51 protein-coding genes and 2 pseudogenes (2 of these 53 running past the window's edge) are annotated in these 57,671 nt (G+C 45.4%); 31 read left to right on the top strand and 22 right to left on the bottom strand.

Translation table 11 applies throughout. The features are described 5' to 3' along the window. The 5 genes from parC to ACLHG7_RS04295 form a co-directional block, all read right to left on the bottom strand. Positions 1–1,989, bottom strand: the 5' portion of a protein-coding gene (parC, locus tag ACLHG7_RS04315; RefSeq protein WP_410209819.1) for a DNA topoisomerase IV subunit A. It extends 228 nt beyond the left edge of the window; the window shows 1,989 of its 2,217 coding nt (coding positions 1–1,989); its start codon is at positions 1,987–1,989; its stop codon lies beyond the left edge, outside the window. A 259-nt stretch (positions 1,990–2,248) separates the two neighbouring features. Next, positions 2,249–3,124 carry a metal-dependent hydrolase gene (locus tag ACLHG7_RS04310; protein WP_410209818.1) on the bottom strand — a complete coding sequence of 292 codons (876 nt, stop codon included), beginning with the start codon at positions 3,122–3,124 and terminating at the stop codon, positions 2,249–2,251. A gap of 224 nt (positions 3,125–3,348) precedes the next feature. After that, complete coding sequence (locus tag ACLHG7_RS04305) at positions 3,349–3,897, bottom strand: ankyrin repeat domain-containing protein (RefSeq protein ID WP_114900820.1); 549 nt, start codon at positions 3,895–3,897, stop codon at positions 3,349–3,351. 135 nt (positions 3,898–4,032) lie between these two features. Beyond that, the gene (gene parE, locus ACLHG7_RS04300) at positions 4,033–5,910 is read right to left on the bottom strand and encodes a DNA topoisomerase IV subunit B (protein WP_410209817.1); all 1,878 of its coding nucleotides are present in this window, start codon (positions 5,908–5,910) and stop codon (positions 4,033–4,035) included. Positions 5,911–6,042: 132 nt separating this feature from the next. Continuing rightward, positions 6,043–6,624 carry a YqiA/YcfP family alpha/beta fold hydrolase gene (locus ACLHG7_RS04295; protein ID WP_410209816.1) on the bottom strand — a complete coding sequence of 194 codons (582 nt, stop codon included), beginning with the start codon at positions 6,622–6,624 and terminating at the stop codon, positions 6,043–6,045. Positions 6,625–6,992: 368 nt separating this feature from the next. Here ACLHG7_RS04295 and ACLHG7_RS04290 point away from each other — a divergent pair, with 368 nt between their 5' ends. Further along, entirely contained in the window at positions 6,993–8,300 is a 1,308-nt protein-coding gene (locus tag ACLHG7_RS04290; protein ID WP_410209815.1) for an alpha/beta fold hydrolase, read from the top strand. A 92-nt stretch (positions 8,301–8,392) separates the two neighbouring features. Here ACLHG7_RS04290 and ACLHG7_RS04285 read toward each other — a convergent pair whose 3' ends face one another. From ACLHG7_RS04285 to ACLHG7_RS04240, 10 genes are all read right to left on the bottom strand, one after another. Then, positions 8,393–8,815 (bottom strand): F0F1 ATP synthase subunit epsilon, encoded by a 423-nt coding sequence (locus tag ACLHG7_RS04285; protein WP_114900347.1) that lies wholly within the window; start codon positions 8,813–8,815, stop codon positions 8,393–8,395. Between the two features lie 39 nt (positions 8,816–8,854). Next, positions 8,855–10,258: a F0F1 ATP synthase subunit beta gene (gene atpD / locus ACLHG7_RS04280; RefSeq protein WP_410209814.1), complete on the bottom strand. Its 1,404-nt coding sequence runs from the start codon at positions 10,256–10,258 to the stop codon at positions 8,855–8,857. 137 nt (positions 10,259–10,395) lie between these two features. Continuing rightward, a complete protein-coding gene (atpG, locus tag ACLHG7_RS04275; protein WP_410209813.1) occupies positions 10,396–11,268 on the bottom strand; it encodes a F0F1 ATP synthase subunit gamma in 873 nt (290 codons plus the stop codon). 88 nt (positions 11,269–11,356) lie between these two features. Beyond that, positions 11,357–12,901, bottom strand: a complete 1,545-nt coding sequence (gene atpA, locus ACLHG7_RS04270; protein WP_410209812.1) for a F0F1 ATP synthase subunit alpha — start codon at positions 12,899–12,901, stop codon at positions 11,357–11,359. 83 nt (positions 12,902–12,984) lie between these two features. After that, entirely contained in the window at positions 12,985–13,536 is a 552-nt protein-coding gene (locus ACLHG7_RS04265) for a F0F1 ATP synthase subunit delta (RefSeq protein WP_114900351.1), read from the bottom strand. 12 nt (positions 13,537–13,548) lie between these two features. After that, a complete protein-coding gene (locus ACLHG7_RS04260) occupies positions 13,549–14,019 on the bottom strand; it encodes a F0F1 ATP synthase subunit B (protein WP_114900352.1) in 471 nt (156 codons plus the stop codon). Between the two features lie 32 nt (positions 14,020–14,051). Then, positions 14,052–14,357, bottom strand: a complete 306-nt coding sequence (atpE, locus tag ACLHG7_RS04255; RefSeq protein ID WP_410209811.1) for a F0F1 ATP synthase subunit C — start codon at positions 14,355–14,357, stop codon at positions 14,052–14,054. A 122-nt stretch (positions 14,358–14,479) separates the two neighbouring features. After that, entirely contained in the window at positions 14,480–15,355 is an 876-nt protein-coding gene (gene atpB, locus ACLHG7_RS04250; protein WP_410209810.1) for a F0F1 ATP synthase subunit A, read from the bottom strand. Positions 15,356–15,649: 294 nt separating this feature from the next. Beyond that, positions 15,650–16,039, bottom strand: coding sequence for an ATP synthase subunit I (locus ACLHG7_RS04245; RefSeq protein WP_410209809.1), 390 nt, complete (start codon positions 16,037–16,039; stop codon positions 15,650–15,652). A 174-nt stretch (positions 16,040–16,213) separates the two neighbouring features. Then, positions 16,214–17,059, bottom strand: coding sequence for a metal ABC transporter solute-binding protein, Zn/Mn family (locus ACLHG7_RS04240; RefSeq protein WP_410209808.1), 846 nt, complete (start codon positions 17,057–17,059; stop codon positions 16,214–16,216). Between the two features lie 180 nt (positions 17,060–17,239). Here ACLHG7_RS04240 and ACLHG7_RS04235 point away from each other — a divergent pair. The 3 genes and pseudogenes from ACLHG7_RS04235 to ACLHG7_RS04225 form a co-directional block, all read left to right on the top strand. Beyond that, positions 17,240–17,713: pseudogene (locus tag ACLHG7_RS04235) on the top strand (transcriptional repressor); the annotation flags it as partial. Between the two features lie 131 nt (positions 17,714–17,844). After that, positions 17,845–18,651: pseudogene (locus ACLHG7_RS04230) on the top strand (metal ABC transporter ATP-binding protein); the annotation flags it as partial. A 62-nt stretch (positions 18,652–18,713) separates the two neighbouring features. Then, positions 18,714–19,514 carry a metal ABC transporter permease gene (locus tag ACLHG7_RS04225; protein ID WP_410209807.1) on the top strand — a complete coding sequence of 267 codons (801 nt, stop codon included), beginning with the start codon at positions 18,714–18,716 and terminating at the stop codon, positions 19,512–19,514. Between the two features lie 38 nt (positions 19,515–19,552). Here the strand turns inward: ACLHG7_RS04225 and ACLHG7_RS04220 are convergent, their stop codons facing one another. Next, positions 19,553–20,017 carry a thioredoxin family protein gene (locus tag ACLHG7_RS04220; protein WP_410209806.1) on the bottom strand — a complete coding sequence of 155 codons (465 nt, stop codon included), beginning with the start codon at positions 20,015–20,017 and terminating at the stop codon, positions 19,553–19,555. 317 nt (positions 20,018–20,334) lie between these two features. Here ACLHG7_RS04220 and argS point away from each other — a divergent pair, with 317 nt between their 5' ends. Together argS and ACLHG7_RS04210 are read left to right on the top strand one after the other, a co-directional pair. Further along, positions 20,335–22,125 (top strand): arginine--tRNA ligase, encoded by a 1,791-nt coding sequence (gene argS / locus ACLHG7_RS04215; RefSeq protein WP_410209805.1) that lies wholly within the window; start codon positions 20,335–20,337, stop codon positions 22,123–22,125. Positions 22,126–22,219: 94 nt separating this feature from the next. After that, on the top strand, positions 22,220–22,840 hold the full coding sequence (locus ACLHG7_RS04210; RefSeq protein WP_410209804.1) for an SPOR domain-containing protein: 621 nt from the start codon (positions 22,220–22,222) through the stop codon (positions 22,838–22,840). Positions 22,841–22,896: 56 nt separating this feature from the next. Here ACLHG7_RS04210 and ACLHG7_RS04205 read toward each other — a convergent pair whose 3' ends face one another. From ACLHG7_RS04205 to thiC, 5 genes are all read right to left on the bottom strand, one after another. Further along, the gene (locus ACLHG7_RS04205) at positions 22,897–23,958 is read right to left on the bottom strand and encodes an NAD-dependent epimerase/dehydratase family protein (RefSeq protein ID WP_410210384.1); all 1,062 of its coding nucleotides are present in this window, start codon (positions 23,956–23,958) and stop codon (positions 22,897–22,899) included. Positions 23,959–24,047: 89 nt separating this feature from the next. After that, complete coding sequence (locus ACLHG7_RS04200; RefSeq protein WP_410209803.1) at positions 24,048–24,623, bottom strand: DUF2239 family protein; 576 nt, start codon at positions 24,621–24,623, stop codon at positions 24,048–24,050. 87 nt (positions 24,624–24,710) lie between these two features. Further along, positions 24,711–25,547, bottom strand: coding sequence for an SDR family NAD(P)-dependent oxidoreductase (locus tag ACLHG7_RS04195; protein ID WP_410209802.1), 837 nt, complete (start codon positions 25,545–25,547; stop codon positions 24,711–24,713). Positions 25,548–25,839: 292 nt separating this feature from the next. Beyond that, positions 25,840–26,358 (bottom strand): serine protease inhibitor ecotin, encoded by a 519-nt coding sequence (gene eco / locus ACLHG7_RS04190; RefSeq protein WP_410209801.1) that lies wholly within the window; start codon positions 26,356–26,358, stop codon positions 25,840–25,842. Between the two features lie 116 nt (positions 26,359–26,474). After that, on the bottom strand, positions 26,475–28,355 hold the full coding sequence (gene thiC / locus ACLHG7_RS04185; protein WP_410209800.1) for a phosphomethylpyrimidine synthase ThiC: 1,881 nt from the start codon (positions 28,353–28,355) through the stop codon (positions 26,475–26,477). 112 nt (positions 28,356–28,467) lie between these two features. Between thiC and mutY the strand changes: the two genes are divergently transcribed. The 24 genes from mutY (at position 28,468) to ACLHG7_RS04065 (ending at position 56,806) form a co-directional block, all read left to right on the top strand. Then, positions 28,468–29,538 carry an A/G-specific adenine glycosylase gene (gene mutY, locus ACLHG7_RS04180; RefSeq protein WP_410210383.1) on the top strand — a complete coding sequence of 357 codons (1,071 nt, stop codon included), beginning with the start codon at positions 28,468–28,470 and terminating at the stop codon, positions 29,536–29,538. Between the two features lie 197 nt (positions 29,539–29,735). Beyond that, a complete protein-coding gene (locus ACLHG7_RS04175; protein WP_410210382.1) occupies positions 29,736–31,124 on the top strand; it encodes a phosphomannomutase CpsG in 1,389 nt (462 codons plus the stop codon). Positions 31,125–31,168: 44 nt separating this feature from the next. Beyond that, the gene (locus ACLHG7_RS04170) at positions 31,169–32,122 is read left to right on the top strand and encodes a glycosyltransferase family 2 protein (RefSeq protein WP_410209799.1); all 954 of its coding nucleotides are present in this window, start codon (positions 31,169–31,171) and stop codon (positions 32,120–32,122) included. Positions 32,123–32,165: 43 nt separating this feature from the next. Beyond that, positions 32,166–33,227, top strand: a complete 1,062-nt coding sequence (rfbB, locus tag ACLHG7_RS04165) for a dTDP-glucose 4,6-dehydratase (RefSeq protein WP_410209798.1) — start codon at positions 32,166–32,168, stop codon at positions 33,225–33,227. Positions 33,228–33,238: 11 nt separating this feature from the next. Further along, positions 33,239–34,135, top strand: a complete 897-nt coding sequence (rfbD, locus tag ACLHG7_RS04160) for a dTDP-4-dehydrorhamnose reductase (protein ID WP_410210381.1) — start codon at positions 33,239–33,241, stop codon at positions 34,133–34,135. Positions 34,136–34,219: 84 nt separating this feature from the next. Beyond that, positions 34,220–35,101 (top strand): glucose-1-phosphate thymidylyltransferase RfbA, encoded by an 882-nt coding sequence (gene rfbA, locus ACLHG7_RS04155; RefSeq protein WP_410209797.1) that lies wholly within the window; start codon positions 34,220–34,222, stop codon positions 35,099–35,101. After that, positions 35,101–35,646 (top strand): dTDP-4-dehydrorhamnose 3,5-epimerase, encoded by a 546-nt coding sequence (rfbC, locus tag ACLHG7_RS04150; RefSeq protein WP_410209796.1) that lies wholly within the window; start codon positions 35,101–35,103, stop codon positions 35,644–35,646. Before rfbA ends, rfbC begins: the two co-directional genes overlap by 1 nt. Positions 35,647–35,911: 265 nt before the next feature. After that, positions 35,912–37,432 (top strand): glucose-6-phosphate isomerase, encoded by a 1,521-nt coding sequence (gene pgi / locus ACLHG7_RS04145; RefSeq protein ID WP_410209795.1) that lies wholly within the window; start codon positions 35,912–35,914, stop codon positions 37,430–37,432. A gap of 89 nt (positions 37,433–37,521) precedes the next feature. After that, positions 37,522–38,352, top strand: a complete 831-nt coding sequence (locus ACLHG7_RS04140; RefSeq protein WP_410209794.1) for an ABC transporter permease — start codon at positions 37,522–37,524, stop codon at positions 38,350–38,352. Further along, a complete protein-coding gene (locus tag ACLHG7_RS04135; RefSeq protein ID WP_410209793.1) occupies positions 38,342–39,769 on the top strand; it encodes an ABC transporter ATP-binding protein in 1,428 nt (475 codons plus the stop codon). Before ACLHG7_RS04140 ends, ACLHG7_RS04135 begins: the two co-directional genes overlap by 11 nt. Next, positions 39,762–41,051: a class I SAM-dependent methyltransferase gene (locus tag ACLHG7_RS04130; RefSeq protein WP_410209792.1), complete on the top strand. Its 1,290-nt coding sequence runs from the start codon at positions 39,762–39,764 to the stop codon at positions 41,049–41,051. Before ACLHG7_RS04135 ends, ACLHG7_RS04130 begins: the two co-directional genes overlap by 8 nt. 55 nt (positions 41,052–41,106) lie before the next feature. Further along, positions 41,107–42,438 carry a hypothetical protein gene (locus ACLHG7_RS04125; RefSeq protein ID WP_410209791.1) on the top strand — a complete coding sequence of 444 codons (1,332 nt, stop codon included), beginning with the start codon at positions 41,107–41,109 and terminating at the stop codon, positions 42,436–42,438. Further along, complete coding sequence (locus ACLHG7_RS04120) at positions 42,438–43,604, top strand: hypothetical protein (protein WP_410209790.1); 1,167 nt, start codon at positions 42,438–42,440, stop codon at positions 43,602–43,604. The genes ACLHG7_RS04125 and ACLHG7_RS04120 overlap by 1 nt, the downstream gene beginning before the upstream one ends. A gap of 40 nt (positions 43,605–43,644) precedes the next feature. Continuing rightward, positions 43,645–45,549, top strand: coding sequence for a glycosyltransferase family 2 protein (locus ACLHG7_RS04115; protein WP_410209789.1), 1,905 nt, complete (start codon positions 43,645–43,647; stop codon positions 45,547–45,549). A 259-nt stretch (positions 45,550–45,808) separates the two neighbouring features. Beyond that, a complete protein-coding gene (locus ACLHG7_RS04110; protein ID WP_410209788.1) occupies positions 45,809–47,089 on the top strand; it encodes an oligosaccharide flippase family protein in 1,281 nt (426 codons plus the stop codon). Then, positions 47,076–48,533: a UbiA family prenyltransferase gene (locus ACLHG7_RS04105; protein ID WP_410209787.1), complete on the top strand. Its 1,458-nt coding sequence runs from the start codon at positions 47,076–47,078 to the stop codon at positions 48,531–48,533. The genes ACLHG7_RS04110 and ACLHG7_RS04105 overlap by 14 nt, the downstream gene beginning before the upstream one ends. Then, positions 48,526–49,860, top strand: a complete 1,335-nt coding sequence (locus tag ACLHG7_RS04100) for an FAD-binding protein (RefSeq protein WP_410209786.1) — start codon at positions 48,526–48,528, stop codon at positions 49,858–49,860. The genes ACLHG7_RS04105 and ACLHG7_RS04100 overlap by 8 nt, the downstream gene beginning before the upstream one ends. Beyond that, entirely contained in the window at positions 49,857–50,615 is a 759-nt protein-coding gene (locus ACLHG7_RS04095; RefSeq protein ID WP_410209785.1) for an SDR family oxidoreductase, read from the top strand. Before ACLHG7_RS04100 ends, ACLHG7_RS04095 begins: the two co-directional genes overlap by 4 nt. A gap of 61 nt (positions 50,616–50,676) precedes the next feature. Further along, complete coding sequence (locus ACLHG7_RS04090) at positions 50,677–52,176, top strand: hypothetical protein (RefSeq protein ID WP_410209784.1); 1,500 nt, start codon at positions 50,677–50,679, stop codon at positions 52,174–52,176. A gap of 17 nt (positions 52,177–52,193) precedes the next feature. Beyond that, the gene (locus ACLHG7_RS04085) at positions 52,194–53,129 is read left to right on the top strand and encodes an NAD-dependent epimerase/dehydratase family protein (protein ID WP_410209783.1); all 936 of its coding nucleotides are present in this window, start codon (positions 52,194–52,196) and stop codon (positions 53,127–53,129) included. Between the two features lies 1 nt (position 53,130). Then, complete coding sequence (locus ACLHG7_RS04080) at positions 53,131–54,432, top strand: NAD(P)/FAD-dependent oxidoreductase (protein ID WP_410209782.1); 1,302 nt, start codon at positions 53,131–53,133, stop codon at positions 54,430–54,432. Then, entirely contained in the window at positions 54,429–54,839 is a 411-nt protein-coding gene (locus tag ACLHG7_RS04075; protein ID WP_410209781.1) for a GtrA family protein, read from the top strand. The genes ACLHG7_RS04080 and ACLHG7_RS04075 overlap by 4 nt, the downstream gene beginning before the upstream one ends. Positions 54,840–54,929: 90 nt before the next feature. Then, on the top strand, positions 54,930–55,631 hold the full coding sequence (locus ACLHG7_RS04070) for a sugar transferase (RefSeq protein ID WP_410209780.1): 702 nt from the start codon (positions 54,930–54,932) through the stop codon (positions 55,629–55,631). A gap of 260 nt (positions 55,632–55,891) precedes the next feature. Further along, the gene (locus ACLHG7_RS04065; RefSeq protein ID WP_410209779.1) at positions 55,892–56,806 is read left to right on the top strand and encodes a metal-dependent hydrolase; all 915 of its coding nucleotides are present in this window, start codon (positions 55,892–55,894) and stop codon (positions 56,804–56,806) included. Between the two features lie 64 nt (positions 56,807–56,870). Here the strand turns inward: ACLHG7_RS04065 and ACLHG7_RS04060 are convergent, their stop codons facing one another. After that, a complete protein-coding gene (locus tag ACLHG7_RS04060; RefSeq protein WP_410209778.1) occupies positions 56,871–57,416 on the bottom strand; it encodes a hypothetical protein in 546 nt (181 codons plus the stop codon). A gap of 206 nt (positions 57,417–57,622) precedes the next feature. On the opposite strand from ACLHG7_RS04060, the gene ACLHG7_RS04055 reads away from it, so the two are divergent. After that, positions 57,623–57,671, top strand: the 5' end (the start) of a protein-coding gene (locus ACLHG7_RS04055) for a lysozyme inhibitor LprI family protein (RefSeq protein WP_410209777.1). 302 nt of this gene lie beyond the right edge of the window; 49 of the gene's 351 nt are visible here — the first part of the coding sequence; it begins with the start codon at positions 57,623–57,625; the stop codon falls past the right edge of the window.

Genomic DNA, 57,671 nt, shown 5'->3' with positions numbered 1-57,671 from the left:
TAAATCAGCCAGTGGGTAAATGAGCAAACGTCCGCTGGATGACAACACCGCTATCCGATCCGCATCTTTCGGCAAATACAACACGGGCATCAGTTCACTGCCCTCAACCAAGCTCACCAGCGTTTTACCGGCTTTCACCGTACTGTCGAGCGCAGACAAGGTACTGACGAAGCCATAACCGTTATTCCCTGCCAGCAGGATCGGCTGGGCATCATCCCCCATCAGCACTTCCACAAAACGCGAGCCGGCAGGCGGCGCCAGTTTGGTGGTAACAGGTTCGCCTTGCCCACGTGCAGAAGGCAGATTGGCTGCGGCAAGCGCGTAACTCCGTCCGGTATTATCCAGCAAATAGACCCGTTGATTGCTCTTGCCTGTGCAGTGGCTCAGGTAAGCATCACCTGCTTTATAACTTAAAGTTTGCACATCAATATCGGTACCTTTGGCCGCGCGAATCCAGCCCGAATGCGACAGCACCACAGTGATCGCTTCCGCAGGCGTCAGGTCAGACTCTTTCAACTCTGTCGCTTCTGCACGTTGCACGATCGGTGAACGACGGTCATCACCGTGTTTCTTGGCATCTTCTTGTAGCTCGTCAATAATCAATGTTTTGAGCGACTCTGGATTATTCAATTGTTCACGGATCTTGGCAGCTTGGAGTTCCAGTTCTTCCTGCTCACGGCGAATCTCCATTTCTTCGAGCTTCGCCAAGTGGCGTAATTTGAGATCAAGAATCGCATCGGCTTGAATCTCGGTCAGACCAAAATGTGCCATCAGCTCCGCCCGTGGATGATCCTCCTCGCGGATGATACGAATCACGGTATCGATATCTAAATACGCAATCAACAAACCCGCCAAAATATGTAGGCGCTTCTCAATTTTCTCTAAAGCATAGCTCAGACGACGGCGCACCGTGTCTTGGCGGTAAGTGAGCCACTCCAGCAGTATGGTTCGAATAGACTTGACTTGCGGACGACCATCCAGACCAATCATGTTGAGATTGACGCTATAGCTGCTTTCCAGCTTGGTCGTTGCAAATAAATGGCTCATCAAGGCATCGGCATCAACCCGATTCGAGCGCATCACGATCACAATCCGCGTCGGGTTCTCATGGTCCGACTCATCACGCAGATCAGTGACCAGCGGCAGCTTCTTGGCTTGCATCTGCTCAGCAATCTGGGTAATGACTTTAGCACCTGAGACTTGGTACGGCAGATCGGTAATCACGATCTCACCTTTTTCGACATGATAGACCGCGCGGGCGCGATAACTGCCGCGTCCAGTCATTTGAATCTTGAGCAGATCTTCAGGACTGCTGATGATTTCTGCCCGAGTCGGCAGATCTGGCGCAGGGATATAGCTGGCCAGCTTTTCATCCGAGAGATTCGGATTTTTCAGCAAGGCTATGGTGCCTTTGACCACTTCGCGCAGATTATGCGGCGGGATATCCGTCGCCATACCCACGGCAATCCCCATCGTGCCATTGAGTAAAATGTTAGGCAGGCGCGCGGGTAACGTCACGGGTTCTTGCAGTGAACCATCAAAGTTATCCTGCCACTCCGTCGTGCCCTGACCCAACTCATTGAGCAAGAGCTCGCTGTACGCAGAAAGTTTGGCTTCGGTATAACGCATCGCCGCAAAGGACTTAGGATCATCCGGCGAACCCCAGTTCCCCTGTCCTTCGACCAAGGGATAACGATAGCTAAACGGCTGCGCCATCAATACCATCGCTTCATAACAGGCGCTGTCGCCGTGTGGATGATATTTACCCAGTACGTCACCGACGGTACGGGCTGATTTTTTTGGCTTGCCTGAGTTCTTGAGCCCAAGCTCGCTCATCGCATAGACAATACGGCGCTGTACCGGTTTTAAACCATCCGCAACATGGGGCAATGCACGATCCATGATCACGTACATCGCATAGTTAAGATAAGCCTGTTCCGTGAACTCTGCGACGGAACGACTTTCTGTGGCGGGATTAAGACTGCTCATGCGCTACCTAAATGAATGATGATCTATCATATTGACGACAGGTGACCCTGCTGCACATGCGCAGCGACCATGGACTGGACATGGTTCAAGGTCAAAAATTGCATTTGATATTACACCAAAAAAAAGCGCTTCGTCATAGATAAGCTTACAGACGCCTGCGAATGCATCAAAAAACACATAAAAAAACGACTTGGTATTGATCCAAATCGTTTTTTAACAAGGCATTCAGGACGTTAAAAAACACCATGCTCACATCAAATCAATGAACTTCAAAATTCAGCAACTTCTTATATTTCTCCAGTAACGCTGTCGTATCATGCTGTTCTGGATGAAAATTAGGTCGGAAATAATCAAAGAGATCCGGTACGATTCGCGACATAAGTCCTTTACGGCCGCCGTACATCATTTTCATCGCAGGCACCCAATCGCTGGGGCGCATCTTGCCGCGCTGAGCCATCAAACGCGCCATAAAGGTTGTATGAACTAAGAACAGCAAGACCATTGCCAGCGCCATCGTAGATGCCCGCGTTGCATAGGCACGTACACCTTTGCCGTATAGTTTTTCATAGACGTTATAGGCCACCGATTTATGCTCGGTTTCTTCTACCGCATGCCACAGCCACATCTTATACATCACAGGGCTATGCATGAGCTCATGCAGGTCTTCCCGACGCATCAGCTCAGAGGCGATGGTGGCGGTGAAGTGCTCAAGCGCACAGGTGATCCCCAACTGCAATTTGTTACTCAGATGGAAACGATCAGCCAATCCCAGTACCGAATCGGTCCAGCGTTCTAAGGTATCGACATCATGACCATAGGCTTTACCTGCAGCATTGAACTGGTGATGTTCTTTGGAATGCATCGCTTCTTGTCCGATAAAAGCACTGATCTCTTTTTGCATCGCCAGATCATCTTTCAATGCACCTTCGTAGCGTACTGAACGCACCGCATCAACGAAGAACTGTTCTCCGGCAGGGAATAAGGCCGACATCGCCGTTAAGAAAAACGTCACTCCCGCATCATCCGCAGCCCAAAACTCGGGCACATCAGCAAACTCAAAATCCATGCGTCTGACCGGAAAGCTGGCCTTAAATGCCGATGATGAATGACCACTGGTTTTGACTTGTGCGTTCATGATGTCTTCCTCAAAAGTGTATAGAAGCCTAATAGATCAACAGCCCACGACCAAAACGCCTGCGCGGTGACTGGATCGACCTCACTTTTGAGTATAAAAAGCCTATGCTTTAAATCACATGGCGAATAGTGACAATGAACATTTTCTAAAAGTAAGTTTTGGGCACTCAAAAAAATGCCGGAAACAAGCTTCCGGCATTGATCAATCGGTTATACGAGAAAAGCTTAGTGAGCAAGAAACTCTGCAGTGGTCTGCGCGCCATGCTTACGCAGCAATTCCAGCGTTTCTTTTTCTTCAGGCAGTGCCTGTTCCCAGTCAATCAGGTCAAAATCAACATCAAAGAACAGGTCACAGATTGAGGACAGAATCGTCATGCCTTCGTCATCACGCTTATTGGGGTCCACTTTATGATCCAATAAGGTTTGCACGATCGGCACACAAGCGGCGCTGGCCGCATCCCACAGTGGCCCAAAGAACTCTTCAGCATCCCAGAGGTGGAGGTTGGCTTTGGCATCAATTAAAGCATTCAGAATTGCTTGATATGGTGCAAGCAGTTTTGCTTTCTCTGCTTCATCTAGGGGCTCGCCAGATTCGTAGCCATCCATGACCGTTTCCCACCAGTCAAACAAACGATCACAGATCTGGGTTGCCGGAGGACCGTATTCTTCATCGATAAAATTAGGGTCTACGCCACCCGCCAAAAGCGCTTTGACTTGCTCAACATCAAGTGCTTGGATGGCTGCCGTTAATGCAACTTGGGATTCAGTCATAATCTTTCTCAGTGTAGGGGATGGGGAAAACCTCGCCATGCACGATCATGCCGCATGACGATGACAATTCATCGATTTAAAGCGCTTTCTTGCTCAATATTAAAGACAGTGCATTGCAGTGCCCATGCGACCATGGTCTTAAAGTAAAACATCAGCCAGATTACCCTTCTCTTCCAGCCATATCTTACGATCACCGGAACGCTTCTTGGCTAACAGCTTATCCAGTAGGCCATTGGTCAGATGGGTATCATCCAGATCCAGTTGCACCAAGCGGCGCGTATCAGGATCCATAGTCGTCTCACGCAATTGCAATGGATTCATCTCACCCAATCCTTTAAATCGGGTGATCTGCGGTGCTTTACCTTTGATCTTGGACAAAATGGCTTGTAGCTCTTCATCATCCAGTGCGTAGTGCACATCCTTACCAGCATCAATCCGATACAGTGGTGGCATCGCAACAAACAAATGACCATTTTCAATCAAGGCTGGGAAATGCTTCACAAACAAGGCACAAAGCAAGGTCGCAATATGCAGTCCATCCGAGTCCGCATCGGCAAGGATACAGACTTTGCCGTAACGCAGTTCAGAGAGATCATCACTGCCCGGATCGACCCCAATCGCAATCGCGATATCATGCACCTCTTGCGAACCCAGCACTTCATCCGCAGAGACTTCCCAAGTATTTAAAATCTTACCGCGCAGCGGCATGATGGCTTGGAAAATCCGGTTGCGTGCTTGCTTGGCACTCCCACCCGCAGAGTCCCCTTCCACCAAAAACAGTTCAGTATCTTCACGAGTCGACCCAGAGCAGTCAGCAAGTTTGCCTGGTAATGCCGGTCCTGAGACAATCTTCTTACGCTCAACCTTCTTCGCTGCTTTTAAACGGCGTCCTGCACGTTCAATGGCCATTTCCGCTAAGCGGGTCCCCACTTCTGGATTTTTATTCAACCACAATGAGAAAGCATCTTTGGCAATATTCTGCACAATCGGTGCGGCTTCGCGGCTCGACAAACGCTCTTTGGTCTGGCCAGAAAACTGAGGCTCTTGAAACTTCAGTGACAGGATGAAATTCACCCCATCCCAGACGTCATCGGCTGATAGCTTCATATTACGCGGCAACAGGTTGCGCATTTCACAGAATTCACGCAGCGCATCAGTGGTGCCGGTGCGCAGTCCATTGACATGTGTTCCGCCTTGCGCGGTCGGGATCAGATTAACATAGCTCTCTTGTACACTATCCCCACTTTCTTCGGACCAACACAACACAAACTCACACGCCGCACGCTCTGCCTTGCCACTTGCTGCAAAAGGCTCCACAGGCACGGTCTCACGGCCTTGCAATTCATCCTTCAGATAATCCACTAGCCCGTTTTCAAATTGCCAAGTCAGCTTCTCACCGCTTTCTTCATCGGTAAAAATAACTTTCAGGCCTGCGGACAAAACCGCTTTGGCTTTAAGATTATGCTTGAGCGCCCGCACCGAAAACTTGGCACTATCAAAATACTTACCATCTGGCCAAAAGTGGACCGTGGTGCCGCTCTGGCGCTTCGGAAAACCTTCGGTAGCGATCAAATCGGTAACGCGCTCACCATGCTCAAAACTCATTCGATACTGGCTTCCGCCCCGTAGCACGCTGACATTAACCCGCGTTGACAGCGCATTCACAACTGAAATCCCCACTCCATGCAAGCCACCCGAGAACTGGTAGTTATCGGTAGAAAACTTACCCCCGGCATGGAGCTTGGTCATGATGATCTCTATACCGCTTTGACCATATTCAGGGTGAATATCGACTGGCATACCGCGTCCATTATCCTGCACGGATAAGGAACCGTCTTTATATAGAATCACTTCAACCTGATTCGCATGACCCGCAAGTGCCTCATCGACTGCGTTATCGATCACCTCTTGCGCCAAATGATTCGGGCGAGTGGTATCGGTGTACATCCCGGGACGGCGACGAACAGGATCTAAACCTGAAAGAACTTCAAGCGATTCGGCAGTATATTGAGTCACTAAACACTTATTCCTAATGTAATCATGTCGATCAAATGATGGCTGGAGATGTAGCAGTACACCCCTCACTGACATGAATCGTACTGTAAATGCGACTTTAAAACAAACGCAACAAACTGCTTAAGTGAGTATTTAAGCAAATAAAAAATCAATCATCAGCGGGATCTTGTCCGCCATATCATGCATAAAATGGTCACCACCAGCTTCAATGATCATCGGTGACTGTGCGCCATCTTGGCTATAGTAGGCCTCTGCCACGCGGTAATCGAGGACTTCATCACCCTGTTTAAGCAGTACCAAGATGCGTTCTGGATGAATCGGCACAGGCTGGTATAAAGCGGCTAGGTCAGCCAGATCACTTTCTGTAATCGTCCACCCGCCATCCGTCGTAAATCCTCGATGGCCATGGGTGAAATAACGCTGGAAGCGCTCAAATGGGCGTGTTGCAGGATTGACCAATACCGCTTTTAAGCCGTACTTGGCCACACAAACCGTTGAAAAAAAGCCCCCCAGAGAACTGCCCACCAATCCCGTATCAGGGTCACGCGCAATAATCTCACTTAGAATCTGCATCACCTGCAATGGCGGCACATTCAGATCTGGACGGAGAACTTGAATCTCAGGACGATGGATTGCACACCAATCTGTCAGCATTTGACCTTTGATGGAGTTCGCATCACTGTTTAAACCATGGATATAAATCAGTTGCATCATTCACCTCTCATTACACATCAGTATGCCCGATCCAAATATTAATGACCGATAAAAAAATTGCGCCAGGATATGAAAATTTTATGCATCTTAACGGATCACTGCACAGGAATTCTGCTAAAACAGATGCTTCTTCACAACTATCAATTTAAAATAACAATATATTACAAATAGTTAATCAATACCAACTGGTCCATGTACATAAAATTGGTTACATTTTGCAATATGTGGTTTAGTATTGCTACTATTCAAAGTGCGTCCATGTATACATATTCTAGGCAAGCCACCTGTGCTGCCAATGATGCGTGATAACCTTAACCCATAGAGTCAAGCCGTATCTATAAAAATACGAACCAGTCATAGAGAGTCTTATGCCTAGCCCAACACCCCTGCATGAACCATTTTGCAGTCTACGCAAAGCGCCCATTACACAGGGAGATTTTATCGAAGGACTGGCACAACTGACAACGACGGGTGTGTCACGCACAACTGACTTTGTGCAAGCAATCTATCGTGAGACCTTATTACGATCCTTAGGCTTGTACGACGAAGCCAACCAAACCCCACTGCAAAAAAGCATTTCCAATCAGATTTTCTGGCTGATCCGCTACGGCGTTAAACATGCTGGGCGTTATTCTGCACACGGGTTGCGTACATTTGGTCGTCTAAGCCCTGTACAAGCCGAAAAACCACTGAACGTTCCATTGCATATGCTGGTCAGTGCCTTAAATGGCATTATGGGTGATCACCTCGTCTATGACCGTAACCCGCTGGCATTGCCAATGCTCACTTATGACCGTCATGGCAAAGTGTTTAATGGTGAACTCCGTGGTCGTGTTGTGATCTTTGTGCATGGCTTATGTATGGATACCCACAGCTGGTACCCGAGTAAATACCAAAGCATGGGTGAACAGGTCTATCGCCAACAAGACTGCACCGTTCTCTACCTTAGCTATAACACCGGTCGCCGTATCTCATTAAATGGCCGCTCTTTCTCCAATTTGCTAAACGATCTATACATCCGTAACCCCGATATCAGCCATATCGATATCATCGGGCATAGCATGGGTGGTCTGGTCTCGCGCAGCGCACTGTTTTATGGCAAGCAAATGGGTCTCAACTGGATTTTACTGGTCGATCATTTGATCTGCTTAGGATCGCCGCATCAGGGGGCTCTGCTTGAGCGTTTAAGCTATATGGTGCAAGACAAAGTGGGTAAGATCCCATTCGCTGGGGCACTTGCACGTCTAGGCGATTTACGCAGTGCAGGCATTATTGACCTACGCTGGGGCAGTGTCCGCGATGATGACTGGGAACACTTAAAATCCGGCCGTCGCGGCGACTTTGCTGATAATCGTAGACCCGCTCCACTACCCTCTAATATCAAAGCTTATTTTATGGCGGGCACCATCGAACACGAAAACGCACCGTCTAAAACCCGCGAGGCGCTCGGTGATTATCTGGTCAGTGTCAAAAGTGCCCTCGGTGAGCATTCAGACCCTGAATATCAGTTGAATGTCCCGCAAGAGCGTAAAGCCGTGTTTTATGGTGTGGATCATATGCAGTTGCAATACAGCCAACGCGCGATCGATCAAGTGCTAATCTGGCTTGCACCGCCTGAACGCAGCTCTAAACCCATCACCATCCCACAAAAAGATGCAATTCCGATCTCAGCTTAACAACAGTTTTTTTACTCATGATTTAAAACAACAACCTGAAGAACAACCATAAAAAAAGCAGCCCTGAGGCTGCTTTTTTTATTCACGATTTCTTAAACTTGAGCACGATACTTATAACGTTGGAGCGTCTGCAATTGTGCAGCGGTTTCTGCCAATACGCTGAGCGCCGCTGCAGCATCAAAATCACCTTTTTGATTTGCAAGCAAGCTTTCTGCGTGTTGACGCGCTTCCAAAATCTTTGCTTCGTCCAAATTCGCGGCATGAATCGCGGTGTCCGCCAAAACGGTCACAACGTGCGGCTGCACTTCCAACACACCACCAGAGACATAGATCTGCTCTTCGTGACCATCAGAATGCTGCACACGCAGTGCGCTTGGCTTGAGCAAAGTCACCAAAGGCGCATGGCCTGGCAAAATACCCATTTGTCCGGCGATACCGTCAGCGATTAACATATTAATGTCACCGCTGAAGATTGAACCGCCAACACTAACGACATCACAATGCAAGGTTGCCATGAGGCGTCCTCCTGCGTAAGTTACGCTGTTAAATGACCGTTATTTGGCTGCGAGCTTTTCAGCTTTAGCAACAGCTTCTTCGATGCCACCAACCATGTAGAACGCTTGTTCTGGCATATGGTCGTAGTCACCAGCGATAATGCCTTTAAAGCCTGCGATCGTATCTTTAGAAGATACCAGCTTACCAGGAGAACCGGTAAATACTTCAGCAACGTGGAACGGCTGTGACAAGAAGCGTTGGATTTTACGAGCACGGAAAACAACAAGCTTGTCTTCTTCAGCCAATTCATCCATACCCAAAATCGCGATGATGTCTTTGAGTTCTTTATAACGTTGCAGAATGGTTTGTACGCCACGTGCAACATTGTAGTGCTCTTCACCCACAATCGCTGGATCCAACTGACGTGAAGTTGAATCCAAAGGATCAACCGCAGGGTAAATACCCAATGACGCGATATCACGTGACAGAACAACAGTCGCATCCAAGTGAGCGAAGGTGGTTGCTGGTGATGGATCGGTCAAGTCGTCGGCTGGAACATAAACCGCTTGAATTGAAGTAATCGAACCGGCTTGTGTTGAAGTAATACGTTCTTGCAGAACGCCCATTTCTTCAGCCAAAGTTGGTTGGTAACCCACCGCAGAAGGCATACGACCGAGCAATGCAGAAACTTCGGTACCTGCCAAGGTGTAGCGATAGATGTTATCCACGAACAACAGTACGTCACGACCTTTGCCGTTTTCGTCTTTTTCGTCACGGAAATATTCAGCCATGGTCAAACCAGTCAACGCAACGCGTAAACGGTTACCCGGTGGCTCGTTCATCTGACCATAAACCATGGCTACTTTGTCAAGAACGCCAGAATCTTTCATTTCATGATAGAAGTCGTTCCCTTCACGAGTACGCTCACCCACACCAGCGAACACAGACAAACCACTGTGTGCTTTTGCGATGTTGTTGATGAGTTCCATCATGTTAACGGTTTTACCCACACCAGCACCACCGAACAGACCAACCTTACCACCCTTTGCAAACGGGCAAAGCAAGTCGATAACTTTGATACCGGTTTCAAGGATTTCGGTTGAACCCGCTTGTTCTGCGTAGCTCGGTGCTGGACGGTGAATAGCCCAGTGATCTTTAGTCACAACTGGACCCGCTTCGTCGATTGGGCGACCCAACACGTCCATGATACGACCCAAAGTCGCATCACCCACTGGCACAGAAATTGGGCCATTGGTGTTGGTAACAGGCAAACCGCGTTTTAGACCTTCGGTTGAACCCATCGCAATCGTACGAACGATACCGTCGCCTAATTGCTGTTGTACTTCTAATGTCGTTTCGGTGTTGTCCACCGTCAGAGCATCATAGATCTTTGGAACGCTAGTGCGATCGAATGAAACGTCGATAACTGCGCCAATGATCTGAACGATATGACCGCTACTCATGGCTGTCTCCTCAATTCAAAATAAAATCTAGTATCAAACCTGATGTTGATATGATCATTCGGATCACGATCAACACCAGTTTCGGTTAATGCTGCTAACTGCTGTGACACAGTCAATTCAAATTCAAACGTTTTGCGTTAAACCGCAGCAGCACCACCAACGATTTCGGAAATTTCCCGAGTAATCGCAGCTTGACGCAGCTTGTTGTAAACCAGTTGCAGGCTCTTAATCAAATCACCGGCGTTATCAGTCGCTGCTTTCATCGCAACCATACGAGCGGCTTGCTCAGAGGCGACGTTTTCAACAACTCCCTGATAGACCATCGATTCGATATAACGAAGCAACAATCCATTCAATACTTTTTCTGGATCAGGCTCGTAGATGTAATCCCATGCGTGGTCACGATGTAGACGCCAATCATTGACTTCAGCTTCTGCCAAAGGCACCAACTGAGCAATCGTCGGCTTCTGAACCATCGCATTTACAAAGTGATTAGAGACCAAATAAATTCGGTCGAGCTCACCATTGTCGAATGCACTCATCATGGCATGCACTGCACCAGTCAGTTGTTCCATCGACGGCGCATCACCCAATTGGGTCGTAGCCGAAATCACTTTTCCGCCAAAGCTCTTGAAGAAAGCAACCGCTTTCGATCCAATCACTGCAAACTGAACTTCAACAGATTGCTCTTGTTGTGCTTTCACATGCTGAATGACGCGTTTGAACAAGTTGATGTTCAAACCACCTGCGAGTCCACGATCAGACGACACCACGATATAGCCCACACGCTTAACAGGGCGTTCGACCATATAACGATGCTTAAACTCAGGATGTGCTTGCACTAAATGCGCAATCACTCGGCGCATGCCTTCGGCATACGGACGTCCTGCAACCATGCGTTCTTGAGCGCGACGCATCTTACTGGCAGCAACCAATTGCATCGCACGCGTAATTTTCTGCGTACTTTTGATGCTGACCACTTTGGCGCGAATTTCTTTTAGACTTGCCATACGCTTACCATGCTTTTGTAAAAATCAGTATGTGAAGCCAGATCAGCCTTAGCACCGTGATGGATATCACAGGCTAAGGCTTAACTGATTAATAGGCCTGAGTCGCTTTAAAGGCTTTGATACCTTTATGCAATTCAGCTTCGATGTCTTTATCGTAGTTTGCTGTTTCATCAATATTGGTCATTAAAGCACCATGTTGTGAACGCATAAATGCCAGCAAACCTGACTCGAAATCACCAATTTTATTCACTGGTACGTCAGTCAGATAATTTTCATTCGATGCAAAAATTGCAACAGCTTGATCAGCCAATGAGAACGGAGCGTATTGCTTTTGCTTCATCAGCTCAGTAACGCGCTGACCATGCTCAAGTTGCTTACGGGTTGTTTCATCAAGGTCAGATGCAAACTGAGCGAACGCTGCCAATTCACGATACTGAGCCAATGCAGTACGGATACCGCCTGACAATTTTTTGATAATTTTGGTCTGAGCTGCACCACCCACACGCGATACCGAAATACCCGCGTTAACCGCAGGACGGATGCCTGAGTTAAACAGTGATGATTCCAGGAAGATCTGACCATCGGTGATCGAGATCACGTTGGTTGGAACGAATGCAGACACGTCACCAGCTTGAGTTTCAATGATCGGCAATGCGGTCAATGAACCAGTCTTGCCAGTCACCGCACCGTTGGTGAACTTCTCAACATACGCAGCAGAAACGCGCGCAGCACGCTCAAGCAGACGGGAATGGAGATAGAACACGTCACCTGGGTACGCTTCACGACCTGGTGGACGACGCAGCAAGAGAGAAATTTGACGATAAGCAACCGCTTGTTTTGACAAGTCATCATAGATGATCAATGCATCTTCACCGCGGTCACGGAAGTATTCGCCCATGGTACAGCCAGAGTATGGCGCGAGGAACAACAGTGATGCTGGATCAGAAGCACTTGCCGCCACAACAGTGGTATAGGCCAATGCACCAGTTTCTTCAAGTTTACGTACCACGTTAGCAATGGTCGATTGTTTCTGACCGATCGCAACATAGATACATTTAATGCCAGAATGCTTTTGTGCAATGATCGCGTCGATTGCCAAAGCAGTTTTACCAGTCTGACGGTCACCGATGATCAACTCACGTTGACCGCGACCCACTGGAATCATGGTATCAACCGCTTTATAACCAGTTTGTACTGGCTCATCAACAGATTGACGCCAGATCACGCCTGGAGCAACTTTTTCGACTTTATCAGTCAGTTTTGCATTGATCGGACCTTTGCCGTCGATCGGGTTACCCAGCGCGTCTACAACGCGGCCAAGCAGTTCAGGACCAACTGGAACTTCAAGAATACGACCTGTACAACGGGCTTTTTGACCTTCTTGTAAGTTCAAGAAGTCACCCAGAACGACCGCGCCGACTGAATCCTGTTCTAGATTCAGTGCCATGCCATAGAGGCCGCCGTCAAATTCGATCATCTCACCATACATTGCATCAGCCAGACCATGAATCCGCACGATACCGTCAGATACCATGACGATAGTACCTTCGTTGCGGGCTTCGGCGCTGGTGTCCAGATCGCTGATACGCTGTTTAATGAGCGCACTGATCTCAGATGGATTCAGTTGTTGCATTGCGCTTTCCTCAATTTGTTTTTGAAAAATCAAAAAAATACTTTTAAAAAAATAGCTTTCACACTACTGACGACGATGCTAAATCATCCAGCCAGTAGGCTTGTGCGTAGTTTTTCCAATTTGCCAAGGACAGAATCGTCGATGACTTGATCACCCGCGCGGATTACAACACCGGCGATCAATTCAGGTTTAACTTCAACCTGACTATTAATCTTTGTACCAAAACGAGTTGCCAAGCGATCGCTTAATGCTTGTTGTTGCTCAGCGGTCAGCGGAAACGCTGACTCAATGATCACATCAGTCTCATTCAGGCCATGAGCTTTCTGCAACTCAAACTCTGCAGAAACTTCAGGCAACAGCGATAGACGATCATGTTCAGCGAGTTGGGTGAGAAAATTACGCACACCCTCGGTGATCTGACCTTCTAAAACCGTTGTCAAGGCTTGAACGCGTTGCTGATAGCCCAAAGTTGGGCGTTTCAAATAGTCAGCAAATGTCTGATCCTGAACAACCGCACTTGCGCTCGCAAGCGCCTTTGACCATGCCTCGATGCCATTTGCTGCATCGCGCTGTTCTTGCGCGAAAGCAAAGGCCGCTTTGGCATAAGGGCGCGCTAGCGTTGATAGTTCAGCCATGATTCGCCTCGATTACAGTTCAGCAGCTAGCTGAGTGAGCATAGCGGCATGGGCATTTTGATCCACTTGGGCTTTCAGGATTTTTTCAGCACCTGAAACGGCCAAAGCAGCAACTTGACTACGCAACGCCTCACGCGCTTGGTTAATCTCTTGATCAATCGATTCGCGGGCTTGTTGACGAATACGCTCACCTTCAGCAATTGCTTGCGTGCGGGCATCTTCGATCAATTGAGCAGCGCGACGGTTCGCTTGATCAATCAACTGTGCTGTTTGCGCTTTAGACGCATTCAGTTCTTCCTGTACTTGGTTCTGGGCAGTTGCCAGTTCGGCTTTCGCAGCTTCAGCGGCATTCAGACCGTCAGCGATTTTGCCTTGACGTTCTTGAATAGCGTTGATCAGCGGTGGCCAGACAAACTTCAAGCAGAATGCAACAAACAGTGCAAACGCTATAATTTGTCCCAACAGGGTTAAATTAATATCCATGGTATTCCCTCTAGTATATTACGGGGGGAAAATTAGTGAGCAGCAGGAGCAACAACAGCAACTGGAGCAGCAGCGGCAGCAGCTTCTTTAGCTTGACCAACGAATGGGTTACTGAAAATGATGAACAAGCCCAGACCAACAGCAATCATTGGTACAGCGTCAACAAGACCCATTACCACGAAGAATTTGGTTTGCAATTGTGGGCCGAGTTCTGGTTGGCGTGCAATCGCTTCGATGAAACGACCACCGAGGATACCAATACCAATCGCTGCACCAAGTGCACCAAAAGCCAGAAGAAGCGCGCCAGCAATAGCTGATAAACCGATTAAACTTTCCATTTAGAGTGACCTCAAGGTTGGTTAAAACAAAAAAACAAAATTGTTGTAAAGCAAAACTAAAACATCAAATCAAAACAATAACAAAACAGGTACCGCAAGCGATGCACAGCAAGGAAGCACGCTTAGTGCTTCTCGCTCGCCATCGACAAGTAAACAATCGTCAGCATCATGAAGATGAACGCTTGCAAACTGATAATCAGAATATGGAAGATCGCCCAAGGCACTGACAATGACCACTGTAACCACCAAGGCAACAAGCAGATCAGAATAAAGATCAACTCGCCAGCGTACATATTACCGAACAGTCGCAATGCCAAAGAAATTGGGCGTGCGATAAAAACAACAATTTCCAAGAAGAAGTTGATTGGAATCAAGATCAACTGGATCAATTTGTTCTGTGCGGAAAAGGGTTGTAAAGTCAACTCGCCGATGAAACCGCCCAAACCTTTTTCTTTAATGCTAAAGAAAATGATCAGGACAAATACCGACAAGGACATGCCCATGGTGATATTCGGATCTGTGGTTGGCACGACTTTAAAGAAGACTGAGTGTGGGTCTGCACCGAAGAAATGCACACCGACCCATTGCGCTGCTCTTGGAATAAAATCAACTGGGATCAAATCCATGAAATTCATGAGGAAAATCCACACAAAAATCGTCAAGGCAAGTGGTGCAATCAATTTTGATTTGCCATGGTAGGTATCACGTACGCTGGTATCCACAAACTCAACGATCATTTCAATCGCAGCTTGCAGTCCACCAGGCACACCCGCCGTTACACGACGAGCAACCAGCCAAAACAATGCACAAAAAACGATCCCTAAACCAATCGACCAACCCAACGAATCCAGATTGACGGAATTAAATCCCATCGCTTTGGCTTCCGCTGCGTCATGCGCAATGGTCCAACTGCCTGTTTCTGGATTTTTTCCATAGGTCAGGTGAGTCAGATGGTGGGAAATATACTCGGAGGAGGTGAGTGTCTGCTGTTCAGCCATTGGGCACACCTAATAAGACTAAGTTAATATGAAAACTAAAAAGAGACGTTAAATACCTGATCGTCAATCGGACAGATCAGCACATTCAAAGCTCAAAATTCCAAACCACAAATTCTATAAATTTTTCGTTCAGCGCGTATTTCTCAATACGTTGAACTTCTTCTCTTTCCTAAAATCGCGTACTTTTTATAAAGACATTTATTTCGAAAAAAGACCACACTACCCAAAATTTTCAACATCGCGCTACAACATTCTACCCAACCAACAAGACATTTCGATGAAATGTCACACCGCTCAGGTCTTAGACCGTTCGCCGTGGACCATGGGATATAACCAAGCCATGGCTTGTACTGCCGCAAAACCTAACAACAACGAACCGCCTGACAAGGGATTTACTGTCCGAAAGACAATAAAAAAGCCCATGATCACAATGACAAACTTACCAATCAATCCTTGGTAAAAACTTGCCAGCATCAACTGACCATTGCCACCCAGTCGAAACGCTTTCCACGTTGCATAACCGCTACCTAGCCAGCTAATAAACGCGCCAATAGCTGCACTTTTTGCAGCCAATGAATTAAAAAGCATGTAACCAACGATGGCAGCGAGCGGAATTATACAAGCCTGAACAATAACCAAACCCGTAGGAAACTCACGTTGAATCAAAGGACTGGGCTTACTCATTTCGTAACCACACTCGCACTGAACTCAACTGATCGCTTAACGATGGCGGCGCAGTGGTTGAAAAATCGCCACTTTGCAGCGCGCTCATTATAGTTATGTGACGACTTTGTTGCAAGCGTACGCAAGAAAATGATTGATTTTTTATTTAAACGCGCGGTCATTTTAAGCAACTATTCAAGGCGTACATTTTTTGAATTGCTGGGCGATCGCCTGCCAGCCATCAACAAAATTCGTTGCACCGGCCATCACCTCGTCAATCGGATACGATTGCACTGGGCTAAGCTTTTGAACCAATGCTGCCGCAGGTGTACGCTCTGCAAACAAGCACACCGCCATGGTTGAGGGCCGATGTTGGCTAAGCCAGATTAGCTGACCACCACTGGGAGGCAACTCGGCATCCGCGGTCAGAGCTCCAGCAAATTTTAAATTTAAGGTGTGCTCTACATACTGATAGGCATCGTGATATGCCCAATAATGACGCGGAGGATTGGCTTGCTCGGCATGAGCAACGGCAAGCAAATGCGCACTAAATTTTTGCGCATTTTGCAAATATAGCCTTGATTTATCAGGGAATTGTTTCGCGCGTACGGTTGCAATTGCGTAAGCTATGCCAATAGCATTGGCAGGATCCAGCCAGATATGCGGGTCAAACGAATCTTTAATCGGCTGTCCCTGAACATCTCGCAAGGGTAAACGATGAAAGGCCTTGAGATCATAGAGCGCGACGGCATTGCGCTGATGTTCAAGGATATCTTTGAGAGATGCTTCATAGTCACGCCCAAACCAGACCACAAAATCGGACTGTTTCAATACGAGACGATCCGAGGGGCGCAAATTCACATCATGACCACTGGAAGCTGGTGGCAATAAAGCAACCGGCTGTTCAATGCCTTGAGTCACCGCTTGTGCAATCAGGTATAAAGGATGCGTTGTCGCAACCAAAGTCCCCGCATGCGCACACTGCAATCCCAACAACAGAGTCGCCACAATGCTCAAAAACAGGCGATGAAAAAGTTGCATGGCGGCGGGGTTCTCAATACTTAAATAGTGCAATTATGTTACACTATTACATTATGTTTGCGTAAGTGGCAATCCAACTTATTGTCCCGTGAGGCGATCACTATGACTAAACCGTTTATCGAATCCACAGCGCACGATGTTGCAAGCTGTGGTTACGCACATCACAACCATGATCACACTATAAAAAACCATAATCATAACAATAGCCTACATGACACCCATACGCATTCGATTACTGCTCGCATCGCGGATGCCGAGCAAGAATGTCAACTTCGAGGCGTACGCTGGACGCCGCTACGCAGTGAAGTGTTAAAGCTGATTTTAGAGGCTGGCAAACCCATCGGTGCTTATGATCTACTCGCACAAATGGCTCATCAAGGCCGTCCGCCCGCACCGCCGACGGTTTATCGCACCCTCGACTTCCTATTGGAACAAGGCTTTATCCATCGTCTGACTTCCATCAACTCTTTTGTGCCGTGCTGCCATCCGCGACAAGGTCATGAAGCCGCATTCCTGATTTGTCAGAACTGTCATCGCGTTGATGAAGCCGAATCCAGTGACTTGCAAAGCATCCTTAAAAGCCTCGCCAATCAAGGGGGCTTCGCGCCTAAGCAAGCCACGATCGAGATCGCAGGCTTATGTATTGCCTGCCAAGCCGATCAGACTCAACCGCTTCTGACGACATCCGAAGAAAACAGCAGCGATCACTTTAACAACGCACCAGAGTCGATAGAACCGATCAGCAAGACATCTAAAAAATCCAAAGCCACACCAAAGGCGCACTCATGAGCAGCGCTCTTCTGGATACACAAGCGACACCATCAAGCAGTCCGCCGCTGGTGGTGATTCACAATGCATCCGTGAAATTCGACCAGAAGTCTGCCTTAAATCAAGTCTCATTGACCTTGGCCCCGCGGGAAATTGTCAGTCTGATTGGCCCCAACGGTGCCGGGAAGTCCACGTTGGTCAAAGTGGTTTTGGGGCTACAAAAGCTATCCAGTGGCACGCGACAGGTACAAAAGAATCTCAAGATCGGTTACGTGCCCCAACGCTTCCACTTGTCCAAGAGTTTGCCGCTTCGTGTACGGGATCTCTTCGCGCTCACCAAGATTATCCCGAGCCTGTTTCACCAGATTCTGGAGGAGACTGGTGCGACACCCTTACTGGATCGCGACGTACAAGATTTATCTGGTGGCGAACGGCAGCGGGTTCTATTAGCACGGGCTTTACTCACGCAGCCAGACTTACTGGTGTTGGACGAACCCATGCAGGGCTTAGACATCCACTCTGAAGCAGAGTTATACGCTTATGTCCGCACCCTGCCAGAGCGCTATGGCTGCGCCATCCTTATGGTGTCTCATGACTTACAATGGGTGATGCAAGGCACGCAGCGTGTGATCTGTCTCAATCACCACATCTGTTGTAGTGGTACGCCAGCTAGTGTCTTGAAAGATCCGGCCTATCAAGCGATTTTTGGCACCGAGCGCGTTCCTTATGAGCATCATCACGACCATTGTCGTCATGAAGACCTGCATCACGCACGCCATGATCATATCCCCGTCCAGCCGCATCTGCACCCAGAAGTCTCTGCTGATCTGATTGAAATCGACTTAAGACAAGCGCAAAAAAGTACCCGACACGAGAGTCAACACTAATGGATTATATCAATCTACTCGCTCCGGCTTGGAGTATGGGTGCACTGCTGGTTTTGCTGACGGCGCCTTTAGGCTGTCTTATGCTGTGGCGGAGAATGGCTTTCTTTGCGGATACCCTAGCCCATGGTACCTTGCTGGGCGTTGCGATTGCCGGATTACTGGCGCTGCCCTTTTGGGTCGGCGTCCTGTCCGTCTCGGGGCTTTTAGTGCTAATTTTGTGGGGTTTTCAAGATCGCAGGCTGCCGATGGATGCCTTGCTCGCACTCTGCTCCTCAGCACTCCTTTGTAGCGGGCTGCTGTTGGTCAATCAACTACCAGCACTGCGCCCCGAACTGATTGGTTATCTATTTGGTGATCTGCTCGCGCTCAACTGGACGGATTTGCCCGCTTTATTAGTGGCGATCTTGCTTGGTATCGGTATCTTGGCATGGAACTGGCGCGCTCAACTTCGGCTCGCCATTGATCCCGATATGGCCGCCAGTGAAGGCATTCATCCGAGCCGTCAGCGATTGATTTTTATGCTGGTACTCGCGCTCTTTACGGTGCTTGCATTAAAGGCGGTGGGAACTTTGCTGATGGGTGCACTACTGATTATCCCGGCTTTGACCGCACGGCTGTGGGCGCGCTCACCTCAGCAAATGGTGCTATGGGCCTTTGTTTTTGCGCAAATCGGTATCGCAGGAGGACTATGGGGTAGTGTCTGGCTGAATGTTGCAACAGGTGCGACCATCGTACTAACCATGACCCTATTGTTTATGCTGATTTTTGCTTGGCAACGCATCACCCAACTTCGAGCTTAAGTCACGCTAATCGCGTGACTTAAGTCTGATCTCAATCCTTATTTTTTCAGTGTCGTCACTTGATTGGCGGCCTGTTTAAAAAACTCATAGACGCCGTCATCACTCATTTTGCGCGCATTGGCCAACTCACCCGCTTTGGTGGTGTACAAGACTTGATTCTCCGGAGACAGGATCACGGCTGCAGGGATGCCTTTCTTAATCGGGCTGCCATAACGATCTGACAAATCCACGTTATGATCAAAGTTACCCACATCAATTTTCACCAATTGAAAGGACTTGGCAATCAGCTTGGCATTTTTACCCGTTTTTAACGCCTTATCCAGTGCACGGCAATCTGGGCACCAGTCGGCGCCAAAAACTAGTAAGACGGGCTTTTTACTTTTCTGTGCCGCTGTTAGCGCTTGCTGTACATCCGCTTTTGCATTGGCATTAACGTCATAAGCCTGCGCTGTCGTCGATAATAAAACGCCAGCCAACAGCCCTACCCACCATAAATTTCTCATGATCATTCCACTCCACCGCCGCGCACAATACCTGCGCAGCAGAATACACTTAAAAAACCAATAAAATTTCTATACAAATAAAGGCGATAGAGCGCTAGACACTGATCTAACGATCGATAGTCATCAACTGACCAATGCAATATAGGCAAATAGTATGCCGAATGGTCCAATTTCCACATCTAAAGAATGTTGCAAATTTGCAATGTCTAGGCTGTATAATTTCTGAGCGCTGTGGAAAAAATCATCATCTAGCCATTTGTTGTAGGCCGCAGCTCTGCTATATTGTTTGTTTTTGCCGTTATTGTTAAGCCGAAACCATGAATTCCGCCATCCAGTCCGCTATTGCTGTTGCTATTTCTTCCCTTCAAACCCAAGGTCTTTTGCCATCTGACTGGCAGGACAAGAGCGGTCTATCTCGCACCAAAGATCGTAGCCACGGAGATTTTGCATCCAATATCGCCATGCTTGGCGCAAAGCCAGCAGGCATGAAGCCGCGTGATCTGGCGGAAAAAATAGTCGCAGCCCTGCCCAGCAATGAGGTGATCGCCAAAGTTGAGATCGCAGGTCCCGGTTTTATCAACTTCTTTTTAAATGATGATCAGCGCTTTGCGATTCTGGATCAGATCAAAAATGAGAGTGATGTGTTTGGTGAGAACAAAAACAATGCCGGCAAAAAAGTCCAAGTTGAATTTGTTTCCGCCAATCCGACCAGCTCACTGCATGTGGGTCATGGCCGCGGCGCAGCTTATGGCATGACTGTCGCTCGTTTGCTTGAAGCCACAGGCTTTGATGTGCAACGCGAATATTACGTCAATGATGCGGGTCGTCAGATGGATATTCTGGCCACCAGCACCTATTTACGTTATCTAGAGCTATGCGGACAACAGCTCACTTTCCCGAAAAATGCCTATAAAGGCGAATACGTTTTTGATATCGCCCAGCATATTCTTGATCGGGATGGTAAAGTTTTTGAACGTCCTGTCAGCGATGTTTTTCAAGATGTTCCAGAAGATGTGGTCTACGGTCCCGATGATGCCGAAGGCAATCCAACCGTGTTGTCTGGGGACAAAGAAAAGCATATCGATGGCTTGATTGCCAATGCACAGCGTTTATTGGGTAGCGCAGGCTATGCCGTTTTCCACAGCCAAGCCTTGAATGAAATTTTAGACGACATCAAAGATGACCTCGGTGAATTTGGTGTTCGCTTTGATCAATGGTTTAGTGAAGAAACCCTAAAAGACAAAATCACTGAAGCACTGGCAAACTTACAAGACAAAGGCTTCCTTTACGAAAAAGATGGCAACATCTGGTTCCGCTCCACTGACTTTGGCGATGAAAAAGACCGCGTCGTACAGCGTAAAAACGGCTTAACCACCTATTTTGCGGCAGATATTGCTTATCACTTGAATAAGTTTCAACGTGGTTTCGATCAGATAGTCGATATCTGGGGCGCAGATCACCACGGCTATATCTCACGGGTGAAAGCGGCAATCAGCGCACTGGGCTTTGATCCTGAAAAACTAACCGTACTGCTCGTTCAATTTGTCAGCCTATGGCGCAGTGGTCAACCGGTACAGATGTCTTCCCGCTCTGGTTCATTCGTAACCTTGCGTGAGCTCCGCTCCGAAGTTGGCAATGATGCTGCACGCTTCTATTACGTCATGCGTAAGAGTGCGCAGCATATCGACTTTGACTTGGACCTCGCGGTTTCACAGAGTAAAGATAATGCCGTGTATTACATCCAATACGCGCATGCGCGCGTGCACCGAATGCTTGAAAAGGTCACGAGCCTCGGTCAAAGCTTTGATGCGGCGGCAGGGCGTGCAGCAGCAGGGCGTCTGGTTGAAACGGTTGAAGCTGAACTACTGGCTAAACTGGCCGCTTATCCCGATGTGCTGAATAATGCCGCACAGCAGTATGAGCCACATCAGCTCGGCAATTACTTAAAAGAGTTGGCATCCCTGTTTCATGGCTGGTATAACGAACATAAAGTGATTAGCGATGATCATGAACTGATGCAAGCGCGCCTACTGCTTAGTGTGTCTGTGCGTCAGGTGATTCATAACGGTTTACTACTGCTCGGTGTATCCGCACCAGAGTCTATGTAAGAACGATACACCCATTGTGTAAAAACTGCGCAAAAATCCTGCGCGGTTTGTTTAAAACCCATTACATTCAACCATTCAAAAGAAGGAAACTCTCGTGTTTGGCTCAAAACCTCGAGGAGCGACGCAACGTCCAGCTGCAACTGCGGCGACGAGCAAAGGTCCACTGGTCCCCGCTTGGTTATGGACTATTTTTGGGATTCTATTTGGATTGTCTTGTTTAGCGCTGCTTTATTTGTGGCAACCTTGGCAACCTGCTAATCGAGGCCCAGCCCCTGTGACAGCGGCTTCTGCACCTGCGGCAACCACAGATTCAGGCAAGCCTGCTGATTTCCAGTTTTACGATCTGTTGCCCAAGCAACAAGTGACACCGATTCCGACGCAAACCGTGCCGGACGTGGTTCCTGATGATCCGACTCCCGTCGTTGTGGGCAGTGGCAATGATGCTGCACCGACAAGCACGAGTGCAAAACCAGGACAAGCGCATTACATTCTGCAAGTGAATAGCTTCCAGACTGCGGATGAAGCAGATAAACAGCGGGCCGCAGTACTCCTTGCTGGCCTACCTGCCGATGTACGTCATACGACAGGCAATGATGGTTCTGAATGGTATCGCGTGGTCTCAGGCCCGTTTGATAGCAAGAATGAAGCCCTCAAAGCCCAGCGCCAACTGCAAGACAGCGGTATTGATGCTCTGGTAGTTGAACAATCCGAATAAGGTGGATGAGGCAAAAAAAGACGAGCCATGGCTCGTCTTTTTTATATACAAATGACTTAGCGCTTTTTCACCAAGCCATCATCAATCAACTGCTGAAAATGTTCACACACTGCGGTTCGAACATCCCGATATTCAATATGCAGATCCCGACGACTGCGGCTGTTATCAAAGCCAATCTTATAATTCATATTGCGTGCAACGAAATCCCGGGTAAATCCATACAGCGGTGCAATGGCCCAGAACCCGAGCTTTGGCGCAGGTAAAGACGGGAAAGGATATTTAGACCCAAATTGCTTGCGCAAAGCCGCGCCCATTTGGAGCAAACTCAAAGTCTCCCCGCACAGAATATAGCGTCCATTCGCTTCAGGCGTAAATCCCGCACGAATATGCGCATCCGCCACATCACGCACATCGACCAAACCATTCCACATCTTCGGTGCGCCTAAACGCATCGTGCCATCGCCGAATTGCTGCAACGTACTGATGCTGGTCGAGATGCTATTGGTCGTCAACGCAGGACCGACCACCAGCGCCGGGTTCACACAGACCAAATCCCACCGATTTGGCTCGCTTTGCTCAGCCTGTAGCCTCCACGCCTCACGTTCAGCAATGGTTTTAGAGTAGAGATAGGGCTGATGATCCACACTACTGGTGGTATTCCAATGACTTTCATTAAAAATGCCATTCGGAACGTTCAAGGCATCTTGTGCATCGCCATAGGTTGCGGCAACGCTTGAGGTCAGCACGACACGCTTGACGCTCGGGGTATATTCAACAGTACGCAATACATTGCGCGTGCCTTCCAGCGCAGGTCTAACCAATGCCTCATAGGCATCGACAAATCCCGTGATGATAAAGGGGGATGCGGTATGGATGACCAGTTCACAGCCCGCCATGGGATCGACAAATTCACATTGATTCAAGAGATCGGCTTTAAAGAGTTTCAGCGTCCCTGGGCTATTGGCGGCAATCTTTTGCAGATGCCCGACACTGCTGACCTTATTCGGATCACGTACCGTAGCATGAACGGTATACCCAGCCTCCAGTAAGCCTTTAACAATCCAGCCGGCTACATAGCCGCTGGCGCCGGTCACCAATATCGGCGCTTTAGGATCAATCACTGTCATTTTGCTCTTCCTTTAGTTCTTATTTGCATGGCTAAACATTTACCCCCATTGACCACGATCTCGCCTCAATTATCGAAGTGCTATCCTGTAAAAACATTGACCGCCAATTGGTTCAAGTACGTCTGGATATCCACTGGCCATGTCTGCACAATCTGTTCAAATTGCACTCGATTGCCAGCATATAATGCCCGTAATGCCTCTTCAAACCCCGCCTCGTTGCCCGCGATCGCTGTCATCACCCGATACGTTGCTTCTTGCGCACGTTTGATCCGATCTTTTCCTTCATTCTCACGTCGTGCTTCTTCAACCAACTTACGCAGCGCTACCGAAGCACCACCCGATTGTTGATTCAACCACTCCCAATGTCTGGGCAGCAGTGTGATCTCACGCGCCACCACGCCAAGCTTAGGACGTCCAGCCTTGCGGGGCTGTTCTTCCTCAGGCTCTTGAATTGTTGCATGAAGTTCGAGAGGCTTTTGAATCTCAAACCAGTTCACATCGGTCTGTATGCCCGTATCATCCGCAAACGCAAGAATCTGCGCCTGCGGATCAGTAGTAATCACCTGTTGTACTTGGCTTGCAATCTGCGTAAGTGCACCAGTTGCAATTCGGCGCTGGTGGTTAAAAACGGTATAACTGGATTGTTCAACTAACATCTTTTATTTCCCATCAAGGCAATGATGGAACTATATTACCCGGACACAATATAATTTACAATATTACCCGGGTAATATTTTATGATTCTATAAATACGCACTCACCAATTCTAAAGACTGCTGATAAAGCTGATCAGCCAGCGCCGCATCCTTAGCGCGGCTCGATTGCCAATTCGGCATATGCGCGCTGACATACTCTCCATTACGCCCTGCCCACTCGGCACCCACAGCCATCTGCGCAATCAGTTCTGCAGGACGGCGAGTTGGAATCAGAAAGTGACGCATCACGGCATATTGATACTTCGGTAGATCGCGGTAGATTTCAGAATCGACCCCGCCTGGATGCAAGGCATTACTAGTGACGCCCGTTCCCGCAAGCTCACGCGCCAAGGCATGACTGAACAACAAATTCGCCAGTTTCGATTGACCATATGCCGCAACAGCACGATAAGAACCTGAAGTCATGCGGAAACTTTCCGGCTTGATATTCCCGAGCCAATGCATGATCGAAGAGAGGTGCACAATCCGCCCCGCTTTGGCACGCTTCAGTGCAGGCAGCAAGAGTTGAGTAAGTAAAAATGGTCCGACATAGTTCACCCCAAATTGCTGCTCATAGCCATCTTCCGTAAAACGCAGTGCATCACCAAAAATCCCAGCATTATTAATCAGCACATCCAGCGCACCATAGCGCTTATTGACCAATTCAGCCGCAGCTTTCACTGAATCCAGACTATTGAGATCAAGGGGAATGACATCAACAGTTCCCTTGCCCCCTAATTTCTGCAATTCAGCTTGTGCCTCAGTCGCTTTGTCGGGATTACGACAGGCCAGAATCACATCCGCCCCGCCCTGCACCAGCACTTGGGCTGTAGCAAAACCAATACCAGTATTTGCACCGGTGATGAGAACGCGCGTATTTGACATATCGTGTTGCTCCAACGAGGATCGAAAAATGAATTGCGCTAGTTATACATGCTGACAAGAAAGATTGTCAAATTAAATTATAAATATCGATGACTCAAAATGTCTAATAAAAGGTTTTAGATTAAATCTTTAAATATATTGATATTATTTGAGGGTATTTTTCTTTTTCTAATGAGCATCAAGGATGACAATACTCTTCCCTTTTCCTCAAATCCCACGCCTGACCAAGCTACCTATCACATACAAGTTGACGAGCAATGCCTATCACCTAGACATTGCCCATCTTTACACTTTAGTTGACGGGTGCAGCAACGGTATCCTGCGCTTTCCATAAGCGATATTTCAGCTCATAGCCATTGGGCACAAAGACCACAATCGGCAAACGACTGTTATAGCGCACGAGCTTTGTCGCACCCGTCACGAATTTTTCAGTCTCAGGCTGATGAGGACAAGCCATCATGGTCGATACCATCTGACCTTGCGTTGTAAACTCATAATAGGTATAGCCCCAACCACTCAAGTCTTTCTCGGCGATGTTCCCATTTAAACCGTGTCGATTACAGTCGACTTTCGCCGTTTTTCCAGCGATCAACTCAACCTGATAGTTGTCATCGTTACCTGTTGCGGGGACGTGAATGACATAACGTTGAAAGCCTTCTTGGGCTTTGGGAAAGGGAGCTAAGTTTTTTAAGCTCTCAGGGTTAATGGATGACGTATTAATCGTCGTTGCATCCTGCGGCTGAGCAGATGTGGCATGAACGGCACAAGCAGTCGATAGAATGGACAACAGGACTACGGCTAAAGATTTCATCAAAGTATCCTAATGTTATAAATGACTATAGCTAAAATTTATTTTTAATAATAAAAAAATCGCATGACAATATGTCATGCGATTCTAAAGTAATAAACAAGCTCGATAACAAATACTTAAACTTCTTTATACAACTGGCTACCTTGTTCATGATAGACGTCCGACATTTCTTTCATGCCCACCTCTACAGCCTCTTGCTCACTGAGTCCTTGCTTCGCTGCATAGTCACGTACATTCTGAGTGATTTTCATTGAACAGAACTTTGGACCACACATTGAGCAGAAGTGAGCCGATTTATGTGCATCTTTCGGCAAGGTTTCATCGTGATACTCACGAGCGGTATCTGGATCAAGTGCCAGATTGAACTGATCATCCCAGCGGAATTCAAAGCGCGCTTTAGATAAGGCATTATCACGCACTTGTGCGCCGGGATGACCTTTGGCCAAGTCCGCTGCATGTGCTGCGATCTTGTAGGTGATGATGCCATCTTTCACGTCTTTTTTGTTTGGTAGACCCAAATGTTCTTTTGGGGTCACATAACACAGCATCGCCGTGCCGTACCAGCCAATCATCGCCGCACCAATCGCACTGGTGATGTGATCATAACCCGGTGCTATATCTGTGGTCAGCGGTCCCAAGGTATAGAATGGTGCCTCACCACACACTTCCAGTTGCAGATCCATATTTTCCTTAATCATATGCATCGGCACATGGCCCGGCCCTTCGATCATGACTTGGACATCATGTTTCCACGCAATCTGGGTCAGCTCACCCAAAGTGCGTAATTCGCCGAATTGCGCTTCATCATTAGCATCCTGAATACAGCCAGGACGCAAGCCATCGCCGAGACTGAAGGACACATCATAAGCCTTCATGATTTCGCAGATGTCTTCGAAATGGGTATAGAGGAAGTTCTCTTGATGATGTGCCAAACACCACTGCGCCATGATCGATCCACCACGCGACACGATCCCGGTTAAACGTTGTGCGGTCAGAGGAACATAACGCAATAACACACCCGCATGAATGGTGAAATAATCCACCCCTTGCTCAGCTTGCTCAATCAGGGTGTCACGGAAAATTTCCCAGGTCAGGTCTTCGGCAACACCATCGACCTTTTCAAGCGCCTGATAGATCGGTACTGTACCAATTGGCACCGGTGAATTACGGATGATCCATTCACGGGTTTCATGAATGTGTTTGCCGGTCGACAAATCCATGATCGTATCTGCACCCCAACGGGTCGACCACGTCATTTTGGCCACTTCCTCATCAATCGATGAGCCCAGTGCACTGTTACCAATGTTGGCGTTAATTTTGACCAAGAAATTACGCCCAATGATCATCGGCTCAAGTTCAGGATGATTAATATTGGCGGGAATAATCGCACGGCCTGCCGCAACTTCATTGCGTACAAACTCAGGCGTAATCTCACGTGGCAGGTTTGCACCGAAGTTATGCCCCGCGTGCTGACGCGTATCGGTGCCTTCATATTGGCGCTGATTCTCACGAATCGCGATGAATTCCATCTCTGGTGTGATGATACCTTGCTTGGCGTAGTGCATCTGACTGACATTTTTGCCAAGCACCGCCCGGCGCGGATTTTGAATATGGGCAAAACGCAGCTCCGCCGTAGCGATATCACGTGCACGCTGACGACCAAACTCAGAAGATAAACCTTCCAATTTTTCAGTATCTTGACGTGCTTCAATCCATTGACTGCGTAGATCAGGTAAACCTTTGGTCAAATCAATCGCAACATTCGGATCACTGTACACGCCCGAGGTATCATAGACCAGCACGGGTGGATTTTTTTCACCGCCTAGACCTGTTGGCGTATCTGTCAAACTGATTTCACGCATTGGCACTTGGATGTCTGGCGTTGAACCTTGGATGTAAACCTTGCGCGAAGCAGGTAAAATACGCGTTAAATCCTGAGCTTCGATATCGTGAGCAGAAGGGATAGACTTCGATGGAGGGTTCGTTAGGCTATTCATGACAGCAATCCAGATCACACAAAATAATTAGAGTGAACTATAGCCTTTAAGCGGCTCAAGGGCTATGGTTGCATGACATTAAGATACCTTTTAACACGATGATTAACGTTTGATGATTGTAAAAACAGCAATAGCGCAGAAGATCCAACGTGAACAGACTGCACAGCATTTTTCCCAGCAATTACTGATCTGGTTTGATCAGCACGGTCGCCATGACTTACCGTGGCAGGTCGTAGATGATCCCTATAAAGTCTGGGTTTCCGAAATTATGCTGCAGCAGACTCAAGTCAAAACTGTACTGACATACTTTGAGCGCTTTATGCAGCGCTTTCCCACCGTGGTGGACCTAGGTCAAGCCGACTGGAATGACGTCGCGCCTTACTGGGCGGGGCTGGGCTACTATGCCCGCGCCAGAAACTTGCACAAAGCGGCTGGCATCGTTGCTGCGCAAGGAGCGTTTCCCCAGACACTTGAAGAATGGATAGAGTTACCGGGAATTGGTCCATCAACCGCAGGGGCGTTGATGTCTTTAGGCCTGCGCCAATACGGCGTGATTATGGATGGCAACGTCAAACGCGTACTCAGCCGCTATCTGGTGCTAGAGGGCGACAGTACAAGCTCGGCATTCATCAAAAATATCTGGCAAATCGCTGCAGATTTCACTCCGCAAGATCGCACCCATGACTATAATCAAGCGATCATGGATTTAGGGGCAACCATCTGCACGCCCAAAAAACCACTCTGCCTGTACTGCCCGATGCAAAGTGATTGCACGGCTTTTCAGCAAAACCGAGTACTCACCCTACCGGAGAAACCGGCACGTAAAACCATGCCTACTCGCCACGCCAATGTACTGCTACTCGAAGACCATCACCAACTGCTCTGGCAACAGCGACCGCCTGAAGGACTTTGGGGCGGTCTATGGTGCCTACCCATCATTGATGACGTGGACAGCAGTCTGGCGGATCAACTGGTGAGTCTGAACTTAAAAAACAGCGAAAAAGGCAAACAAATCCGCCATACCTTCACGCACTTTCATTGGGAATTACAGGCGATTCATGTCGTTGTACATAAGGCTCAAAAAGAACACCTTGAACACATTTTCACACCAACGCGCTGGATGAGCCGCACTGAAGCATTTGCAGCCGGAGTGCCGGAAGCCATGCGTAAACTATTAAGTTAACTCGTTCACACTTTATTATTTTCTTAAAATAGATATGGCGCATCAAAAATTTGCGCCATATATCCCCAACAACACGCCATTAATGGCATAAGCAGATGATCTTTGATATCTGCTATGGCATACTCCACGCAACTAATTTACGACGAAAATAACTGTCGTTTTTCATTATCCTACTCGAAATTTATGACTGAGCACGAATTATGAAGCTGACTTGTTTTAAAGCCTACGATATTCGAGGCAAACTGGGCACAGAACTGAACGAATCCATTGCCTATAATATCGGTCGCGCTTATGGACAATTATTACAGCCAAAAAAAATTGTGGTCGGTGCGGATATCCGCCCAACCAGTCACACGCTGAAAATGGCAATTGCGCAAGGTCTCATGGACAGTGGCGTTGATGTCATTGATATTGGTATGACCGGAACCGAAGAAGTCTACTTCGCCTCATTCCATCTGGATGTCGATGGCGGCATCGAAGTCACCGCCAGCCATAATCCCATGGATTATAACGGCATGAAACTGGTCAAGAAAAATGCACAGCCAATCAGTGGTGATACTGGCTTGCTCGACATTAAGGCACTGGCTGAAACTGAAGAGTTCACACCGATTACTCACAAAGGGACACTCACTGAAGTGTCTATTTTAGAAGACTACGTCACTCATCTGCTCACCTACCTCGATATTCCCAACATTAGACCGCTTAAAATTGTGGTCAACGCAGGCAACGGTGCGGCAGGTCATGTAATTGATGCCTTAGAAAGCCGTTTTACCAGCCTCAATATCCCCATCTCATTCGTTAAAATTCACCATGAAGCCGATGGCAGCTTCCCCAATGGCATTCCCAACCCTATCCTGCTAGAAAATCGCGCGGCAACGATTGAAGCCGTGAAAACTCATCATGCAGACTTTGGCGTCGCTTGGGATGGTGACTTTGATCGTTGTTTCTTGTTTGATGAGCATGGCGAATTTATCGAAGGCTATTATATTGTAGGTTTATTAGCTCAAGCTTTCCTACTCAAAAATCCAGGCGAAAAAATCATCCACGATCCACGTCTGACCTGGAATACCATCGATATCGCCAAGCAATCTGGTGGCGAAGCCATCCAGTGCAAAACAGGTCATGCCTTTATTAAAGAGCGGATGCGCAAAGAAAATGCCATCTACGGCGGTGAGATGAGTGCGCATCACTATTTCCGTGATTTCGCTTATTGTGACAGCGGCATGATCCCATGGCTTTTGGCCGTTAACTTGGTCAGCAATACAGGTAAAGGTCTGTCCACGCTGGTGAAAGAGCGTATGGCGGCTTATCCATGCAGCGGTGAAATCAACTTCCGTGTTGATAACAGCGCGGCGATCATTGAAAAAATCCTACAGCACTACAGCACCGGCAATCCTGAATTGGAAAAAACTGATGGTGTAAGCTTGTCTTTTGCAGACTGGCGCTTTAACCTGCGCACCTCAAATACCGAGCCGTTACTGCGACTCAACGTTGAAGCCCGCGGTGCTGATGCGCAGGCCATCATGACCGCACGCACTGCAGAGCTACAAGCACTCATTGGTGCAGAACCGCAAAATAGCTATTAATAACGTTTTTTATATGATGACTTTTAGTCCTTTAGAGACCCGTAATGCTTGATTCAACAACTGCGGCACCAAGCGTCGCCATTTTAATGTGCACCTACAATGGCGAGCAGTACCTTGATGAGCAGCTGTTGTCTTTTGAGACACAAAGCTATCCGAATTGGAAACTCTATGTTTCCGATGATGGCTCTAAAGATGGGACTATTGCATTATTAAAAGATTATCAATCAAAGTGGCAAGCCAAATGGGGCGAGAATCGACTGGTCATCATCAACGGTCCTCGCCTTGGCTTTTCATTTAACTTTTTATCTCTTACGTGTAATCCCGACATCGTGGCAGACTACTATGCATGGTCTGATCAGGATGACATTTGGCTTGTTGACAAAATAACGCGTGCTATCAGTCAATTACAATCTAAAGATCAGCAACGCACTCAGCTGTATTGCACGCGCACGCAGCTCATCGATAATCAAAAAACAGATATTGGCTTATCTCCACTGTTTGAAAAATTACCCAGCTTTCATAATGCCTTGGTACAAAGTATTGCTGGTGGGAACACCATGGTCTTTAACCAGACCCTTAAAAATGATCTGATGATTGCAGGTCCTGAGGTTAAAGTCGTGACACATGACTGGTGGCTTTACATAGTCGCCACAGGATGTGGCGGTGAGGTGATTTATGATCCGCAACCATCACTACTGTACCGCCAACACGACAACAATCTGATCGGCTCAAACAATAGCCTATCTGCCCGTTTAAAACGAATCAGAATGCTGTTTGAAGGACACTTTCAAGAATGGAATGACCAGAACACAGCAGCGCTGCAACGTCTGAAAGATCATCTGACGACAGAAAGTGCGACTGTATTAAGTCAGTTTCAGCATGCCCGACATGCTTGGTTTCTCCTGAGGCTCTACCTCTTGAGTCGAGTTGGTTTATACCGACAAACCACCCTAGGAAATCTAGGTTTAATCGTAGCTGCGATATTTAAACGCATTTAATCAAATCAGTGAATACAAATAGATCGGTAATGGAAATTTTATAATGGCAATTTTGGTAACAGGCGCAGCAGGCTTTATTGGCAGTAACTTTGTTTTGGATTGGATCGCCCATCACGATGAGCTCGTAATCAGCTTAGACAAACTCACCTATGCAGGCAATCTTGCAAATTTAGCCTCTGTGGCGTCCAACCCGCAGCATCTTTTTGTGCAAGCAGACATCGCAGATATGGACATCATTAGCGAATTACTCTCCAAGCACGACGTCAGAGCCGTCCTCAATTTTGCGGCAGAAAGCCATGTTGATCGCTCCATTACTGGTCCTGAAGAATTTATCCAAACCAATATTGTCGGTACCTTCAAACTGCTTGAAACCGTGCGCGCATACTGGTCTGCACTTGATGCAAAGCCTAAAGCGGAATTCCGCTTCTTACATGTCTCCACAGATGAAGTCTACGGATCCCTAAGCAAAACTGATCCGGCATTCAGCGAAACTAATCGCTATGAACCCAATAGCCCGTACTCGGCCAGTAAGGCGGCATCGGATCACTTGGTCCGCGCATATCACCATACCTACGGTCTTCCGGTGCTGACGACCAATTGTTCAAACAACTATGGTCCATATCACTTCCCTGAAAAACTGATCCCGTTATGCATCTTGAACGCGCTCAGCGGTAAAAACCTGCCGATCTATGGCGATGGGCAACAAATTCGTGACTGGCTATACGTCACCGACCATTGCAGCGCAATTCGCCGAGTTTTGGAGGCAGGCGTATTGGGTGAAACGTACAATGTGGGCGGCTGGAATGAAAAAGCCAACCTAGATGTCGTCAACACCCTGTGCGAAATCCTTGATGAATTACAACCTCGTACAGATGGTCAACCGTACAAGACCCAAATCGTGTTTGTTAAAGACCGTGCGGGACATGATCGTCGTTATGCCATTGATGCCACGAAGCTTGAGCGAGAACTCGGCTGGAAACCGGCTGAGACCTTTGAAACGGGCATTCGTAAAACGGTTGAATGGTACCTCGCCAATCAAGCGTGGGTTAGCAATGTGACCAGTGGCGCATATCGTGACTGGGTTAGTCAGCAATACCAAGCATGAGCGCCCCTATCTTGAAAATCCTTTTACTGGGTAAAAATGGTCAGGTCGGCTGGGAACTTCAACGCGCCTTAAGCCCACTTGGTGAACTTCGTGCTTATGATCGTTCAGTTGCGAATTTGGATGATCCAGAATCGTTGCGTGAGCTCATTCGCGACTATGCACCGCACGTCATCGTCAATGCCGCCGCCTATACCGCGGTTGATAAGGCGGAAAGTGATGTGGAGAGTGCAAAGCGGATTAATACCCAATCAGTTGCTGTCCTTGCTGAAGAAAGTAAGCGTTTGGACAGTCTGCTCATTCACTACTCGACAGACTATGTCTTCGATGGTCGTAAAGAAGGCCCTTATACTGAAACCGATACGACCGCACCCTTAAGTGTTTATGGTCAAACAAAGCGCGGTGGTGAAATTGCCATCGCAACCTCGGATTGCAAGCACCTCATTTTTAGAACCAGTTGGGTCTTTGCCAGCCGCGGTGGTAACTTTGCCAAGACCATGCTTAGGCTCGCGGTGGAACGAGACAGTCTGAATGTAGTGGCCGATCAATTTGGTGCTCCCACCAGTGCTGAACTCATTGCGGATGTCACAGCACTGGCGATTTATCGTCTACACCATGATGCGGTACTGGCGGCGCAAGCCTCCGGCATCTACCATTTGGTCGCCTCGGGTGAGACCAACTGGCATGGCTATGCACAATTCGTTATAGCAGAAGCCATTAAACTGGGACGTCCACTGAAAGCTACACCAACAGAGGTACACCCGATCCCCGCATCGGCCTATCCCGTACCTGCTGCACGTCCACACAACTCACGGCTACAAACTCAAAAACTACAAAACTTATTGGGTATCAAACTACCCGACTGGCAATATCATGTACAACGTTTGGTCCATGAATTGGTTCAATCATAATTTGTGATTGAGATGGATTATTTTATGATGTGTAACAATTGATAACTCAGTATTGAGATCTTAACAAATTAGAGTAGAACGATTATGAAACGTAAAGGTATTATTTTAGCGGGTGGCTCAGGCACACGCCTTCATCCTGCAACATTGGCAATATCAAAACAACTTTTGCCAGTCTACGATAAGCCAATGGTGTACTACCCACTGTCCACCCTAATGCTCGCAGGTATTCGTGAGATCCTGATTATCTCTACCCCTCAAGATATTCCCCGCTATCAACAGCTTTTGGGTGACGGAAGTCAATGGGGCATTTCTTTAAGCTATATCGTTCAACCCAGCCCTGATGGTTTGGCGCAAGCCTTTATCTTGGGTGAAGAATTTATCGGCGAAGACCAGTGTGCGTTAGTACTGGGGGATAATATCTTCTTTGGTCATGACTTTAAACAACTTCTGGCGAATGCCAGCGCCAAAGAATCAGGTGCAACCGTCTTTGCTTATCATGTTCATGATCCAGAACGTTATGGTGTTGCTGAATTTGATGAAACTGGTAAAGTTCTGTCTTTAGAAGAAAAACCAAAGCAGCCTAAATCAAACTATGCGATTACCGGTCTTTATTTCTATGATAAAGATGTTGTAAAGCTTGCAAAACAAATCAAACCATCACCACGCGGTGAGCTTGAGATCACAGACCTCAATCAATTGTATTTAGATCAAGGTAACCTTTCCGTTGAACTCATGGGTCGTGGTCATGCTTGGCTCGATACCGGGACACATGACTCATTGCTTGAAGCCAGTCAGTTCATTGCAACCGTTGAAAAACGCCAAGGCTTAAAGATAGCATGCCCAGAAGAGATTGCATTCCACAGCAACTGGATTAGCCGCGAACAATTGGCTGAGCTAGCTAAACCGCTTGCCAAAAATGGTTACGGTCAATATCTACTCAATTTATTGAAAGAGCATATATTCTAATGCAAGCCCTCCACTTAGCGATTCCAGAAGTCGTCTTATTTACGCCAAAATTCTTCGGTGATGACCGTGGATTTTTCTATGAAAGCTTCATCCAAACGGCTTTCGAAGAAGCCACGGGGCTCAAGCGTAGCTTTATCCAAGATAACCATTCTAAATCCCAGCGTGGCGTCCTCAGAGGTCTGCACTATCAACTGGATCCGATGGCTCAAGGGAAACTGGTGCGGGTCATTCAAGGTGAAGTATTTGATGTTGCCGTCGATATCCGCAAAAACTCTCCGACCTTCGGCAAATGGGTCGGTGAAGTATTATCAGCAGAAAATCGTAAACAACTTTGGGTACCGGAAGGATTTGCTCATGGCTTTGTAACCTTATCTGAAACTGCAGAATTTGTTTATAAAACAACAAATCTTTACTCCCCAGCCCATGAGAGAGCGATTATTTGGAATGACCCTGACCTTGCAATTGATTGGCCGATTGACATGCAGCCACTCTTGTCCGGGAAAGATGAACAAGCACTTTTATTTAAAAATGCTGAGGTTTTTTAATATCAAGCGCTATTATTTGTTGATTATCTGCATATGTACTACAATAGATCACTCTTTTTAATTAAAGTTGGTTTATTAAATCTGATTTAGTTATTGATATATTTATTGATATATTTAAAAAATTTAAAATCATAAGATAAGCCAATTGGTAAGGACGCGTAACTTGCTTCATAAAGACATTATATCTCCACAAAACTCGGCTATTCTAGAATCGAATCAGCCGAGCGGATTCGTTACGCCCGTTGAACTAAAAAGTCATCTACCTATGCACAGCGACAATTCAAATCTTAGTGTGATTTATGCAGACACACTATTTGATTTTACGAATCAAATGATTAGCAATACCGATTTTGATCATCTCATTCTTAAAGCCAAAAATGCGAATTTGGAACAAGCCATTTCGCAGCTAAAAAATGGCGACATCATCAACCAAACTGAAAATCGTAAAGTGCTACATACAGCTCTACGTGCTCAATCCGATGAAACGCTCTCCCTTGAAATGCAACAGCATATCGAAGAGGCTAAGCAAGTACGGGCTAAGATTCGCCAATTTGTCGATGAACTTCATTCAGGTAAAATTAAAGGCGCTACCGGTAAAACCATCAAATATGTAGTTAACATCGGGGTCGGAGGGTCGAATCTAGGCTCACGGTTAGTCACTCAAGCATTGGCTCGCTTTAGACATCCCTCAATCGCCGTATCTTATGCTGCCAATATTGATGCTGATGATCTATATCAAGTTTTGCAGCGTGTTAATCCAGAAGAAACATTGTTTCTAGTCACCAGCAAAACCTTTACCACATTCGAAACAATGCAGAATGCCATTGCAGCATGTCAATGGCTCGAAGAACAGCTCAGTCTCGATAGTACCACCGTCTTGAAACATCATTTTGTGGGTATTACGACAGAAGTTGGTCGTGCAATAGAGTTTGGCATTGCACCAGAGCGTGTTTTTGAGTTTTGGGACTGGGTCGGCGGACGTTTCTCGTTATGGTCTGCTGTTGGCTTGCCTATTGCTATCGCTGTCGGGATGGATCGATTTGAAGAATTGCTGGCTGGTGCAAGAGCCATGGACGAACACTTTTTCTCTGCGCCCCTAGAATCAAACATCCCCGTGATTATGGGATTGATTGGCGCTTGGAATATCGAAGAAAACCATGCTGCCGGATTGTCAATTGCACCATATTGCCACGGATTACGCTCGTTTCCTGCTTATCTCCAGCAATTGGAAATGGAATCTAATGGTAAAGGCGTCGATATACATGGAAAGCCTATTAAAACACGTACAGCACAAGTCGTTTTTGGCAGTGTCGGTAGTAATGGTCAACACGCTTATTTTCAAATGCTTCATCAAGGAACACGCCAGATCCCAACCGACTTTATTGCGGTTGCAGAAGATCTGAATATCTTTGATGGCCATCAGGACCAGTTACTGGCCAATTGTTTCGCACAAAGTGCAGCACTGGCTACGGGTCGCAATTACCCTAATGAACCGCATAAAACATGCTTAGGCGGTCAACGGTCCACGGTGATCGTCCTTCCGCAGCTCACACCTTTTTCGATCGGGCTGTTACTCGCAACCTATGAACATAAGATCTTTGTGCAAGCACATATGTGGAACATCAATGCATTCGATCAGTGGGGTGTTGAACTAGGAAAGTCGATTGCACATGATATTTTACCCGTGCTCAAGGGCGAGGAACAAAATATTTCGCTAGAAAATTCTACTCAAAACTTAATAAATTTTGTCAAAAATATACGAAGAAAGATGAACCCCAAAAATTAACTTTATCTTTTATAACGCGATAACCGTAGGTTTCGTTGAATGAAGTGGGGTGACTTTTCTTGTACAAAATTTTCCGAGGTATTAAATAAATGAACCCCCATGCCGCACAGCGAATATCGTTTCAGGCGCTGCTTTCTAGTCTTTGGCACAATCGTCAATTAATATTCCAGATGGCTCGACGAGATGTCATAGGGCGATATAAAGGATCTGTCTTTGGTTTGGCATGGTCGTTCTTCAATCCTATATTTCTATTGGTTATTTATACTTTTGTTTTTTCGGTTGTCTTTCAATCGCGTTGGGGAACTGATCCCAACGAGAGTAAAACTCAGTTTGCGATCGTCTTGTTCTCAGGCATGATTGTTCATGGGCTGTTCTCTGAAGTCTTAAATCGCTCCTCAGGACTCATCCTATCCAATAAGAACTATGTTAAGCGGGTGGTTTTTCCTCTTGAAATATTGCCTGTTATCGAAATCTGTGCCGCTTTATTTCATAGCATGATCAGTTTAGGAGTCCTACTCTGCGCCTATGCAATATTCAATGGCAATATTCAATGGACCGTTATTTTTGTACCGCTCGTATTCTTACCTTTAATTATTTTGACCTTGGGAATCTCTTGGTTCTTAGCATCACTCGGTCTATATGTGAGGGACATGGGTCAGACGGTATCAATCTTAACCATGGTCTTAATGTTCATGTCTCCCGTTTTCTATCCTGTTTCTCGATTACCACCAGAGTTTCAGCCTTGGCTTCTTGCTAATCCGCTCACATTCATCATTGAGCAAGCTCGCGAAGTCATTATTTGGGGACATTTACCTGACTTTACTGGATTGTTGATCTACACAGGCGTGGCAATCTTGATTGCTTGGTTAGGTTTTGCTTGGTTTCAAAAAACAAGAAAGGGATTTGCTGATGTCATTTGACCCCATCGCGCTTCATACAGGAACAAATGTACCTGCGCAGCAGACAGATATTGCAATAAAGGTATCTGGATTAGGTAAGTGCTATCAAATTTACACCAATCCAAGAGATCGCCTTAAACAATTTGTAATGCCGCGAATTAGAAATATTGCTGGCCTACCTCAGAAACCCTATTTTAATGAGTTCTGGGCGCTCAAAGATATTGATTTCGAAATCAAAAAAGGCGATACCGTTGGTATCGTTGGGCGTAATGGCTCAGGAAAATCAACCCTTTTGCAAATCCTCTGCGGAACCCTCCATCCTTCAGTCGGTCATGTCGAAGTTAAAGGTCGAGTCGCAGCTTTACTTGAATTGGGAGCAGGATTCAATCCAGAGTTCACGGGGCGTGAGAACGTTTACATGAATGCTGCTGTGTTGGGTCTCAATCGTGCAGAGATAGACTCACGCTTACAATCAATTATAGATTTTGCAGATATTGGTGATTTTATAGATCAACCGGTCAAGATTTACTCCAGTGGGATGTATATACGGTTAGCATTTGCCGTGATTGCTCATGTTGATGCGGATATCCTGATTGTAGATGAAGCCCTTTCTGTTGGTGATGCCGTATTCACCCAAAAGTGTATGAATTTCATCCGTGAGTTCCAAAAAAATGGAACCCTTCTCTTTGTCAGTCATGATATGGCCTCAGTTCAGGCGCTATGTCAATCTGCAATATGGTTGGGTCACGGTAAAATTCAAAAAAAAGGGAAAGCAAAATCTATTACTGAAAGCTATCTCAAATATACTTTGCAAGAAATTTATGGCAATGATGTACAACTCGAGCAGACGACTGAAAACACTGCAAGTGCGGCAAATCGTGCAATAGGTTTAGAAGATGATATGACTTCCTCGGGGGATATAGAGGTCCCGGTGATTGACTATCAAGCAGAAATTTCTGTCCAAGATAATTTAGCATCAGCAGATGGTTGGCAGACTGGTGCGGCAGATATTTTATCTATTACACTCACAAAGCTTGAAGAAAATACAAATCCTGCCTTTGAGGGTGGTGAGATGGTTAAAATTACCGTCACGGCTCAAGCTCATCAAGATATTCCTAACCCAATAGTTGGTTTCTTACTGCGCGACAAGCTGGGGCAAGACCTATTTGGTGAGAATACGTTGCCATTTACAGCACACTCCTTACGTGCAGTAAAACAAGGTCAACGATTTAAAGCAGAATTTATTTTTAAATTACCAATGCTGCCCAATGGCGAATACGCCGTTATGACATCTGTTGCAAATGGCACACGTCATAGCAATGTGCAACACCACTACCTACACAACGCATTAATTCTTAATGTAATATCCAGCAAAGTCCGCTATGGACTTGTTGGGATTTCTTTTGCAAAAATCTCTTTGGACATTTGTGATGATTGATAATGCTTTATACCAATTTTATGCTGAGCACCGCGGTAAAGTGTCAGATAAATGGTCCATTTACTTGAGAGAATATGACCGTCTATTTGCGGACTATCGTAATAAATCCATCGATCTTCTTGAAATTGGGATACAAAATGGAGGATCTTTAGATATCTGGGGACATTATTTTCCCCATGCTCAAAAAATTATTGGCTGTGATATTAACCCTGATTGCGCTAAGTTAGTTTATGGAGATCAGCGCATCAGTGTCATCATAGGTGATGCAAACTCGAGTTCCACTTTCTCCGCAATTAAACAAATTAGTTCAGATTTCGATCTTATCATTGATGATGGATCTCATCAGTCGGGCGATATTGTAAAATCTTTTGCTCTTTATTTTCCTCAGTTACGTGATGGAGGATTGTTCGTCGCTGAGGACCTGCATTGCAGCTACTGGAAAGAGTTCGAAGGGGGATTATTTTCACCATTCTCATCGATTGCCTTCTTTAAACGACTAGCGGATATTATTAATCATGAGCATTGGGGGCTTGATATTGCTCGAGCAGAGCTGCTCACAGGATTCTTTTCACAATATGGCCTCGTAATCGATGAGGTCACTTTAGCGTCCATTCATTCAATTGAATTTATCAATTCTATTTGCGTCATTCGTAAAAGCCCTGCAGATCAAAATATCCTTGGTACCCGTTTTATTGCTGGCACATTAGCTTTAGCCGAGGCAGAGCCTGCATCATTACATGGCACAGTCGCGGCAACGCCGACCCAGCTCTACAGCTCAAGATCAGGACCCATCATTCCACCTGATGAAGAGCATGGCTATCTGATTAAAGAGTTGGATGCTACTCAACAAAAACTGTCTAAGCAAGAGATACTATATTCCTCTGATATTCAAAGACTTAATCAAGAAATTATAGAAAAAGATCAGGCATTTACTCATGAAATAGCTACATTGAACCAGTTAATCATAGAAAAAGATCAAGCTTTTACTCATGAAATAGCTACATTGAACCAGTTAATCATAGAAAAAGATCAAGCTTTTACTCATGAAATAACGTTTTTAAAACAGTTAATTATAGAAAAAAATTCTGAAGTTTCCGATTTAAAAGATACTATTATTGAAAAAGACATTTCTCATCACTCTGAAATAGAGCAATTGAAATTCGCTATCCAAGCCAAAGAAAATTTAATAGCGATGCTTTATCACTCAACAAGTTGGAGAATCACTCTCCCTTTACGAATGATTAAAATTTTCTTGGAGCGTTTTTTTAAATCGTCTCATTAATTTATTTTGTTTATTAAAAAGTTATTTTTGAATATTGAATTTTTTAGAGGTTATGATGTATAAATATATTGATTTACTTAGAAAGGTAATAAGTTATAGACGTCTTCATGGCAATAAGGCTTTGTATAGAATCATTTTGCTCAAAATTAAATCACATCTTCAAGCACAGCAAAATCAACTAATAGCGAAAGCTGAGCAACTTGTCAATAATGAATCAAGCAATAGTCTGAGTACAATTAAGCCTCGATTGGACGCGTTAACGCCTTTACGCACATTTGTAATCACATCGGTACCCACACTACGAATAAGCATAATCACCGACAGTATCAGCAATAATCATTTATTTGGTGGAGTGGGGACTGCACTCATTTATGCAGCCCAGTTGGCTAATCGTTTAAACGGTCAATTACGTGTCATCACCCGAACAGAGCGAGCGCAGCCTCAAAATGTAGAAAAATTCCTTTCTTTATATGACGTCAAATTAAAACATGAAACCCTCTTTCAATTTGCAGCTTTTTATGATCAAAAATATGAAGTAGACGTCTTTAAAGACGATTTATTCATTACAACATCATGGTGGACCACAGCCGCCACCATTCCGAGTATTCATCCCAAATCGATTATTTACTTATTGCAAGAAGATGAAAGAATGTTTTATCCATTTGGCGATGAACGGTATAAATGCGAAGCGATCCTGCAAAACAAAGATATTCGCTTCTTAATTAATACTGAACTCCTGTTTAATCATTTGACCCAAAATGGATTGAAAAATATTCAAGAAAAAGGTCACTGGTTTGAACCAGCGTTCCCAAAAAATGTTTTTTCCCCAAAAAATCCGACACTGGCTCAACCCCAAAAGCTCAAGCTCTTCTTTTATGCCCGCCCAAACAATCCTAGAAATTTGTTTAATCTGGGAATTGATGTTTTTGAAAAAGCTATATCGCAGGGGGTTATAGACACAAATAAATGGGAGATATACTTTGTAGGCAAAGATATCCCTGACATTATCTTTAGCTCAGGATACGCCCCTATTAAATATGAAAACTTAACTTGGTCAGAATACGCACAGTTCATCGCAACTGTTGACCTTGGATTAAGCCTGATGTACACGCCTCACCCGAGCTATCCACCATTAGATTTAGCGGCCAGCGGTGCTGTCGTCGTAACCAATCGCTATGGTAATAAACAGAATCTCTCTAATTACTCTGAAAATATCATCTGTGCTGATTTAGAACGCGACGCTCTGGTTATCGCACTCAAACAGGCTATCAGCCTAGCAACCGATTCAGTACAACGTCATAAAAACTATAGTGCAAATAAATTGCTTACCGATTGGGAAGTTGCATTTCGAGATACCATTGAAGATTTAGTAGGGGCAACCTCATAATGTTTATCATTGAACAAGCCCCCGCTGAATATACTGACCCATGGAATCTCCCATTCATTGAACGAATGCAAACACTTAACATTGGGAATCGTAAAGTCGCCTACTTTTATGAGAGTGCCAATAACAGTACTTTTCGTTATCGCGCATATAATATGGCTCAGGTTCTGAATGCCGGGGATATCCAAGATGTATCAGCCAGCTACTTTTTCCTTGAGGATTGGCAATATTTCGATTTAATTGCAGATACTGCTGACTTATTGGTAATTTGTAGATCTCGATATAATCATAAAATCAACCAGCTTATCACTAAATTTAAAGTTCGTAATAAGCGTGTGCTATTTGATATTGATGATTTTGTTTTTAACACTCGCTTCGCACACCTTGTGATTAATACACTTGATCAAGATGCCGAAAAACCCGAAGTATGGGATGATTGGTTCGCATCTATTGGCAGGCTGGGGGAAACGCTTCGGTTTTGTGATGGCGCCATTACAACCAATAGCTCTCTTGCAGCCAGAATTCATGAGTTCACAGGACAACCCGTCTCAATCGTCCCAAACTTTATTAATAATGAGCAACTCACGTTATCCGACAAAATTTTTGCGAGTAAAAAATCGCTTAATTTTGCTCGCAATGATCGAATTACCTTAGGTTATTTTAGTGGATCACCATCTCATAATTTAGACTACGCTTTAGTGACATCCGCTTTGGCTGAGGTCATGGAAAGTGACCCAAGAATAGATCTACTCTTGGTAGGTTATATTGATGCAGGCGAAGCATTGAAAGGCTTTGGCAGTAGAATTATGCGTTACCCTTTCCATGATTATGTTAATTTGCAACGACTCATTGCTAGTGTAGAGTTTAATCTAATGCCTCTACAAACCAATGTCTTCACCAACTGCAAATCCGAATTGAAATATTTTGAGTCCGCGATTGTAGGCACTCTCAGTATTGCATCGCCCACGTTCACCTATGGGAATGCGATTCAGGATAAGGTTAACGGCTATATTGCACAATCACATCAATGGGTCTCTAGCATTCGTTATGCAATCTCGAATATAGATGCCTATGATGAAATGGCAACCGTTGCCTACAACGATGCACGTAACAAATATGCTTGGCTTTATCAACGGCAAACTATTCTCGCGGCATTAGGTATCGATTGATCAATGTCAGATTTCAAACCAATGGTTAAAATTGTTATACATGCCATTCAATAAATTGTTTAGATTTTTTTCTATCACACTCCATCTCGGTGGTGGTTTTGCGGGTGTGATAAAAAAAGTGATTCGACTATACCGCCGAAATGGATTTTCTGGGGTATGGTACGGACTCAAATTGATTTATGCACAATGTCTTCCTGACCCGACTATTGGCTCAGACCATTTTGATCGCAATGACTACACCGAATGGGTGAAGCGTTACGACACAGTCACACCTGAAATCAAACAATTATTGGCATCTAAAATTAATAATTTCATTAGATTACCATTAATTTCTATCGTCATGCCTACCTATAACTCGAAACCAGAGTGGTTAAAAGAAGCAATAGATTCAGTAATACAACAAATTTATCCTAACTGGGAACTCTGTATTGCAGATGATGCCTCGAGTAATCAAGAGTTTATTTATCCCACTCTCAAATCATATGCTGAGCAAGACAAACGCATTAAAGTGATTTTTTGCGAGCAAAATGGGCACATTTCAACAGCATCGAATAAAGCCCTGTCATTAGCAAGCGGCGAATGGGTCGTTCTGCTCGACCATGATGATGTACTCTCAGCGCATGCCTTATTTTGGATTGTCGATACGATTCTGAATTACCCTGAAGTACAACTTATTTACTCAGATGAAGATAAACTTGATGAGTATGGCAATAGATCAGTCCCTTATTTCAAATGTGATTGGAATCAAGATCTGTTCTATTCACATAACATGTTTTGTCACTTAGGTGCATATCGAACAAGCCTAATTCACAAAATTGGCGGATTCAGGACAGGCTTTGAAGGTGCTCAAGATTACGATTTGACGTTACGTTGTATTGAGCACATTCGGCCCAATCAGATTCAACATATCCCACGCTTGCTTTATCACTGGCGCGTCCATTCGGATAGCACATCAAAATCGTTAGAAAGCAAACCTTATGCAATTAGCGCAGGCGAACGTGCTTTAAATGAGCATTTTTCTCGGCAAAAAGTTAATGCCAAGGCCACTTTTGAACAAAATGGATATCGCATTCAATATGGTTTGCCTGAGAGACTACCGCTCGTTAGTATTATTGTTAACATTAACAGTGAATTAGCGCTAGTTCGTCAATGTGTTCAAAGCATCTTAAATAAAACAACTTATCACAACTATGAAATACTAATCATAGACAATGAGATTAAAGATACTTCCGTCAGAAAATATCTTGAACATGTGCAAAAAAATGGTCATGTGCGTATTATTTCTTATACAAAAAATACTAACCATGCAAAGCTCAATAATGAAACGGCTCTACAAGCCCAAGGCGATGTCATCACATTTATCAATACTAATATCAGTGTGATTTCGCCCCTATGGCTAACCGAAATGGTCTCTGTCGCAATTCAATCCGAAGTGGGTATAGTCGGTACGCAACTTTGGTACCCGAATCATCACTCACAGCATAGTGGCATTATTCTAGGCATTGATGGATGGATCGGTCATGCACACAAAGGGTTCTCTCGCAGCAGCAATGGATATATAGGACGCATGGCCGTTATTTCTGGATTTTCTGCTGTCTCTGGTGACTGCTTCTCAATACAGAAAAGCGTTTTTACAGCTTTAGGTGGCTTAGATGACGTCAATTTGCAAAGCTCTTGCACCGATATAGACCTATGCTTAAGAGCTCGATCTATGGGTTATCGCAATGTTTGGACACCTTACGCAGAAATGTATTACCATGAATCCGAGTTGCAAACGAGCTACAACTCTTACGAATATCCATACACTTTCATTAAAGAAAGCGAATATGTGAAGAAAAAATGGGCCACTTTTTTCCTCAATGATCCTGCTTACAACCCTAATCTAACGTTAGAGCACGAGGATTTTAGCCTCGCGTGGCCACCCAGACTTGATCCTATCAATTAAAGATATCTTATAAATTCTGGAAATTTAATATGTATATTTCTATAGATGGCTTTTATTTTTTTATTTATGTTTACAGGCAATACGCTGACAAATTTAGTTCTGCAAAGGTCTTTTGATCTGGATGTTATTAAATTTTAGATGTATGTTTTTGATTTTATTATTTTAGTATAGGCAACCTAAGACTCGTTATGTTGGTTAATAATGGCTAAGGTACTAACTGATTCCAACTTGGCCAGTATAGAGAGTATCAGCACAAAACATGAGCGCTCCCCCTCGTGCCCGTCTTCGACAGAGTATTGGATTCGGTCTGTTCCAACAGGCTTCCAATTATTTAGTCCCCGTTCTGGTTTTCCCGTTGATCACGCCTATTCTTGGTGTTCATGGCATGGGGTTGTATGCCATGATGATCGCAGGAGGACAGATCATTGCTGTTTTCTGTGAATATGGTTTCTCACAAGCTGCGCTTGCATTAGCAGGTCACCATCCATACGACATCAAATTACGCTCGCAACTCGCCCAATCCATCCTTAAACTCAAAATATTCATTTTCTTACCCGTTGCGATTTTAGTCAGTTTGGGGTTGATCCTTTTGACTCCTGTAGGATGGCTCGGAGCATTAAGTGCAGTCATATTAGGACTCTGCACACTATTTCAACATGAATGGGTTTTTTATGCGGCTGAATCATTACGCAGTTATGCATGGTGGACGGTTTTAACGAGATGGCTTATTCTGCCTGTGACGTGGATCAGCCTATACTTCTTCCCAACAGCCTCAACTGCAGCATTATCTTATGCATGTTGCTATGCCTTATGGAGTATCGGGGCTTGGGCTATGGCGAGATATATTGGATTAATTAACAGAACAAACGAGAAAAACGAAGCTCAAGAAAAACTCTTAATTCAACATGGTTGGTCCATATTTATCCAAAGTATTTCTTATAATCTAACCTTAGTTTCGGCACCACTCATTATGGGTGCGATACTAGGACCTGCAGCTTCGGGCTTATACATCGCGGCTGAACGGATAAAAAATGCAGCGCTAGCCATTTCATCGCCGCTAACCACATTGTTTCTTTCCAGACTATCCTCAAAACGTTCAGATTTAAATGCTTTCCGCATAGAGTTGAAACGCGGTCTTTACCTTCAGTTGGGTTTAGGGGTTATCGCAGCGATAGGAATGACATTATTTGCTAAAGTTATCATCTTATTACTTTTTGGAGAGGCTTTCGCACCAGCCATACATTATTTACAAGCTTTTGCGGTATTGCCCATTATGGCTGCTCTGGTTAATGTATTCGGCACACAATTTTTAGTTTCAACACACCATGGTAAATACTGTGCAATCATCATGTTTTGTTCATTAGTTATACATTTAATTTTATTTCCTCTCGCTGTTATACTTTGGGGAATTTGGGGGGGGATTTGTTCAGTCATTCTTGTTGAATTTTTCATTTTCTGCACATCCATGCTCGTTTTTAATCACGTTAGCCATCAATTTTTTAATGCTAGGACGGGGTCCGTAAGCAATGCAGAATCCTAATAGTAAAACTGCGCTAATTGTCGACTTAGATGGCACACTTATTCGTTCTGATTTGCTGGTTGAAAGTATTTTTTTATTTCTACGCCTTTATCCACTCAGGTTCTTTTCGCTCATCGTCTGGCTCTTCAAAGGTAAAGTTGTTCTAAAAAAACAGCTTGCTGATGTCGTCAGCCCATTGACAAGCTCCCTACCCTATAACAAGATTTTGTTAAACTGGCTTAAAGAGCGCCGAAGTCAAGGCGCTTTCCTTGTCCTCGCAACTGCATCAGATATTCGTCTTGCCAGATCCATAGCGGCACATTTAGATATTTTCGATGACGTTTTAGGTACGGAAAATATCAACCTATCCTCGTCCAATAAACGTCATGCGCTCGTAGAAAAGTATGGTCAGCATGGCTTTGAATACGTTGGTAATGCAAAAGCTGATTTAGCCGTTTGGGAATCATCATCAACAATTCATGTGGCTAATCCAGAGTTTGGTGTACTTAAAGCCGCAAATAGGATTCATGAAATCCATGGCAATACCATGGGTCAAATCTTCGATGATCGACCAAACTATTTGAGAAGTGCCCGCAAAGCGATACGTATGCATCAGTGGGCTAAAAACGTACTTATTTTCTTGCCATTGCTCGCTTCGCACCGCTTTCTTGAAATCCCTCTGATCGAAATCGGCCTCACCGCTTTTCTATGTTTTGGACTCTGTGCCTCAAGCGTCTATCTACTTAATGACTTATTGGATATCCAAGATGATCGCCTGCATGTTAGTAAAAATGCTCGCCCTTTGGCGTCAGGCGCATTTCCAATGCTACATGCGATTGTTCTAATTCCAATATTGCTGGCAATTTCATTTGCTTTGGCGCTTTGGCTACTCCCCATTAAGTTTACGCTATATTTGCTAGGCTATTATTTACTGACAATGGCCTATTCGTTTTGGCTCAAGCGCATCGTCATGATAGATGTAGTCTCTTTAGCACTGCTTTACAGTGTCCGAGTGGTTGCTGGCGGCGCTGCGATGGCATTGGGCACGACATTCTGGGTACTCACATTCTGCTTATTTATTTTTCTAAGCCTAGCTTTTGTTAAACGCTACACGGAACTATTCCATGCACGTAGTAAGGGTTTACTGGATAAAACCTCAGGCCGTGGCTACTACCCGACCGACTTTGAGATGCTTGCTTCGCTAGGTAGTGCATCCGGCTACATCTCAGTACTTGTTTTAGCTTTATATATCAATGAACCGACGACTGGATTGCTCTACCATTCACAGAAATGGCTGTGGGTGACTTGCCCCTTATTATTGTTCTGGATTAGTCGGGTCTGGTTACTTGCTCATCGGGGGCAAATGAATGACGATCCAATCGTCTTCGCCCTACGTGATAAAGTTAGTCGCATTATGGTGGTTGCCTTTATACTGGTATTCTATCTGGCAGCAATCTATGGCTGATCTGCTTTCGTGGGGACGTTATCCACACCATCCTCAGCATCCTCAGGCTGTTTACTGGGCAGATGACGTCGCACCTGCGTTGAGCGGTATTGTTGATAGTCACGCAACAAGTTTACCCTATGGTATGGGACGTAGCTATGGTGACTCCTGCTTGGCCGCAAGCAATCACGTCATCATGACTCAAGGTATGAATCGGATCCTAGCTGCAGACTGGAAAACAGGCGTCATTCTTGCGCAAGCAGGCCTATCCTTTGCGGATATCATTCAAATTGCTCTCCCTCGCGGCTGGTTTCTGCCAGTTACGCCAGGCACAAAATATGTAAGCTTAGGCGGCGCAGTCGCGAATGATGTTCATGGCAAAAACCACCACGTCATGGGTACCTTTGGTCGACATGTTTTGCGATTATTTCTATATCGCAGCGATGAAGGCATGCTCGAATGTTCACGTCAGATCAGACCGAACTTGTTTGCTGCAACCATTGGCGGCTTGGGCCTGACTGGGGTCATTGTCGCCGTTGAATTTCAACTTCGTCCTGTAGTAACAAGCAATATCAATCAAACCAGTATTCGCTTTGGCAGATTACAAGATTTTTTTCAGCTTTCCGCATCACATGACCAGAGTCATGAATACACGGTTGCTTGGGTAGACTGTTTGGCAACAGGCCAACACGCAGGACGCGGTCACTTTATTGCAGGAAATCATGCACTAAAAGATGAAGCTCCATATAGCCATACCGATTTGAAACTGGCGCCATCCAAAGGATTCAAAATGCCTTTTGATCCCCCTTTTTCGCTTGTTAATTCGCTCAGTTTACGCGCCTTTAATACGTTGTATTATCATAGACAGCTACAAGAAAGAATTGATAGCCGCGTCAATTATGATCCATTTTTTTATCCACTGGATGGAATCAAGCAATGGAATCGGATGTATGGCCGTGCCGGATTCCAACAGTATCAATGCGTCATACCTGAACAAGATGGACAAGCGGTCATTGCCGGCATCATGCAAGAGATTGCAAAAAGTGGTACAGGTTCTTTCCTCGCAGTCTTGAAACAATGCGGAGACATCGTCTCTCCAGGTCTTTTGTCATTTCCGTTGCATGGCGTATCTTTGGCATTAGACTTTCCACAGCATGATCAAAAAAATACGCTATTATTTAATCGTCTTGATGCACTAGTGCATGAGGCTGGTGGGCGCTTATATCCTGCAAAAGATGCGCATATGAGTGCTGCACACTTCCAAAAAGCATATCCGCAGTGGAGCACCATCGAAGCCATACGTGACCCTAAACTTCTTTCTCAATTCTGGCAACGAGTTACTCAATGAATCCCATTACTTCACGTCAAAATATTTTAATTATTGGCGCAACATCAGGCATTGCAGAAGCGGTTGCACGGCGCTATGCGTCAACAGGCGCAAACTTGTTTCTCGTTGCACGCAACTCAGAAAAACTCACCATTATCTCCTCAGATTTAATCGCACGCGGGGCTCGCGATGTACAGCACTTTGTGTTGGATGCCAATGAATATAGCCTTATCCCTGAGATGGTCGAGCAAGCTTGGTCAGTATTTGGATCTATCGACGTGGCTCTAATTGCACACGGCACCTTGCCGGATCAAGCACGGGCTGAGACCGACCTCAATTACGCAATCCGCGAATTTCGTACTAATGCAGAAAGTGTAATTGCGTGCCTCACTATCCTCGCAAACAAATTTGAAAAACAAGGTCATGGCGTAATCGCTGTAATTGGCTCGGTTGCGGGTGACCGAGGTCGAGGCAGTAACTATCTGTATGGTTCTGCAAAAGCAGCTCTGGAATCCTTCACATCCGGATTACGCGCACGTTTATTTAAAAAAGGCGTGCACATCCTGCTGATCAAACCTGGTTTTGTTGCAACACCAATGACGGCAGAACTTAATCTCCCTGAAAAACTGACGGCAACACCTGAATCTGTCGCATGGAATATCCAAAATGCGATTACTCATCGTAAAAATGTCATCTACACCCCAGGATTTTGGGCTATTATTATGTTTATTATTAAGCACATACCAACAATGATATTTAAACGGATGAGCTTATAAAAATATAAACCCTCTATTGCCCTCTTCAGCATTCAAGTCAATTTTCTCAAATGTGGACATCATGATATTTCATAAAGTTGAGCCCATTCGCACATACACATTTGAACGACTTTCACGACTATTCGCAGTTGTTGCTTTTATCTTGCTGTTGTTCGGAGCGAAACTTTGGCTGATTGATCATTACGGGAATCCCACACCTTTTTGGGATCAATGGGATGGAGAAGCAGCGAATCTTTATGCTCCTTTTTTAGAAGGAACACTCCGTTTTCAGGATTTATTCGCAGCACATAATGAACATCGCATTTTTACCACTCGATTGTTGTCGCTAGCAGAACTAAAAACTAATGGCGTTTGGAATCCATTATTACAAATGGTGATTAATGCCGTACTCCATATCACGGTACTCCTTTTTATCATCATCCAAATGCTCAAAGTTATTGGACAAAAATACTTACTCCCTGTTTTAGCATTTAGCCTCATTTTATTCTCGACTCCCTATGCCTATGAAAACACGTTGGCTGGATTTCAGGCTCAATTTTACTTTGTCTTATTTTTCAGCATATCGACCTTATGGCTAACAATCACCAAACCTCCTTTTTCAAAGAATTGGTGGATTGGCTTGATATCGGGTGGATTCGCCTATTTCTCATTGGCATCGGGGGTTTTTGCAATTGCTGCGGCTGCAGGCGTCGGTATCATCGTATTTTTATTAAAGTTAAGACGTGATTCATCACAGCTTTTTGCTATCTTAATGTTTATGATCATCTTTACTGTAGGCGTCTGTTACACACCTCTTGTTCCAAATCATGTTTTGCTGAAAGCTCACTCCCCAGAACAATTTTTTAGGGCCCTCTTCACGATTTTATCTTGGCCTCTTGATCAGTTCGGCACTTATGCCCTATTCATCAATGCGCCAGCTATCATATTTATCAGCTATATGCTTTGGCGACGCCCTCCATCAGAAGACACGAAGTGGTTTTTGTTTGGTACAGTAATGTGGGCTGCAATCCAATCCGCCAGTATTGCTTATGGACGACATGAAGGACCTTTGGCACCCCGCTATCTTGATTTATACGCCATTTTAATCTTGATCAATTTTATATGTTTACTATCCTTTTTAAAAATTATAAAGCCAGCTCACCGCCGTTTAGGCATAATCAGTGTTGCGATTTGGGCCATTATCATATTACTTGCTTTGATCAACACTCGGGCACCCTCTCTTCACGGTGCAGCCTTTTTATACCAAAAAGGCTTGGAACAGCAGATCAATACAAGCCGTTATATTGCGACGGGTGATATGGATAATCTTAGAAATAAGCCGCTATTTAGTATTCCCTATCCCGATGCAGATCGTTTGGCAATGATTCTGAACAAAGCGAGCATTCGCTCCATCCTGCCTTCTGATATAGCTTCATTAAAAACCAAAAAATTAGGAAGACTAGACGATTTCGTTTCCGCATTACTCAGCCATTATTGGGTATTCTTATGGGCTGGATTCATGTCCCTACTATTGACCCTCTTTTTTATTTTATTACGTCGCGATAAACGATCGTCTCTTTAACAACTGAGTAAGATTTAATGCAAGAAAAAGTAATCCTTCCTGGCGGCGCAGGACTTGTCGGCCAGAATTTAGTTGCACGATTAAAAGCCAAAGGCTATCGCAATATCGTGGTACTGGATAAACACGAAGCCAATCTTGCAGTACTCAAACAAGTACATCCGGATATCACCGTCGAATATGTGGATCTTGCAGAACTGGGATCATGGCGTCAGCATTTTGTCGGTGCGGATGTTGTGGTCATGTTGCAGGCTCAGATTGGCGGGAATGACAACGAAGACTTTATTCGTAACAATGTCAGTGCGACAGAACATATTTTAAATGAGATTAAATCTAATCAAATTCCGACTCTGATTCATATCAGCTCATCGGTCGTAGAATCTGTTGCTGAGGACTATTATACCGAAAGTAAAAAAGCACAAGAAAAAATGGTGATCGAGAGCGGTATTCCGTGTCCTATTCTGCGCCCGACATTGATGTTTGGTTGGTTTGATCGTAAGCACTTAGGATGGTTATCCCGCTTCATGAGCAAAGTCCCCGTTTTCCCGATTCCCGGGCATGGTCGCTATATGCGTCAACCCCTGTACGTCGGTGATTTTTGTAATGTCATTATCAGTTGTATAGAAAAACGTATTACTGCAGGGACATACAACATTTCTGGCCATGAATATATTGATTATATTGATATTATTCGACAAATCAAAAAAGCAACACATGCCAAAGCAAAAATTATCAAGATTCCTTATAGCTTGTTTTATAGCTTACTGGCGATTTGGGCAATATTCGATAAAAACCCACCCTTTACCACACAGCAGCTTGCCGCATTAACCGCGAAAGACGAGTTTGAGGTCATTGATTGGCCGGGTATCTTTGGAGTTCAATACACACCCTTTGCCGCTGCCATTGAAGAAACCTTCAATGACCCGGTGTATAGCAAAGTCATTTTGGAGTTTTAAGATGAGCCAACGTATCGCAGTACTCGGTGCGGGTCCCATGGGCCTCGCTGTGGCTTATCAACTCGCGCATGAAGGACATCAACCCGTTGTCTTCGAAGCCGATGATCGTGTGGGTGGCATGACCGCGGCATTTGACTTTAATGGCCTATCGATTGAACGCTATTACCATTTTCACTGTATTTCTGATTATGCCTTCTTGCAGATGCTGGAAGAACTGGGCTTATCCAGTAAAATGCATTGGGTGGAAACCAAAATGGGCTACTGGTATCAAAACCAGTTACAGGCGTGGGGAAATCCACTCGCACTGTTGCAATTCAAAGGTCTTAGCCTGACTGCAAAACTACGCTATGGACTCCATGCCTTTCTATCAACCAAACGCGATGACTGGCAACCTCTAGACAATGTTGAGGCTTCGGCTTGGATCAAAGGCTGGGTTGGTGCGGAAGCCTATGAAGTACTTTGGCGCCGCCTCTTTGATTATAAGTTCTATGATTATGTCGGTAATCTCTCTGCGGCATGGATATGGAGTCGTATCCACCGGATTGGACGTTCACGCTATAGCTTATTTCGTGAAAAGCTGGGTTATCTGGACGGTGGATCTGAAACATTGCTACAAGGCATGAAATCTGCGATAGAGGCGAAAGGTGGCATCATTCATTTAAAAACACCAGTATCAAAAGTTGTCATTGAAGATGGCGTGATTAAAGGTGTTGAATACTTAGAGCAATTTGAAGCATTTGACAAGGTCGTCAGTACCATTCCCTTACCTTATGTTGCTCGCATCATGCCGGATTTACCGGAACATCTTTTAACAGCATTCAATGCCAAGAAAAATATCGCCGTTGTTTGTGTCATTGCGAAACTCAAAAAAGCCGTCACCGAAAACTTCTGGCTCAATACCAATGACCCGGAGATGGATATCCCGGGCTTAGTTGAATACAGTAACTTACGACCTCTCGAACAGCATGTAGTCTATGTGCCTTTTTATATGCCGGGAGAGCATGAAAAATTCAGCGAACCTGACTCTGCATTCCTAGATAAAGTTCGTACTTATTTGAAAAAAATTAACCCTGAGCTTACGGATAACGACTTTATCGATATACGTGCCAGTCGCTATCGCTACGCACAACCTATTTGTGAGCCAGAGTACTTGAAAAAACTTCCTCCTGTTGCACTTCCTATTCAAGGTCTTTGGGTCGCAGATACCTCTTACTATTATCCAGAAGATCGGGGTATTTCTGAAAGTATCGGTTTTGGCCGTAATATGGCGAAAATGGCGACAACTGATGATTCAACATCATGAAAAAGACTTTAGCCTTCTTTTTTCAGCCCCGTTTCCTCAAGTTCCTGCTTGCAGGAGGGGTTGCAGCCGCAGCCAATTATGGTTCACGGTTTATCTTTAATATATGGGTCAGTTACGAACAGGCCATTGTCCTAGCCTATTTGGTCGGCATGGTCGTCGCATTTATTTTGATGCGCCGCCACGTTTTTTATCGCCAGTCACATCACTTGGGTCCGCAGATTTTCAAATTCATTATTGTGAATATCCTTGCGGTATCCCAAACCTTGCTGATCAGCATCGCACTGGTGCGCTGGGTCTTTCCTGCTATCAGTATGACCTATGCACCAGAGGCTGCGGCCCATTTGATTGGTGTTCTTGTGCCAGCGATGACCAGTTATTTTGGTCATCGATTCTTTACGTTTAGATAAATCATACTGATTAGTACAATGACTAGCGTATCTTTACCTTGCATAGACAATTATAATTAAGCTGCCTATGAGCACCTTAAGTGAGATTCCATGTACTACCAAGCTATAAAACGCGTATTCGATGTAACGGTTGCCTTTGTGCTGACCATTGCATTGTTGCCTGTTGCATTGGTAGTCGCTTTGTTGATCAAATTTGAAAGTCCTGGGCCAGTCTTTTTCCGTCAAGCACGCACAGGACGTTTCGAAAAACCGTTTTATATCATTAAGTTCAGAACCATGCGTCATGATACTCAGGGCCTGAATATCACGGCCAGCAGTGATCACCGTATCACGGGTGTTGGGCGAGTGCTGCGTAAAACTAAACTGGATGAGATTCCTCAACTGCTCAATGTCCTTAAAGGCGATATGAGTATCGTCGGCCCTCGCCCAGAAGTTGTAAGTCACTTGCCTCATTATGATGATGAAGCCAAAGTCATTATTTTTGCCCATCGACCTGGCATGACAGATCTTGCTTCGTTGCTTTATATGCAGGAAGAACGTTTACTGGCAGAATCCAGTGACCCGTTAAAAACTTATTTTGAAATCATTCTGCCCGAGAAGAATCGTTTACGCGTGAGACACTTGGTTCAGCAGTCTTTTATCTTTGATATGAAAGTTTTTGTCTGGACAGGTCTCAAAATTCTCTTACGTCATCACATGCCATTGATTAGTTGTCCATCGGACATGTCCAAGATGAACTCGATTCGCGTCATCATGCACGAACATTCGTCGATAAAAAATGATGTCGTCTAACGACATTTAATCCCTAAAGTTTAGTCATTTGATCGGTAAACGCTGCGATTTATCTCAATTTCTGACTGGCATATTATCACAAATCACTTCCCCACCCCTGGCATCAAATGCTATTGACGAGTGCTTTTTTGGCATTTAGTATGACGCCATCACGCCAAAAGCCTACACATTAGTAAGCTATTGCTTACAGGCAATCGAACTAATACCTTACAATCGATCACCCAATACGATTTAGACATTAAATTCGTGGATTTATTCGTATGAACATTGCTATTCAACACCCGCTCAAAGCACGCAAAGTACAATTTAACTTTGAACAATCACCCGCACATTGGATCTATGACGACGTTTATTCATCGCACATGATCAATGGGATTAACATGCTGCTGCCCTTAGGCGAGCTCTGGTTTTGCCGCGTCTACAACAAAGCGCTGCCCTTGGTCACTGATGTGAAGCTTCGCGAAGAAGTTCAAGGTTTTATCCGCCAAGAAGCGGTGCACTCCCGTGCGCATAGCGGCGCTCTCGATTTCTTACGCGATCATGGCTATCAATTAGAAGACTATCTTGAGCGCGTCAATGTTTTATTTGGTCAAGTACTGGGTGAGCAGCCCTTTGGCTTAAAATTCTTGCAAAATGAATGCACCGAGAAATTCTGGCTTATGGCACGAGTCGGTGTGATTGCCGCGATTGAACATTTCACGGGCATTCTGGGTCAATGGTCTCTGGACAGCAAAGGCTGGGATGATGCTGACCCTGTGATTGCCGATTTATTCCGCTGGCATTTGGCTGAAGAAGTGGAACATCGTACGGTCGCTTTTGATTTGTTTGAGCACCTGTGCAAGACTGAATTAGGCTTCTATGTCAGCCGACAAGCATTGATGGCGATTGTTTTCCCACTCTTTGTCTATTTCTTGGTTGATGGCTGCCGTTATCTGGCCGGGCAAGATCCTGATCCCAGAGCACAAGCGATCGCACGCAAATCGATGCTTAAAATGCTCTGGCAACTCGAAAAAGTGGGCAAGAAAACCGATCATCTACCCACGTTCAGTCTGCTGGTAAAAGCCACTCTGCGCTGGGTTCCCAAAAATTTCCATCCGATTACGGAAGGTGATACTCAACAAGCTTTAGACTATATCGCACGTTCACAAGGTATTCTTGCTGCGCGAAAAGTTTAAATCGTTAAGTCATTACCATAAAAGAAAAGCATCGTTTGACGATGCTTTTTTATGATTGCCAATCTTAATTTTTATTGATATCTAGCGTGCGGGATTGTAACGACCACGCACCACTTTCCATGCGCTTCAGACTAAATCGCCACGACTTAGCCTGTTGTGTATGTTCAAGTCTAAACAACGCAGCAAACTCAAGAACATCTGGCTGCGGCATTTTCCATTGATCAATACGAACGACATTGGCACATACATTTTTCTGCGTATTAATCGGGAAATTCGATGTTTTAGTGCCCTCATCACTGGTGATAAATTGATTGGCAGCAATCACAGACTCCGTATTTTCGCGTGAACAGGATGCTGACTCTAAAATGCTTTGCAAAGAGGACTGGGTATCGATAATGGTCTGCTTGATGGTATTGCTAGCATTACCTGCACCCTTAGCGATTTCATTGATAATCATGACGCGCTGTTCTTCGCTCGGGCTGATACCTACATCTCCGGGTTTCTGACCTGCGGTGGCTACTTTCACAATCGCACTCAGTACATCGATGGTATTGCCTAAGGTTTCCGTATCTACCGCAGCATGTCCCGCAGGGATGTACAGCATCATCATGAATGCATATACAAAATAAGATCTACTGCGGGTTATCATCATCAGTCATGGTCAGCCTAAAAAGTCGCTTGAGTATAGTAAAACGGGCGCGGACATACTATTGAATTAACAAAATGCTGATCATTCTTTGCCGAAATAAATTAGTATCGCTAACTGAGTCTCGATACACTCAAGCCATCTATTCTCTTCACTGCTGAGGTAACCTCATGTTGACGTCAACTCGTCTGTTATTCATCAGCCTATGTGCAATTTGCG

Source organism: Aquirhabdus sp. (assembly GCF_046462495.1).
In the GTDB taxonomy this organism is placed as follows: Bacteria; Pseudomonadota; Gammaproteobacteria; order Pseudomonadales; family Moraxellaceae; genus Aquirhabdus.
Note: the sequence above shows the minus strand (reverse complement) of the source record. Positions and strands in the feature narration are given on the sequence as shown.

Coding starts and splice junctions, on each gene's coding strand:
- ACLHG7_RS04310 (WP_410209818.1), bottom strand. CDS start 3,124: ATGAACGCACAAGTCAAAACCAGTGGTCATTCATCATCGGCATTTAAG.
- ACLHG7_RS04295 (WP_410209816.1), bottom strand. CDS start 6,624: ATGATGCAACTGATTTATATCCATGGTTTAAACAGTGATGCGAACTCC.
- ACLHG7_RS04290 (WP_410209815.1), top strand. CDS start 6,993: ATGCCTAGCCCAACACCCCTGCATGAACCATTTTGCAGTCTACGCAAA.
- ACLHG7_RS04285 (WP_114900347.1), bottom strand. CDS start 8,815: ATGGCAACCTTGCATTGTGATGTCGTTAGTGTTGGCGGTTCAATCTTC.
- atpD (WP_410209814.1), bottom strand. CDS start 10,258: ATGAGTAGCGGTCATATCGTTCAGATCATTGGCGCAGTTATCGACGTT.
- atpG (WP_410209813.1), bottom strand. CDS start 11,268: ATGGCAAGTCTAAAAGAAATTCGCGCCAAAGTGGTCAGCATCAAAAGT.
- atpA (WP_410209812.1), bottom strand. CDS start 12,901: ATGCAACAACTGAATCCATCTGAGATCAGTGCGCTCATTAAACAGCGT.
- ACLHG7_RS04265 (WP_114900351.1), bottom strand. CDS start 13,536: ATGGCTGAACTATCAACGCTAGCGCGCCCTTATGCCAAAGCGGCCTTT.
- ACLHG7_RS04260 (WP_114900352.1), bottom strand. CDS start 14,019: ATGGATATTAATTTAACCCTGTTGGGACAAATTATAGCGTTTGCACTG.
- atpE (WP_410209811.1), bottom strand. CDS start 14,357: ATGGAAAGTTTAATCGGTTTATCAGCTATTGCTGGCGCGCTTCTTCTG.
- atpB (WP_410209810.1), bottom strand. CDS start 15,355: ATGGCTGAACAGCAGACACTCACCTCCTCCGAGTATATTTCCCACCAT.
- ACLHG7_RS04245 (WP_410209809.1), bottom strand. CDS start 16,039: ATGAGTAAGCCCAGTCCTTTGATTCAACGTGAGTTTCCTACGGGTTTG.
- ACLHG7_RS04240 (WP_410209808.1), bottom strand. CDS start 17,059: ATGCAACTTTTTCATCGCCTGTTTTTGAGCATTGTGGCGACTCTGTTG.
- ACLHG7_RS04225 (WP_410209807.1), top strand. CDS start 18,714: ATGGATTATATCAATCTACTCGCTCCGGCTTGGAGTATGGGTGCACTG.
- ACLHG7_RS04220 (WP_410209806.1), bottom strand. CDS start 20,017: ATGAGAAATTTATGGTGGGTAGGGCTGTTGGCTGGCGTTTTATTATCG.
- argS (WP_410209805.1), top strand. CDS start 20,335: ATGAATTCCGCCATCCAGTCCGCTATTGCTGTTGCTATTTCTTCCCTT.
- ACLHG7_RS04200 (WP_410209803.1), bottom strand. CDS start 24,623: ATGTTAGTTGAACAATCCAGTTATACCGTTTTTAACCACCAGCGCCGA.
- ACLHG7_RS04195 (WP_410209802.1), bottom strand. CDS start 25,547: ATGTCAAATACGCGCGTTCTCATCACCGGTGCAAATACTGGTATTGGT.
- eco (WP_410209801.1), bottom strand. CDS start 26,358: ATGAAATCTTTAGCCGTAGTCCTGTTGTCCATTCTATCGACTGCTTGT.
- thiC (WP_410209800.1), bottom strand. CDS start 28,355: ATGAATAGCCTAACGAACCCTCCATCGAAGTCTATCCCTTCTGCTCAC.
- mutY (WP_410210383.1), top strand. CDS start 28,468: ATGATTGTAAAAACAGCAATAGCGCAGAAGATCCAACGTGAACAGACT.
- ACLHG7_RS04170 (WP_410209799.1), top strand. CDS start 31,169: ATGCTTGATTCAACAACTGCGGCACCAAGCGTCGCCATTTTAATGTGC.
- rfbB (WP_410209798.1), top strand. CDS start 32,166: ATGGCAATTTTGGTAACAGGCGCAGCAGGCTTTATTGGCAGTAACTTT.
- rfbA (WP_410209797.1), top strand. CDS start 34,220: ATGAAACGTAAAGGTATTATTTTAGCGGGTGGCTCAGGCACACGCCTT.
- rfbC (WP_410209796.1), top strand. CDS start 35,101: ATGCAAGCCCTCCACTTAGCGATTCCAGAAGTCGTCTTATTTACGCCA.
- pgi (WP_410209795.1), top strand. CDS start 35,912: ATGCACAGCGACAATTCAAATCTTAGTGTGATTTATGCAGACACACTA.
- ACLHG7_RS04140 (WP_410209794.1), top strand. CDS start 37,522: ATGAACCCCCATGCCGCACAGCGAATATCGTTTCAGGCGCTGCTTTCT.
- ACLHG7_RS04135 (WP_410209793.1), top strand. CDS start 38,342: ATGTCATTTGACCCCATCGCGCTTCATACAGGAACAAATGTACCTGCG.
- ACLHG7_RS04130 (WP_410209792.1), top strand. CDS start 39,762: ATGATTGATAATGCTTTATACCAATTTTATGCTGAGCACCGCGGTAAA.
- ACLHG7_RS04125 (WP_410209791.1), top strand. CDS start 41,107: ATGTATAAATATATTGATTTACTTAGAAAGGTAATAAGTTATAGACGT.
- ACLHG7_RS04120 (WP_410209790.1), top strand. CDS start 42,438: ATGTTTATCATTGAACAAGCCCCCGCTGAATATACTGACCCATGGAAT.
- ACLHG7_RS04115 (WP_410209789.1), top strand. CDS start 43,645: ATGCCATTCAATAAATTGTTTAGATTTTTTTCTATCACACTCCATCTC.
- ACLHG7_RS04110 (WP_410209788.1), top strand. CDS start 45,809: ATGAGCGCTCCCCCTCGTGCCCGTCTTCGACAGAGTATTGGATTCGGT.
- ACLHG7_RS04105 (WP_410209787.1), top strand. CDS start 47,076: ATGCAGAATCCTAATAGTAAAACTGCGCTAATTGTCGACTTAGATGGC.
- ACLHG7_RS04100 (WP_410209786.1), top strand. CDS start 48,526: ATGGCTGATCTGCTTTCGTGGGGACGTTATCCACACCATCCTCAGCAT.
- ACLHG7_RS04095 (WP_410209785.1), top strand. CDS start 49,857: ATGAATCCCATTACTTCACGTCAAAATATTTTAATTATTGGCGCAACA.
- ACLHG7_RS04090 (WP_410209784.1), top strand. CDS start 50,677: ATGATATTTCATAAAGTTGAGCCCATTCGCACATACACATTTGAACGA.
- ACLHG7_RS04085 (WP_410209783.1), top strand. CDS start 52,194: ATGCAAGAAAAAGTAATCCTTCCTGGCGGCGCAGGACTTGTCGGCCAG.
- ACLHG7_RS04080 (WP_410209782.1), top strand. CDS start 53,131: ATGAGCCAACGTATCGCAGTACTCGGTGCGGGTCCCATGGGCCTCGCT.
- ACLHG7_RS04075 (WP_410209781.1), top strand. CDS start 54,429: ATGAAAAAGACTTTAGCCTTCTTTTTTCAGCCCCGTTTCCTCAAGTTC.
- ACLHG7_RS04070 (WP_410209780.1), top strand. CDS start 54,930: ATGTACTACCAAGCTATAAAACGCGTATTCGATGTAACGGTTGCCTTT.
- ACLHG7_RS04065 (WP_410209779.1), top strand. CDS start 55,892: ATGAACATTGCTATTCAACACCCGCTCAAAGCACGCAAAGTACAATTT.
- ACLHG7_RS04060 (WP_410209778.1), bottom strand. CDS start 57,416: ATGATGATGCTGTACATCCCTGCGGGACATGCTGCGGTAGATACGGAA.